At 48.2% G+C, this 51867-nt stretch carries 31 protein-coding genes (1 of these 31 only partly in view); 20 read left to right on the top strand and 11 right to left on the bottom strand.

Annotated elements, in window-relative coordinates; all coding sequences use genetic code 11:
* Nucleotides 1-247 precede the first annotated feature (247 nt).
* Nucleotides 248-1810 (top strand): S10 family peptidase, encoded by a 1563-nt coding sequence (locus tag ACEW9O_RS27345; RefSeq protein WP_373553411.1) that lies wholly within the window; start codon nucleotides 248-250, stop codon nucleotides 1808-1810.
* A 134-nt stretch (nucleotides 1811-1944) separates the two neighbouring features.
* On the opposite strand, the gene ACEW9O_RS27340 is transcribed toward ACEW9O_RS27345, so the two are convergent.
* A complete protein-coding gene (locus ACEW9O_RS27340; protein WP_373553410.1) occupies nucleotides 1945-3357 on the bottom strand; it encodes an amidohydrolase family protein in 1413 nt (470 codons plus the stop codon).
* Between the two features lie 241 nt (nucleotides 3358-3598).
* Here ACEW9O_RS27340 and ACEW9O_RS27335 point away from each other — a divergent pair, with 241 nt between their 5' ends.
* The 4 genes from ACEW9O_RS27335 (at nucleotide 3599) to ACEW9O_RS27320 (ending at nucleotide 12707) form a co-directional block, all read left to right on the top strand.
* Nucleotides 3599-4375, top strand: coding sequence for an MbnP family protein (locus ACEW9O_RS27335; RefSeq protein WP_373553409.1), 777 nt, complete (start codon nucleotides 3599-3601; stop codon nucleotides 4373-4375).
* A gap of 16 nt (nucleotides 4376-4391) precedes the next feature.
* On the top strand, nucleotides 4392-5606 hold the full coding sequence (locus ACEW9O_RS27330) for a cytochrome-c peroxidase (protein WP_373553408.1): 1215 nt from the start codon (nucleotides 4392-4394) through the stop codon (nucleotides 5604-5606).
* On the top strand, nucleotides 5593-6816 hold the full coding sequence (locus ACEW9O_RS27325; protein WP_373553407.1) for a cytochrome-c peroxidase: 1224 nt from the start codon (nucleotides 5593-5595) through the stop codon (nucleotides 6814-6816). The genes ACEW9O_RS27330 and ACEW9O_RS27325 overlap by 14 nt, the downstream gene beginning before the upstream one ends.
* Before the next feature lie 908 nt (nucleotides 6817-7724).
* Complete coding sequence (locus tag ACEW9O_RS27320; RefSeq protein ID WP_373553406.1) at nucleotides 7725-12707, top strand: SdrD B-like domain-containing protein; 4983 nt, start codon at nucleotides 7725-7727, stop codon at nucleotides 12705-12707.
* An 80-nt stretch (nucleotides 12708-12787) separates the two neighbouring features.
* Here the strand turns inward: ACEW9O_RS27320 and ACEW9O_RS27315 are convergent, their stop codons facing one another.
* Complete coding sequence (locus ACEW9O_RS27315; protein ID WP_373553405.1) at nucleotides 12788-15028, bottom strand: LamG-like jellyroll fold domain-containing protein; 2241 nt, start codon at nucleotides 15026-15028, stop codon at nucleotides 12788-12790.
* Between the two features lie 149 nt (nucleotides 15029-15177).
* On the opposite strand from ACEW9O_RS27315, the gene ACEW9O_RS27310 reads away from it, so the two are divergent.
* Nucleotides 15178-16311: a Gfo/Idh/MocA family protein gene (locus ACEW9O_RS27310; protein WP_373553404.1), complete on the top strand. Its 1134-nt coding sequence runs from the start codon at nucleotides 15178-15180 to the stop codon at nucleotides 16309-16311.
* A gap of 127 nt (nucleotides 16312-16438) precedes the next feature.
* On the opposite strand, the gene ACEW9O_RS27305 is transcribed toward ACEW9O_RS27310, so the two are convergent.
* Nucleotides 16439-16972 (bottom strand): SRPBCC family protein, encoded by a 534-nt coding sequence (locus tag ACEW9O_RS27305; protein ID WP_373553403.1) that lies wholly within the window; start codon nucleotides 16970-16972, stop codon nucleotides 16439-16441.
* Between the two features lie 240 nt (nucleotides 16973-17212).
* Here ACEW9O_RS27305 and purL point away from each other — a divergent pair, with 240 nt between their 5' ends.
* The 3 genes from purL to ACEW9O_RS27290 all read left to right on the top strand — a co-directional run bounded on the left by purL (nucleotide 17213) and on the right by ACEW9O_RS27290 (nucleotide 21989).
* Entirely contained in the window at nucleotides 17213-19456 is a 2244-nt protein-coding gene (purL, locus tag ACEW9O_RS27300) for a phosphoribosylformylglycinamidine synthase subunit PurL (RefSeq protein ID WP_373553402.1), read from the top strand.
* An 18-nt stretch (nucleotides 19457-19474) separates the two neighbouring features.
* A complete protein-coding gene (locus ACEW9O_RS27295) occupies nucleotides 19475-20584 on the top strand; it encodes a peroxiredoxin family protein (RefSeq protein ID WP_373553401.1) in 1110 nt (369 codons plus the stop codon).
* Between the two features lie 187 nt (nucleotides 20585-20771).
* Nucleotides 20772-21989, top strand: a complete 1218-nt coding sequence (locus ACEW9O_RS27290) for an MFS transporter (RefSeq protein WP_373553400.1) — start codon at nucleotides 20772-20774, stop codon at nucleotides 21987-21989.
* A 104-nt stretch (nucleotides 21990-22093) separates the two neighbouring features.
* Here ACEW9O_RS27290 and ACEW9O_RS27285 read toward each other — a convergent pair whose 3' ends face one another.
* Nucleotides 22094-23278 carry an acyltransferase family protein gene (locus ACEW9O_RS27285; RefSeq protein WP_373553399.1) on the bottom strand — a complete coding sequence of 395 codons (1185 nt, stop codon included), beginning with the start codon at nucleotides 23276-23278 and terminating at the stop codon, nucleotides 22094-22096.
* Nucleotides 23279-23716: 438 nt separating this feature from the next.
* On the opposite strand from ACEW9O_RS27285, the gene ACEW9O_RS27280 reads away from it, so the two are divergent.
* The 5 genes from ACEW9O_RS27280 to ACEW9O_RS27260 all read left to right on the top strand — a co-directional run bounded on the left by ACEW9O_RS27280 (nucleotide 23717) and on the right by ACEW9O_RS27260 (nucleotide 34658).
* On the top strand, nucleotides 23717-24892 hold the full coding sequence (locus tag ACEW9O_RS27280; RefSeq protein ID WP_373553398.1) for a DUF819 domain-containing protein: 1176 nt from the start codon (nucleotides 23717-23719) through the stop codon (nucleotides 24890-24892).
* A gap of 114 nt (nucleotides 24893-25006) precedes the next feature.
* Nucleotides 25007-25507 carry a DUF1761 domain-containing protein gene (locus ACEW9O_RS27275; protein WP_373553397.1) on the top strand — a complete coding sequence of 167 codons (501 nt, stop codon included), beginning with the start codon at nucleotides 25007-25009 and terminating at the stop codon, nucleotides 25505-25507.
* Nucleotides 25508-25645: 138 nt separating this feature from the next.
* Nucleotides 25646-28822: a WD40/YVTN/BNR-like repeat-containing protein gene (locus tag ACEW9O_RS27270; RefSeq protein ID WP_373553396.1), complete on the top strand. Its 3177-nt coding sequence runs from the start codon at nucleotides 25646-25648 to the stop codon at nucleotides 28820-28822.
* 7 nt (nucleotides 28823-28829) lie between these two features.
* Entirely contained in the window at nucleotides 28830-33245 is a 4416-nt protein-coding gene (locus ACEW9O_RS27265) for an SNF2-related protein (RefSeq protein ID WP_373553395.1), read from the top strand.
* A 312-nt stretch (nucleotides 33246-33557) separates the two neighbouring features.
* On the top strand, nucleotides 33558-34658 hold the full coding sequence (locus ACEW9O_RS27260) for a type I restriction endonuclease (protein WP_373553394.1): 1101 nt from the start codon (nucleotides 33558-33560) through the stop codon (nucleotides 34656-34658).
* 756 nt (nucleotides 34659-35414) lie between these two features.
* On the opposite strand, the gene ACEW9O_RS27255 is transcribed toward ACEW9O_RS27260, so the two are convergent.
* The 3 genes from ACEW9O_RS27255 to ACEW9O_RS27245 are packed head-to-tail and all read right to left on the bottom strand — an operon-like array spanning nucleotide 35415 to nucleotide 38113.
* A complete protein-coding gene (locus ACEW9O_RS27255; RefSeq protein WP_373553393.1) occupies nucleotides 35415-36257 on the bottom strand; it encodes a fumarylacetoacetate hydrolase family protein in 843 nt (280 codons plus the stop codon).
* Nucleotides 36258-36311: 54 nt separating this feature from the next.
* Nucleotides 36312-37025 carry a LytR/AlgR family response regulator transcription factor gene (locus ACEW9O_RS27250; RefSeq protein WP_373553392.1) on the bottom strand — a complete coding sequence of 238 codons (714 nt, stop codon included), beginning with the start codon at nucleotides 37023-37025 and terminating at the stop codon, nucleotides 36312-36314.
* Nucleotides 37022-38113, bottom strand: a complete 1092-nt coding sequence (locus tag ACEW9O_RS27245; protein ID WP_373553391.1) for a sensor histidine kinase — start codon at nucleotides 38111-38113, stop codon at nucleotides 37022-37024. Before ACEW9O_RS27245 ends, ACEW9O_RS27250 begins: the two co-directional genes overlap by 4 nt.
* A gap of 143 nt (nucleotides 38114-38256) precedes the next feature.
* On the opposite strand from ACEW9O_RS27245, the gene ACEW9O_RS27240 reads away from it, so the two are divergent.
* Nucleotides 38257-39660, top strand: coding sequence for a serine hydrolase domain-containing protein (locus ACEW9O_RS27240; protein WP_373553390.1), 1404 nt, complete (start codon nucleotides 38257-38259; stop codon nucleotides 39658-39660).
* A gap of 260 nt (nucleotides 39661-39920) precedes the next feature.
* Here the strand turns inward: ACEW9O_RS27240 and ACEW9O_RS27235 are convergent, their stop codons facing one another.
* Nucleotides 39921-42368 (bottom strand): BamA/TamA family outer membrane protein, encoded by a 2448-nt coding sequence (locus tag ACEW9O_RS27235; protein WP_373553389.1) that lies wholly within the window; start codon nucleotides 42366-42368, stop codon nucleotides 39921-39923.
* Between the two features lie 18 nt (nucleotides 42369-42386).
* Between ACEW9O_RS27235 and ACEW9O_RS27230 the strand changes: the two genes are divergently transcribed.
* From ACEW9O_RS27230 to ACEW9O_RS27210, 5 genes are all read left to right on the top strand, one after another.
* Complete coding sequence (locus tag ACEW9O_RS27230; protein ID WP_373553388.1) at nucleotides 42387-43148, top strand: TrmH family RNA methyltransferase; 762 nt, start codon at nucleotides 42387-42389, stop codon at nucleotides 43146-43148.
* 234 nt (nucleotides 43149-43382) lie between these two features.
* The gene (locus tag ACEW9O_RS27225) at nucleotides 43383-44510 is read left to right on the top strand and encodes a DUF4236 domain-containing protein (protein ID WP_373553387.1); all 1128 of its coding nucleotides are present in this window, start codon (nucleotides 43383-43385) and stop codon (nucleotides 44508-44510) included.
* 112 nt (nucleotides 44511-44622) lie between these two features.
* The gene (locus ACEW9O_RS27220; protein ID WP_373553386.1) at nucleotides 44623-45333 is read left to right on the top strand and encodes a hypothetical protein; all 711 of its coding nucleotides are present in this window, start codon (nucleotides 44623-44625) and stop codon (nucleotides 45331-45333) included.
* A 146-nt stretch (nucleotides 45334-45479) separates the two neighbouring features.
* Nucleotides 45480-45638, top strand: coding sequence for a hypothetical protein (locus tag ACEW9O_RS27215; RefSeq protein WP_373553412.1), 159 nt, complete (start codon nucleotides 45480-45482; stop codon nucleotides 45636-45638).
* Between the two features lie 576 nt (nucleotides 45639-46214).
* The gene (locus ACEW9O_RS27210; protein ID WP_373553385.1) at nucleotides 46215-47168 is read left to right on the top strand and encodes a WD40/YVTN/BNR-like repeat-containing protein; all 954 of its coding nucleotides are present in this window, start codon (nucleotides 46215-46217) and stop codon (nucleotides 47166-47168) included.
* 135 nt (nucleotides 47169-47303) lie between these two features.
* On the opposite strand, the gene ACEW9O_RS27205 is transcribed toward ACEW9O_RS27210, so the two are convergent.
* From ACEW9O_RS27205 to ACEW9O_RS27195, 3 genes are all read right to left on the bottom strand, one after another.
* On the bottom strand, nucleotides 47304-48605 hold the full coding sequence (locus ACEW9O_RS27205; protein ID WP_373553384.1) for an HlyD family efflux transporter periplasmic adaptor subunit: 1302 nt from the start codon (nucleotides 48603-48605) through the stop codon (nucleotides 47304-47306).
* Nucleotides 48606-48717: 112 nt separating this feature from the next.
* The gene (locus ACEW9O_RS27200; protein WP_373553383.1) at nucleotides 48718-50910 is read right to left on the bottom strand and encodes a peptidase domain-containing ABC transporter; all 2193 of its coding nucleotides are present in this window, start codon (nucleotides 50908-50910) and stop codon (nucleotides 48718-48720) included.
* A 465-nt stretch (nucleotides 50911-51375) separates the two neighbouring features.
* On the bottom strand, nucleotides 51376-51867 hold the 3' end of the coding sequence (locus ACEW9O_RS27195; protein WP_373553382.1) for a T9SS type A sorting domain-containing protein. 5529 nt of this gene lie beyond the right edge of the window; the window shows 492 of its 6021 coding nt (coding positions 5530-6021); its start codon lies beyond the right edge, outside the window — the gene reads right to left on this strand; its stop codon occupies nucleotides 51376-51378.

Genomic DNA, 51867 nt, shown 5'->3' with positions numbered 1-51867 from the left:
CCTTTCAAGACTAACCTTTAAGTTTTCCACATTTTTTTGTGGAATTAACAAAAGAAAAAAGAACCAAAAAAGAAAAACTATACATGATTATTATCTTAATGTATAAACTTTTTCTTTTTTACAAACCTAAAGGCCGTCGTGTTAAAACCAAGCAGCGGAGCTGCGTTAAAACTTATCCATTAATGACGCTTGGTAATAGAAAGCACTCAGGATTAGTATAAAAATTTCAACACCAACACAAGTGTCCATGAAAAAACAATGGCTCATTGTCGGCATAAGTATGCTGATGCTCCATTTGGTTAACGCCCAAAACAGACCTGGTAACAATCCAAACACTCCTCCGCCTCCGCCCCCAAGCACGGCAGCGCCGAAGGAAGAAAAAATGACCTCCCCTACCCGTGTCCTCAACCCGGATCATTTTGTAGAAACCACTCGGGAGGTGACCATCAAAGGCCAACGGGTGCCTTACCGCACGCATGCAGGTACGATTCCGGTGTGGGACGAAGAAGGTAAAATTCTGGCGGGGTTATTTTATACCTATTACGAGCGTACCGACATCAAAGACCGCGCCAATCGCCCGCTGGTGATTTCATTCAACGGCGGCCCCGGTTCCGCTTCGGTTTGGATGCACATCGCCTACACCGGGCCGCGCATCCTGCAAATCGACGATGAGGGTTACCCCACCATGCCCTACGGCATCAAGGACAACCCCTATTCCATCCTGGATGTAGCCGACATTGTACACATTGATCCAGTGAATACGGGTTTTTCGCGCATTGTGGCCAAAGACACCCCGACCAACCGTTTTTTTGGGGTCAATGCCGACATCAAGTACCTGGCCGAATGGCTCAATACTTTTGTCAGCCGCTACAGCCGTTGGGCTTCGCCGAAGTACCTGGTGGGCGAAAGTTATGGTACTACGCGAGTATCGGGCCTGGCGCTGGAATTGCAAAATTCCCAATGGATGTACTTGAACGGGGTGATCCTGGTGTCGCCTACCGATCTGGGCATTCTGCGCGACGGAGCGGTTGATCAGGCGCTACGTTTGCCTTTCTTTGCCGCAACCGCCTGGTACCACAAAGCCCTACCAGCCGATTTGCAACAAAAAGACCTCACCGCCTTCTTGCCCGAGGTAGAAGCCTTCACCATGAATGAGCTCCTACCCGCCATTGCGCATGGGCACTCGCTAGATGAAGCCAAGAAAAAAGCCGTGGTGGCCAAATTTGCGCGGTATTCCGGCCTGAAGGAGGATGTGATCCTCAAAGCAAATTTGGACATTACGGTGCAGTTTTTCTGGAAGGAGCTCTTGCGTGACAAGGGTTACACCGTGGGTCGCCTGGATTCGCGTTACCTGGGGATCGATCGGCAGGATATTGGTTTGGCACCCGATTACAGCGCGGAACTCACCTCCTGGCTACATTCCTTCACACCGCCGATCAACATCTACCTGCGCGAAGAATTGAAGTACAAAACCGACCTGAAGTACAACATGTTTGGCCCCGTCAACCCCTGGGATCGTACCAACGACCGCACGGGTGAAAACCTACGGCAGGCCATGGCCCAAAACCCTTACCTGCACCTGCTGGTACAATCGGGCTACTACGATGGCGCTTGCGACTACTTCAATGCCAAATACAACATGTGGCAAATGGACCCCGGCGGGAAACTGAAGGAGCGCATGAGCTGGAAGGGCTACCGCAGCGGGCACATGATGTACCTGCGCAAGGAAGACCTGGAGACGAGTAACGAGGATATCCGGGAGTTCATCAAAAAGTCTTTGCCAAAACCCGGGCAACCCGCCAAATATTGATTCCCTTCCTTAGGTGCCCCTTAAGTGCCTTCGGTTTCTTAGGTGGTGAATTTTTGCCCCGCTTCGCGAGGCTTGTTTTTTTCACCACCTAAGAAACCGAAGGCACTTAAGGGGCACCTAAGCATATTAGACATTTACTTTTCTTTGTTTTCTACCCATTTTTGAAGTTTTGACAATTCCTCTTGGATTTTTGTTTTGCTCCACCATTTCCCCGCGTGAATCACGCCCTCAATCTGCTGGGTAGCCCGAATGTTTTGCAGCGGATTCGCATCCAAAAGCAACAAGTCCGCGATTTTGCCCTTGCTCACTGCGCCGTAGTCCTTGCTCAGGCCCAAAAATGCCGGGCCATTGATCACCGAAGCTTTCAGCGCCTCCTGCGGACTCAAGCCATAACGCACCATCAACTCCAACTCCTGATGCATGCCCAAACCGGGATAATCAAAAGAATTGAGGTAACCCGCATCCGTTCCGGCAATGATGGTCATGCCTGCACGGTGTAACAATGGCAACAAGGAGGCAGCCGTTTCAAACATGCGGTGCCGCAGGTCGATGGCCGCCGAGTCGTCCTTCATGGCCCGATCGATGCGCCACTGGTAGGTGCGTTTGAACTCGGGCCCAAGATAGGTCAGGTAATGATCGTTTTTGTGGTCGTTTTGATCTAGATACGCTGTGGCATAGCTGCCAATCATGGTGGGTACTACGGCGGTGCCATTGGCGGCGAGTTTGCGGTAATTGGCCAGAGCGGTGAAGGTGTCCAGGGTAGCGAGGAATTGTTCGTTGGCCTGACGGGCGTTTAAGCTACCTGCCGCACGTTGTTGGGTAATTTCACGCTCTTGTCTTGAAGCTGCCCGGATGACGTAGCCCAGGTGCTCAATGGCCGACAAACCCGCCCCGGCTACTTCCTGGATCGTCAGCGCGACAGGAATGTGCCCGGTGACCTTCCAGCCCCGCTTGCGCGCTTCGCGGATGCTTTGCAGGAACAACTGAGGCGCCAGGGTATTGTCGGTGATTTTGACAAAATCCACCTTTAGTTTTTGCAGGGAGTCCAGGGCTTGTTGCAGCTCGGCGGGAGTGGCAATTTCCAGATCGCCCGGCCAGATGGAGTTTTTACCTTCCAGTTTTGGCCCGGAAGTAAAAATCCGGGGGCCTACCCTTTTGCCTTCCTGAATTTCCTTGCGCCACTGGAGCACCGATAAACTGATGTCGCCCGCGCAGTCGCGTACAGCCGTGACGCCCATGGCCAGGAAGAGGGGCAGGAGTTGTTCGTTTTCGTCGATGAGGGTATCACCGCCAAAGTGAACGTGGTTGTCCCAAAGGCCGGGCAGGAGGTACTTGTCTTTGCCAATGATGATTTGTTCGGCTTCGGGCAGTTTGGCTTTGGCTGGCCCGGCATAGACGATGCGATTGCCCTTGATGCTCACGATTTGATTGGGGTGGATTTTTCCGGCGGCTACGTCGACGATGTTGACGTTGGTGATGAGGAGGTCGACTTGGGCCTGGAGGGGGGTAATGAGGGCGAGTAAGACGAGGAGGCTGAAGGTTTTCATGGTCAGGTTTTGGGTGTAAAAAACGGAAAATTTGGGGAGATGTGGTAATGGATATTGGGATCGAAGAGCGCCCACGTAGTGGCGGGTAGGGTGTAAAGCTATATCGGTACTTTTATTTTTGAGTAATTTCCCATCCACCAACAAAAATCATTGTCCACTCCCGACCAAATCCCCCATTTTGCGGTTTAATACCTTGAGAAAACCTAATTTTGAACAGGTGTTTCAAAAAGCCTCTACCATTATGTATAAATTCCGTGCTTTATTCTACCTCTTCTTGGCCTTCAGCCTATGGACTTGTGACAATGACGACGATAAAGACGACACAGGCGGCGAATTGACCCTCAATTTTCGGGGTTTGTTCGACCAGAACAAGCTCAAGATGTTCAATGCTGACTATGCATACGAGGACAACATGAAATTGCGTCTGCAACTGTTCCAGTTCTACATTTCGGATGTGGCTTTGATGAAAACCGATGACCCCAAGGGCGATAGCCTCCAGCTGATCGATGTGGAGTTGGTTTCTTTCAAAAACATCCAATCCGACGATGCTGCGCAAAAAGGCATCACTTTTACCCTCAAAAACATTCCGCCGGGTACCTATAAAGGCATCAAGTTGGGTCTGGGTGTTTCAGCCGACCTGAATGCCGTAGGGCCAAGCAGCTATACCCCACCCCATCCGCTGGACGACAATTATTGGTCCTGGGCCAAGGGCTACGTGTTCACCAAAGTTGAAGGCAATGCCGATTTGGACAATAGCGGAAAGTTTGCCACCAAAATCACTTTTCACGTGGGGGAAAATGAGTTTTTCCGCAAAAAGGTATTTTTGAAGGACATTGTCATCACGGACAAAGGCAGCAGCAATTTGACCCTTGATGTTGACCTGCACCGCGTGTTGGCGCAATCCAGCGCGAATTACCTGGATTTCCGCAAGGTGACCCAGGATCATACGGTGGACAAGGCCATTGCGAAGTTTATTGCGGACAATTTAGGGGAGGCGTTGAAGGTGCATCAGGAGTAGGTTGAAAAGGATGGAGATGGGGAAGGGTTTAAGCCCCGCTACGGGCGAAATGTGGGTAGAAAATGGTGGTTCTCGCGATATCCAAAGTCCCGTCAGGGACGCAATGTGGGTATTATGCCCCACTACATACCCACATCACGTCCCTACGGGACTCGGGAAAACCTCGGGGCGGTCGTTTTCTACCCACATCACGCCCCTAACGGGGCTCGCGTTGCTTGGCACAATCCTCCTCCTCTCGGCCTGCCAGCCCCAATCCGAGCTCCAGCACCTCCCCTACCAGCCCGAATATTTACAAGCTGCACATCCCCCCAGCTTTCCGCCCATGCGCATTCCGCCCGATAATCCCTTGACCAAAGCCGGGGTCGCCTTGGGTCGCAAGTTGTTTTTCGACCCGATTTTATCCAAAGACAGCACCATCGCTTGTAATAGTTGTCACCAACCGGAATTGGCCTTCACTGATGGCCAAGCCTTCAGTACTGGTGTAGATGGTCGGAAAGGCAAACGCAGCGCCATGTCCTTGCTCAATGTGGGTTTTTACGCCAAAGGACTGTTTTGGGATGGACGTGTAGCAACCCTCGAAGAACAATCGCTGCATCCGGTGCGCGATACCCTGGAGATGCGGAATGCCTGGCCAGTGTTGCTGCAAAAACTACAGACTCATGCCGAATATCCGGCTTTGTTCCGCCAGGCTTTTGGCATCAAAAACTCCAAGGAGATCGATAGTTTATTGATAGGCAAAGCCCTGGCCCAATTCGAGCGCACCCTGATCAGTGCCGACACCAAATTCGACCAGGTAATGCGGGAAGAAGCCCAATTTACGGCACAGGAAAAACGCGGCTGGACCATTTTTTTCGATGCCTCTCCAGCTGTGCCTACTTCCGAGTGCAACCATTGCCACGTTGATCCCCTATTCAGCACCTTAAACTTTGAAAACAATGGGCTGGTTGCAGCGTTATCACTGGATGATTACCCGGACAAGGGCAGGGGTATTGTAACCGGCAATCGCAACGACAATGGACTATTTCGGGTCCCCACCCTGCGCAACTTGAAATACACCGCTCCTTATATGCACGATGGGCGTTTTAAAACCCTGGAAGCAGTACTCGATCATTACGCCAGTGGCGGGCACCCGGGTACAAACGTGAGTCCCAATGTGCGCAAATTGAAACTGAACGAACGGGATCGCGCTGATCTAATTGCATTTTTAAACACGCTGAATGATGAAAATTGATCTGGGTTTTACCTTTATATTATGGTGGGGTAATCACATGGGCCGGGGCAACCACATAGGCCGGGGCAACCACGTAGGCCGGGGCAACCACGTAGGGTTGCCCGTACGGGGTGTTATATTATTATTGACATTGGGGGGGCTCTGGGCCTGTAATCCTGACGACAAAAAGGAAGATCCCAAACCCGATACCGACCTCATCACTGGCACTTACACCCCCGAGGACTACGCGATTAACCTTCCCAAATGGATCCCACCACTACCAGCAACGGCCAACAATCCCTTGACCAAGGCAGGTGTGGCGCTGGGCCGAATGTTGTTTTACGACCCCATTTTGTCCCGCGACAGTACCCAGGCCTGTGCTTCCTGCCACCAACAAGCCAAGGCTTTTACCGATGGATTGGCCACCAGTCCAGGCATTCGGGGCCAAAATGGGGCCCGCAGCGCCATGCCCCTGGTCAACCTGGCCTACAATACCCGTGGCTTCTTTTGGGACGGGCGCTCGGTTGACCTCGAAAGCCAGGCACTGCTGCCCATCGAAGACCACCTGGAAATGGACGATACCTGGGACAATGTGGAACGCAAACTGCGCCGACACAAAGATTATCCCGGCCAATTTCGGCAGGCTTTTGGCATCAGCTGCAAAACGGAACTCACCCGGGATTTGGTAGTGAAAGCGCTTAGCCAGTTTGAACGTACCCTGATCAGCGCCTATTCGCGCTACGATCGGGTGGTTTGGGCCAAGGAAGATTTCCCTACGGATGAGGAACAGCGGGGACTGGAACTCTTTTTTATCGAATACGCTGGCACGCTGGCCCATCCCGGTTGCTCGCATTGCCACTTCAATCCACTGTTCACCGACAACAACTACCACAACAACGGACTGGACAATGTGCCCAACCTGGCAGCATTTAAAGATTTGGGCAGGGGAAAAGTAACTGGGTTCCAAAGCGACAATGGCCGTTTTCGCACGCCCTCCTTGCGCAACGTGGCCCTTTCGGCCCCTTACATGCACGATGGTCGCTTCAAAACCCTGGAAGAAGTATTGGAAAATTACAGTCGCGGGGGTCATGGAGTCGCCAACGAGGATGCCAACATCACGGGTTTTGCACTTTCGGAACGGGATAAATCTGACTTGATTGCCTTCTTGAAAATGTTGACGGATACTTCTTTTGTGAACAATCCGGCTTTTTCGAACCCATTTAAGCGGTAAAAAAGATTTATTTGGTTTTTTTTCTCTGAAAAAAGAAATCTTTTTTGGTGGTTTTTTTCACAAAAAAAGTCTAAAATCCTTTAAAAATTGGTATTAAATCCCGAATTATTTATTTTATTTTTTTCACAATACATAAATTTTGTCCTTGTACACCCCTATTCTTTGCCCCATATTTGTACTGTCAAACGAACGTAGCCGATGAATGAATCGGGTACAAATTTTGGATATGCATTATGGGATCTTTGTTTGCGAAAATAGTAAGTCAGGTTTAGGGATAAAGTCTGACTTACTATTGCAAACCTTTCCCCACCAAACTCGAAGTGTTTTTCACTCAAAATATACCCGCAAGGGAAAAGATTAGTTTTTAAAGTTCATGGGATTATATGCAGTAAGTCGCGCTCATTCAGCGCGACTTATTTTTTTTTAGGCCCGTCCGTAAAACCAATTGCAAAACTAAGCTGTTAATTCAGTATTCAAAGCCCAAGTTCCTGTTTTTTTTACAACACTTGACCTTAAAATTGTTTTAAGGTTGTGTAAAATAAAATGAAAAAATCTTGGTTATATAGGCGAGAATATTAGGCGTAAAGCTTAATTTCGTTTATTGATTAGAGAGGTATATTCATGGGATTATAATTTGTTAGTAGTTGGTCGTACTGCGAGTGAGTAGTGCGACTTTTTTTTTGACAACAAGCCGCTAACATTAAAAAAAATCTACATTATCTTCCACAAAGCTTTGCCCTTCTCAAAAATTAGTTGTTAATTTGCAGTACATAAAGCCACAACAACATTTTTTATTTGTTCTCCCCATCTTTTTAAGTAGTCCAACCCATTTTTCAGTCTTTTTGCATTGGCCTTGCTGTTTGGAGCAGCAAAGGGTTCTATTTTTCATGCTAACAAATTTTAATCCAATGTTCAAAAGACCAAACGCTATTTTGTCCCAAACGTATGGCGTGCCGATTAAACTACTCTTGCTGGGACTTACCCTGCTGATCAGTAGTTGGAACACTGAAGTACTGGCACAAATTTCCTTGAGTTTTGACGTTACCCACCCTAGCTGTGCAGGGCTGAGTGTGGGAAGTAAGATTGTATGTACACCGAGTGGTGGCACCGCGCCTTATTCCTTCGTCTGGAGTACAGGGGCCACCACTGGCGAGGTCAGCAGTCTGGCTGCTGGCACTTATTCCGTAAGCGTGACCGATGCAGCTAGCCGAACCGCTACTGGTACTGCTACCCTTACCGATCCACCACGCATCAATGTGACCTTTGAGTCGCAAAGCTGTACCTCTCCAGCGACCATCAAGGCTACGGGGAGTGGCGGTTTTCCACCCTACACCTACACCTGGGATGGGATGATTCCTGGACAAACCTATACGGCTACCCAACCAGGCAAGTACTGCGTTACGGTAACCGACACCAAATTGTGTGGCAAAATCGCCTGCTTTACGGTGTCCATCAATCCGATGATTCTGGACATCAAATCTACGGCGATTACTTGCCCCGGCGTAAACAATGGTTCGGCCAATGTCACGGTGACTGGGGGTACAGCACCTTACGAATACAAATGGAGTACGGGAGCTACGACCTCAGCCATCAACAATCTGCAACCAGGCACTTACACCGTTACAGTAATCGACGCCGGGGGCTGTTCAGGCACTGCAACAACCACTGTGGCGGGCAAAAATCCCATTCAAATTGTGCTGGACCCGGATAACCCCATTTGTGCTGGCGACCTCAATGGTTCTATTGCCGCAAGTGCCAGTGGTGGCAACGGCGGCTTCATTTACCGCTGGAGCACCGGGGCTACTACCAATACCATCGCGGGTCTGAGTGAAGGCATTTATACCGTTACTGCCACCGATGTGCGGGGTTGTACCGCCACCGCTACCGATACTTTATTGCCCGGTTCCAATTTGACCACCAAACCAATTGGGGTTCCCGTTTCTTGTCCGGGCAACATCGATGGTTTTGCCCTGGTGGAAGTCACCGGAGGAGTACTGCCTTATACGTTCAACTGGGCGGTAGGGGGATCAAACAACACCATTAGCAAGTTAGCGCCCGGCATTTACCGCGTTACAGTGACCGACGGCAAGGGATGTACAAAGATAGTGGATGTGGAAGTAAAATCTCCACCCCCGATTGAAATCACTCTTACCTCTACCAACAATATCACCTGTGATGCGACTAAAGGCACCGCCAAGGTGAAAGCCAGCGGCGGCGTAGGTCCATTTACTTATTTGTGGAACAATGGAGCCACCACCGATTCGATCTCGAACCTGCCCAGTGGCACTTACCGAGTGACGGTCACCGATGCCAATGGTTGCCAAAAATTTGGCGCAACGACCATCACCGAGCCGCCGAGTATGGAACTCACCCTGGATGTAAAACCAATCGATTGTACGGGGCAAAACAATGGCCGCATCACCGCCCTGGTGAGCGGGGGTACTGCTCCTTTTGTGTACATCTGGAGCAACCGCAGAGCGACCCAAACCATCGATACGCTGGCACCGGGCACTTATGGCGTGATTGTACGCGATGCCAAAGCCTGCGTGGTACAATCTTCAGCAACCCTGCTTGATCCACCCGCCTTGATCGTGGAACTTAAAGTGACTGATTACCTCTGTAGCAATGTCAATGCGGGTTCCGGGCAAATCACCGTAAGTGGAGGAACTGCGCCTTATACCTATCGGTGGAGCAATGGTGCTACTACCTCCAGCGTCCAAAATATTCCTCCCGGGCCATATAGTGTAACAGTTACAGACGCCAGAAATTGTATCAAAACGGCCAATGACACCATTTTGCTCAACTCGGGCATCAAATTCACCGCCCTCAAGTCGGATGTGAATTGTAATGGGGAAAACAATGGGCGTATTGCCCTTACCGTAATTGGCGGGAGTGGAACATTGATCTACAATTGGAGCAACGGCAGCAGCACTGCTACCATCAATAATTTAGCTCCTGGAACTTACCGCATCACCGTGACGGATCAAAACAACTGTGGCAAAGACACCAGTTTTGTAGTCACCCAGCCCGATACCCTGCGTACCCGCATGAGCGGCAACGCGATCGTGTGTGGAGCGCCACAAACCGGGGCAGCCAGATGTACCGTAACGGGTGGAACCACCCCTTATTCCTACCAATGGAGTACTGGGGCCTCTACTTCAGCGATCACCCAACTCAATGCTGGCTTGTACAGAATAACCGTAACCGATGCCCGCGAATGTCAGGTGATTGATTCCTTCCGAGTGCTGGATGCCGGGGCTTTGCTCTGCCAGGTAGTAGTTATCAAAGCGGTAACCGTACCCGGCGTCAGCGATGGAGAAGCCGAAGTGCAGGTCATTGGCGGCACTGGCCCTTATAGCTACTTGTGGAGCAATGGGGCTACCACTAGTGCGGTCACCAACCTCAGTGGAGGGACTTATTCCGTCACCACCACCGATGCCCTGGGTTGTGTTACTTCTTGTACAGTAGCACTCAACCCAAGCAAAGCCCTCATTGGCGACATGCTGTGGTTTGATACCGACGAAGATGGGATTATGGATGCCGGGGAGCCAGGCATTCCAGGCGTAAAGGTTGTCCTAAACCGAGTAGATGTGGGCAATACGTCAATGGAAATGACCACCACGGGGGCTAATGGCAAATACATTTTTGTAGTAGATCCAGGTTGTTACAAAGTCACATTCGTGTTACCAGATACCCTGCGGCCTACCCAACCCAATGTAGGTACCAACGATGCCCTCGACAGCGATATCGACCCGATTACTTACACAACGGATACTTTTTGTGTACAACCCGGCACCAGCAACCTGGATTGGGATGCAGGGGTTACACCCAGCCCAAAGGGTAGTACCCTGGGTACTTGTGTTTGCCTGAACAATGCCAGCGATGCCTTTACTGGCCATTTCCGCGAAACCATCACCATTGATGCCTTGCCGGGCGAAACCTGGCGCATCACCAGTGCCGCTGGGGTGTTCCGCGACGATAGCCCGAATCCGCCTGCAGCACCACTACCTATTACGGTAGGCACAACGCTGCCAAGTACCAGTCCAGGCATTTTCTCGCTGACCTTCCGCCATGTAGATGCCCAAGGCTATACCCTGCGGGTGACCAATGGAGTAGATACCATGATTTTCCAGAATTCATGCGCCTACCCTACCATCAGCATCGCGAATCTGAGTAATTTCCGGGATACTTTCTGTGTGAATGCAGCGCCATTTGTGTTGCAAGCCACCAGTTCAATTCCCGGCGAAATCTCCTTTACGCTGAATGGTCAACCTGTAAATAGCATTGATCCAAGTACACTGCCAGTAGGCACTTACGAACTGATTGCCCGCCTTTCACCGAGCAGTCTGGACGCTTGCGAAGCAGTACTGCGCCGCCTGATCATCATCACCCGCGAGAATTGCCGCGCAGTGATTGGCGATTTTGTCTGGCATGACCTGGATGAGGATGGGATCCAGGATCCGGGCGAACCAGGAATTCCCGGGGTAAAAATCATCATTCTGGTGGTACCCAAAGGGGGTCTTACCATCCCAGATACGATCATAACGGATGCCAATGGCAAGTTCAACTACACCGGGCCTGCCGGGCAGTACAAACTGACCATCATTCTGCCTCCAGGTTTTACCGTCGGCAAGGCCAACGCGGGCAGTAATGATGCCATCGATAGCGACTACGACCCGACGACTTTGATGACGGACGTCATCATTCTGGACGATGGGGAGATTGACCTGACCATCGATGCAGGTTTGATCAAACCTTGTGTCAACCTGACCTATGCGGGGGTGATTGGATATGACCAAAAATTATGCGGCCCCGGGGCTATTCCGGCAAAGCTAGTCAACGTGGTTTCACCTAGCGGTGCACCGGGCGAAGTGGAATACTTGTGGATGCAGTCCACCAGCAGTTCACGTTTTGACATGGCGTTTTTTACACCCATTCCAAACTCCGACTCGCCAGAATACCAACCCGGCCCAATTCAACAGACTACTTATTTTGCCCGTTGTGTGCGCATCAAGGACGCCAATTGTCCTTACATCGAAAACAATGTGGTCATTATTGAAGTAGGTGATGCCGTAAAAATTGACTGGAAGAGCCCAACGGGTTTTTGCGCAAAAGAAAATGCAATCCTTCAGATCGAAACGGGTACCCAAAACGCTGGGGTGCGCTGGGACTTTGATGCAGGGGTCAACCCAAGGGTCGCCTACGGAAAAACAGTAACGGTGAGCTTTGAATACGCCAGCCGCTTTGGGGTAACGGTAACGGTTTCCGAAAACAATTGCGTAGGCAGTTTCACTACCTCACTTTCCGTTAGTGACAACCCAACCCTTTGTGGTAGTGGAATCAACAGTTTTAGCCTGGATGCAGTACCGATGAACGATCAAACCATTCGCCTCAACTGGGCGGTGCGCAATGATGGGTACACTTACACCTTTGACGTACAACGTTCAAAAGATGCAGTGCTGTTTGATAAAATTGGCACGGTGAAAGAACCAGTCCGCATCAAAGATGGCAACCAGGAATATGAATACATCGACTACGACGCCAAACCAGGGATCAATATTTACCGGGTAAGGATGATCAACAATGTGTCGGGCAAAGACGCCTTCTCCAAACTGGCCAACAGCAAAGTAGGGGTAGCTTCCGATGAATTGTTCAACATCTATCCGAACCCGGTCAGCGACCGCCTGGTGATCCAATTCTTGCAACAATCAACAGGCAATATCACCCTGGAGTTGTTCAACGCGGACGGTCGCTTGCGGACCAGCAAGAAGGTCGACGCTGGGGCAATCCTGGATGGCATAGACTTTGACGATCTGCCTTCTGGTTTCTACTTCCTCAAATTGAATTTGGGAGAATTGGGAACTGAGGTGGTGAAGATTGTTAAAAAATAGAGATGAAAGATGAAAGATGAGAGATGATGAAAATTGGTGCTACCACTTTCATCTTTCATCTTTCATCTTTCATCTCTCATCTATCTTATTAGGTGCACTCCCCCATTCAGCACCGACCTTTTCCCACCACATTCCAGCTCAATCGCGTAATAATACACGCCGATATTGGCTTTTTGACCGCGGATGGTGCCGTCCCATTCACTGGTTAGGTCAGTGCCCTGGAAGACCAGGCTACCATAACGGTCGCGAATGAAGAATCGGAGAACGCTTAATTGGCTCCCCTCAGCAGCCATTATTTTGAAAGAATCGTTGATGCGGTCGCCATTGGGCGAAAAGGCATTGGGGACAAAAACGGCCCCGACATTGAGTTTAAGTGTGTAGATGCTGTCACAAAGACCGGGCCGTTGAACGGTTTTGGTATAAGTACCCGATTGGGTGTATCCTTCAACATTCCCGCCCGCACAAATACTCACTTCGCGAGTGTTTTCGGCAATGGTGTTCACGATAAGGTTTAAGGTGCGAATGCTGTCACAACCCGTGCCTCCTGCTCTAAGCGTATCGAGGTAGGTTCCAGCAGCAGTGTATCCCAGGAAGGATTCACCAGCACAAATCCGTTTGTCCAAAATGAATCTTTTCGCATCTGTAGCACTCAGGGTCAAGGTGCGTACACTATCGCAGCCAGTGCTCGATACCAGGGTATCCACATAGGTACCCGGTCGGTCGTAGCCCTCCACTCGCTCTCCAGGACAAATAGAGGCGCTGATGCTGCGGATGGTAGGTGGCAACACAGCCAATTGTAAGACCCGAATGCTGTCACAACCTGCCGGGGTTTGAAAAGTATCCCGATAAATTCCACTGCGGGTATAGCGTTCAAAAGTTTCACCCGAACAAATACTTTGCAACAACTGGGAACTTGCCGGAGGCAAAACCGTAAGCTGCAATATGTGCACACTGTCACAACCATCTCCACCTTGATAACGATTGGTGTAAGTTCCAGAACTGCTGTGACCCGCCAAACTTTTACCAGCGCAAATTTGCGCCAGCTCTTGAGTGGTATCTGGCCTAAATACCGTCAGTCGAACGATACGCAAGCTGTCACAACCTCGAAAATTGCGGAAAGTATCGCGATAAACACCCGTAGCAGTATAACCCAAAAAGGTTTCACCCGCACAAATACGCCGTTCAATCGTGGTCGTGTCTGGTTTAAACACCAACAATTGAATGGTGCGGACACTGTCACACCCTACCGCATTTTTTAATACATCCACATAAGTCCCAGCCTTTGTATAGCCTTCAAAAGATTGCCCAGTACAAATTCCCCGTAAGATATTTGAGGCGCTGTGGGGTAAAACCTGTAGGTTCAAAGTGCGGATGCTATCACAACCCAGGCGGGTTTGAAAAGTGTCAAAATAAGTATTGGTATAGGTATAGCCAAAGGCACTTTGCCCATTACAAATGGCGGTATCCACCGTATACCTGGGGCTGGGGTTCACCGTCAATTGAAAATAACTGACACTATCACATCCCCTGGCCGTGCGGATGGTATCGGCATAAAAGCCCGCTATACTGCGTTTACGGTACACTTCGCCGTCACAAATGCTAACGGGTTTGGCAATTTTTTCGGGTAAGGTATAGGAGTTGTACAGATCCAACAATTCCTGATCGGATACGGCTTTGTTGTAAATGTAGAGCTCGTCAATGATGCCAATGAAAAATTCTTCTGCACCAGGTTCATCGTGGCCCACTACCACAGGGGCATTGTTCTGGCGTACCGCAGTAAAAGGCAGGGTAATGCTGGCCAACAAATTGCCATTCAAAAAAATGTCCAGTTTGCCCCGATTGAAACGCCAGACCACAAAATTCCATTCATTGAGTTTGACCGCAAAAGGCGCCTGGTTCACAAACACCTGGGTCGGGTTGGCGAATAGCCCCGGTTGGGTGTAGCGCACATAGGGAATCAAACTCCCACCCTGATAAGCCAGGTTGAAGGGTGTATTCAAGGAGTTGGAATTGGACTTGGTAATGATGGAGACCGTATTGCCGCTGGTAGCAGTGGGAAAAACCCAACAGGCAAAAGTAAACTCGGATGTGAGGTTGTTGATGTCTGATACGTTGGGGATTTCAAAGTAGTCATTGCCATCCAATTGGTAAGCAGAGCCTTTGATACCTGGCACGCAGCGGGGATTGCCAAAAATCTGGGCATCATTGCGCAAACTGCTTTTATCCTCAGCAGTGCCTTCAAAAGGATAATAGCCAATAGGTGCGGTTTGTCCGCCCAGCCACAGGGGCAGGCAGAGCAACAATAGAAGTTGGGGGCGCATTTGTGAATCGGTTAGTGGGACAATTGGGGAAAGTTAGGAAATTGTGGGGAGATTGGCAAGGGGGGATTTTTTGAGCCTGCTTGAGCACAGGTTTTTTCCTAATTTTACTTGGAACAAAACACGTATTAAAAAGCTATAAACATCAACCAATGAAAACCACCCTTTTCAACCGCCGCCGCTTTCTCAAAGAAACCGCCACCACTGCTACCGGGATGGCCATCCTGTCTTCCCTGCCCCACACCACTTTTGCCAAAACAGTCGCCGAACCCCGCATCAAATTCTCCGTCATCGGCCTCAACCACGGCCACATCTATGGCATGGTCGAAGCAGTGACCCGAGGTGGTGGACAATTGGTGGCTTTTTACGCCAAAGAACCGGATCTGGTCGCCGCTTTTGCCAAAAGATACCCCAACGCCAAACTGGCCAAAGACAAGCGCGAAATCCTGGAAGACAACTCAATCCAACTCATCATGAGCGCGGGTATCCCCATCGAGCGGGCACCCTTGGGCGTCGAAGTGATGCAGCATGGCAAAGATTACCTGGTGGACAAACCTGGCGTGACCAGTTTGGCTCAACTCAAAAAAGTACGCGCAGTACAACAAGCCACCAAACGCATCTACTCCATCATGTACAGCGAAAGACATGAAAACCGCGCCACGGTGAAAGCGGGAGAGTTGGTCAAAGCGGGTGCCATTGGTAAAGTGATTCAAACCATCGGCATGGGGCCCCACCGCATGAATGCCCCTACTCGACCGTCCTGGTTTTTTGACGTTAAAAACTACGGCGGCATCATTACCGATATCGCTTCCCATCAATTTGACCAGTTCCTCTTTTTTACGGGTTCGACCCAAGCGGAGATTGTCGCATCACAAGTTGGCAATGTCAATCACCCCCAATATCCCCAGTTTGAAGACTTCGGGGATGTGATGATCAAGGGCAATAAAGGCACGGGTTACATTCGAGTGGATTGGTTTACGCCAAATGGCTTAAAAACCTGGGGCGACGGGCGACTGACCATTTTAGGCACGGAAGGCTACATCGAAATCCGCAAAAACATCGACATTGCCAGCCACGACAACGGCAATCACCTCTATCTCGTGAATCAAAAAGAAACCCAATACATCGATTGCAATCAGGTACCGCTGCCTTTTGGGACTTTATTGGTCGATGATGTGGTGAATCGGACGGAAACGGCGATGCCGCAGGCGCATTGCCTTTTGGCGACGGAGTTGGCTTTGAAAGCGCAGAGCATGGCTAAACCGATTCAATTGGATAAAGCTTAATGCTTAGGTGTTTCTTTAGTGTCTTAGGTTTCTTAGGTGGTGAAAATAATGCTCTTCTGCGCAGAGCTCCTTTCTTTTTCACCACCTAAGACACCTAAGACACTGAAGAGACACCTAAGAACATTATTTACTTTTCCAGGACGTCCTTCAACTGCGCCAAAGACTTCTCATATTCCGTGCCAATCATATCATCCATACTCATAAACAAACCCATAAAATTCATCGGGTAGCTCATTTTACCACTTATGGCCCAGGTCACCTGCGTAGTGGAATCGCTGAGCATTTTGGTGGCAAGGTAAGCTGGAGCGGTAGAGGCCATCATACCTTTAAAATGCATGTCAATGTCCACACGTTCTCCTTCGGCAATTTTGGTGATGACCTGTTCACCATCGCCCATCACTTTACTTTCCCAGCCATAAATGGTGCCAACCGTGCCATCCTTACCTTTGTACCATTCTTTCATTTTAGGGTCAGTCTGACTAAAGCTGCTCCAGCTTTTTTGGTTTTTGAGTAATTTTACATAGTCAAAAACCTCTTGATTTGGTTTGTTGATGGTAACAGAGCGCTCCACTGCAAAATCTTTTTTGACAAAAAGTGCAATGACCAAAACCAATGCGATCAGGGCAACAATGCCCAATAGGATCATTTTAAGTGCTTTCATGTTGCTAGAGTTTTAAAACAATTATCAATTCAATCAATACAAAAACAAAGGTAAGTTTATTTTTAAAACAAAAAAATGGAAATCTCGCCAAAATAGCGGGGTGATTGCGCCAAGTTTGGACAATTGAAGCAGAATCCTGGGTTTAGTACCCCAATCTTGCATTAAGCCGAAAAATTTCAACACGCTTATGGCTATTTGAGTATCGGGTTTATATCTTTGCGCTTTTAAACCCAATTGCTGATGCAGCACGTATCCGAACCGGAAATCAATGCCCAAGTGGCCCAAAACCTGGGACTCACCGAGGAAGAGTTTGACCGGATTGTCAAAGTCATGGGGCGTACGCCCAATTTTACGGAGTTGAGTATTTTCTCCGTCATGTGGTCTGAACACTGTTCTTACAAACATTCTATCCACTGGCTCAAGACCTTACCTCGCGACGGCAAACGTCTGTTGGTAGGTGCCGGGGAAGAAAATGCCGGCCTCGTCGACATTGGCGATGGTCTGGCTTGTGCCTTCAAAATAGAATCTCACAACCACCCTTCTGCCATTGAGCCTTATCAAGGGGCTGCAACCGGCGTTGGGGGGATCCACCGCGATATTTTCACCATGGGTGCCAGGCCAATTGCGGCTCTCAATTCTCTGCGTTTTGGCAACCTCGACCTTGCCCATACCCAACACCTGATTAAAGGGGTAGTAAAAGGCATTGGCGACTATGGCAACTCCTTTGGGGTGCCTACCGTCGGCGGCGAGGTGTACTTCAACGACTGCTACAACCAAAATATCCTGGTGAACGCCATGTCGGCAGGGATCGTCCGGGTGGGCCAAACGGTTTCAGCCATTGCCGAAGGGGTAGGCAATCCAGTATTCATCGTCGGTTCCGCCACGGGCAAAGATGGCATCCACGGTGCCACTTTTGCTTCAGCTGATTTGACTGAAGATTCAGTAAACGACTTGCCTGCAGTACAGGTGGGTGACCCTTTTCAGGAAAAACTCCTGTTAGAAGCTTCATTGGAAGTGATCAAAACGGGCGCAGTAGTGGGCATGCAAGACATGGGCGCTGCGGGCATCACCTGTTCTACTTCCGAAATGAGCGCCAAAGGCAAGTGTGGCATGCGCATCGATTTGAGCAAAGTACCCACCCGCCAGGCCAATATGAAAGCCTGGGAAATTTTGTTGTCGGAAAGCCAGGAACGGATGTTGATCGTGGTACACCTGGGTCAGGAGCAAAAAGTGCTAGATGTATTCGACAAATGGGACCTCGAGTGTGAACAAATTGGAGAAGTTACGGGCACGGGTCGTCTCGAATTTTACCACCACGACGAACTGGTGGCCGATGTACCTGCCGAACCCCTGGTGTTGGGCGGCGGCGCACCCGTTTACCAACCCGAATACCAGAAGCCCAAATACATTGATCAGGTCAATAAGTTCAATGTCAAAAGCATCAACCAACCCAAAGACCTGAAAAAGATTGCGCGGACGGTGTTCTCCTCGCCCAATATCGTATCCAAACGTTGGATTTACGAGCAGTACGACTCCATGGTGCGCACCAACAACATGGGTACCAATGCTCCCTCGGATGCCTCGCTAGTGCGGGTCAAAGGCACGAATAAAGCCTTAGCGCTTACCGTAGACTGCAACTCAACCTATGTATATGCCGATCCCTACACTGGTGCCATGATTGCAGTAGCGGAAGCTGCCCGCAACATCGTTTGTTCGGGCGGTACTCCTGTGGCTATTACCAACTGTTTGAACTTTGGTAGCCCCAAAAACCCGGAGGTATACTGGCAATTCGTCAATGTCATCAAAGGGATGGGCGATGCTTGTCGAAAGTTTGATACCCCGGTAACCGGCGGGAACGTGAGTTTTTACAACCAGTCGGTGTTCAAAGACCGCACTGAACCCATCTACCCGACCCCAACCATTGGCATGTTGGGTATCCTGGAGGATGTAAAATTCCAAATGACCCTCAATTTCAAAAAAGACGGCCATTTGATCTACGTGATCGGTACCCCTCAAAACGACATCAACAGCTCGGAATACCTGCGTTTGGTGCACAAGGTGCAATTGTCACCTGCACCTGGCATTGATTTGGACGAAGAATTCCACATCCAGTTGAACATCTCCAAATTGATCCGCCGCCGCTTGATTGAGTCGGCACACGATATTTCGGAAGGTGGCCTGTTTGCTTGTTTGGTAGAATCAGCATTAGCGGGCAATATTGGCTTCGAAGTAGAAACCGACGACAATTTCCGCAAAGATGTATACCTTTTCAGCGAAAGTCAAAGCCGGATTGTGGTGACCACTACACCTGAAAAAGAAGATGACCTGGTCAACTACCTCAACACCCATAATGTTCCTTTTACCAGAATCGGTGAGGTGACGGGAAAACGTGTCCTGGTAGATGGCGAAGACTACGGCCCGCTGAACGAATGGAAAACCATTTATGACCAAACTTTGGGTCAAAAAATGGAAAATGCTATTTAACATTAAATGATCAATCGCATGAACCGCTACATTCAAGTCTTGGCACTTGCACTGTTGTCTCTAGGTTTCTGGAGTTGTACACCTAAAGGCACCACCATTGAAGGCACCATCAAGGGTGCCGAAAACTTGCAAATCTTCGTTGATGAAGTAGCCATTGGCCGAGCGAGTACCGTTATGTCCAAAGCGGACATCAATGGCAGTGGAAAATACTCCATCAATTTTCCTGAAGGGCTCAAATCCGGAATTTATAACCTGCGCGTAGGTGCCAAACGCATCAACCTCGTGATGAACGGCAGCGAAAAAGTAGTGACAGTGAATGGCGATTTGAACACTTTCCAGGACTATGCTGTAGAAATTCAAGGCTCCAAAGACAGCAAAATGCTGGCGGATTGTGCCAAACGCATCATGGAACGCAGCATGTCGGCCAACGACGTAGGTACTTTTGTGGATACCACCAAAAGCCCACTGGTGGGTGCCTTTTTGGCGTACTTGTCCTTGGGCAATGCCGGGGCGTATCTTGGCACCCAAAAACGCGCTTTGGAAAAATTGCAACAAGCTGATCCTAATTCCAGCATCGCAGCAGCCTACTCTGAATACCTGTCCGTGATTGAAGCGCAGTACATTGCAGAACAAAGCAATCAGGTGGTGCAAGTCGGCAAACCTGCGCCAGATATTGATCTGCCCGATCCCAGTGGCAAAAGAATCAAATTGTCTGACTTGAAAGGGAAAGTGGTGTTGTTGGATTTTTGGGCCAGCTGGTGTGGACCTTGCCGGGGCGAAAACCCGAACGTAGTAGCAGTTTACAACAAATACAAAGACAAAGGATTCACCATCTTCAGTGTATCGCTGGATGGTTTCGACGACCGCCGGACTCAGGGTGCTACTCCCGCCCAAGTCAGTGAAGCACGTCAAAGAGGCAAAGAAGCCTGGGTTCAGGCCATCAAAGCGGATAACTTGACTTGGCCTTACCATGTCAGCGATCTCAAACACTGGGGTGCTGTACCTGCCGCAATCTATGGCGTACAAGGCATTCCTCGGGCCTTCATGATCAACAAAGAGGGTTTGGTGGTAGCTACGGAAGTACGTGGTGCCGCTAATATTGAAGCAGAATTGCTGAAGCATTTGTAATGCTAATAGCTTTTTAAATACTGGAAAAGGCAGCAAGGACTAGATTCTTGCTGCCTTTTTTATTATCAGGTTGCCAGATATATTTTTGTTCTCTTTAGAAAAAAATCTACCTTCACCTGCACACCATCGCAGGACCATGTCCAGAAGTTTCGCTGGTGCATCCTAGTAAACACCTACATTGATCCTTATGAAATCAGGCATTTTTTACGGCTGGCGCATCGTCCTTATTGCGCTGATTGGGCAGTTTTTGAGCGTAGGCTCGCTGCTGGTGTATTGTTTTGGCGTGTTTGTCAAACCACTGGCCGAGGCTTTTAAAACCGACCGAGGGTCAATTTCACTGGCGGTTTCATTGGTGAGTGTAGGTGTTGCGCTGGGTTCGCCCATCTCCGGGCGTTTGATCGATAAATTGGGTGGAAAAAAAGTCATTTCCTTTGCCTTGATTGGCATGGCGATTTGTTTGTTTGCGCTCTCACGGGTACAAGCCCCGATCATTTCCCTCTACATCTGTTATTTTTTGGGTGGCTTCATCGGATCGGGCAACTCCCCTCTGGCTTACTCCCGGATAGTGGCCAACTGGTTCAATCAAAACCGGGCGCTGGCCATTGGACTGGGCAATGCAGGGGTAGGTTTGGGGGCTTTGTTGATTCCCTTATTGGCGCAATTCCTGATTCAGTCCGCCGATTGGCGGCAGGTATACATCTTTTTGAGTCTGGCTTGTGTGCTGATTGCCCTACCAATCGTGCATTTTTTCCTCAAAAACAGTCCCGAAGAAATGGGCATGCAGCCCCAGGGACATATTGAAATTTCTGCTACTGAAAATAGTGCCATGAGCATTGGTGCCGCGGCGGCAACCCGGAGTTTTTGGCTCCTGAGTTTGTCCATTATGTGTGTGGCAGTCAGTTGTACGGGGATCATGACCCACCTTTCGGCGATGTTGACCGACCGGGGTTTGACCCCTCAAATTGCGGCCTTGGCCATTTCTTTGTTTGGCGGAGCATCCTTGGTGGGACGCATCGCGAATGGTTTTTTGGCGGATCGTTTTTCAGCGCCACTTGTTGCCGCTGGGATTTTTAGCGGAGCAGCCATCGGGATTTTGTTGCTTTGGTTGTACCCAACCGGATTCACGGTGTATTTGGCCACAGTGATGATTGGCCTGGCCATGGGTGCCGAATCCGACATCATGCCGTACATGGTCAGTCGTTTTTTTGGCATGCGTTCGATGGGTACGGTGTATGGGTTTGTTTTTTCAGCATATACGATTGGCGCGGCGTTTGGGCCGCTGTTGTTTGGGGTGGGTTTTGACAAAACGGGGTCTTATCAGTTTTCATTGTTGGTGGGTTTGGGGCTGATGATCGTGGCGATTGGATTGATGCTGGTGTTGCAGAGAAACACAAAGGCAGTATAAAATTAACCAAAGCGACATGGTTTCACAAAGGACACCAAGGCAGCACAATGGGCACAAAGTTAGACGTTGACAATGCTTTGTCCTTGGTGCTGCCTTGATTGGTGTTATATTTTTACAAAAATCCGCTTCCGATACATCCAATCCAGCACCAAAAACTGCACAGCCAAAAACACCGTACCACTCACCAAAGTCCGATACGCCTCTCCAAATACCTGATCGTACTGCGGATGAACATTGATACGGAAGGAGGAATCGATGAAACCAATCACGGTATGCGCCAATACATACGCGGCGATGGAATTCATGCCCAGTACCTTAAAGACATAAAACCAACGGCCCTGCTGCTTCAAATCTGCTACATAATAAAAACCTGCCAACAGGATAAAACACCAACCACCGCTGAACAAAGTCCAACTCGGCGTCCAAATGCGTTTGACATTGGGACAAATACCCAAGATGCTCAACAGGAACCCCGCAGCCAGAAAAATCACCCCAAACAGCAACAACTTACGCATCAGCAAGCGAGTAGATTCTGCGGTTTTGAGCCATTGTCCGGCAATCAATCCCAAAATCATGGTGCCCAGGGTCGGGATAAAACTGAGCGTCGCGTAACCGCCACCATTGTAGCGAAAAATATTTTCACGGGGGAAAATATTCAAAAACCAGCGGTCGAAAGCCCAGGCGGCATTGGTGTTTTTGTTCCAATGTGCCGCGAAACCTTTCGCATGATGCGGCCAATCCGCTGCTACCCCCGCCTCAGCCCAATTGAAATCGGGGCCAGGTAAAGGATAAAAAACAAACACCGCCCAATACGCCAGCAAAATGGCTGCAAAGGCAATCCACTGCCAACGTTCTTTGACCCATCCCAGGGCAAACAAAAAAACATACCCCAAACCAATCTGGGTCAGGGTGTCTTCAAAGGTAAAATTGGTCTGTTTGGCGTACATCGAGCGCAGGAAAATGCCCAATAAAATCAGGATCAGCGCCCGGCGAAAAGTATGCCCCCAAACCTGCCAGTTGTTTTGCCCACTGGCTTGCCGGCTGGCCAATGAATAAGGCAAGGCCACGCCCACCAAAAAGGAAAAGGATGGCTGGATCAAATCGTGCAAAGAGCAGCCTACCCAGGGTACATGGCTCTGGTGAAAATGCAAAAAGGACCAAAAGCCACTATCGGGAAAAGCTTTGGCGACGTGGCCAAATTCCCATACTTCGGCCATCATCAGAAACATAACAAAACCCCGGTAGATGTCGACGGAGGCGAGACGGGTAGGCAGAGGGACGCTAGGCATAGATGTAGGTGTTTGTGCGTAATAGTTTTCCACCCCACCTTCGGTGAAGTGTTTTTTTGAAACTCAGCCACAAATGACACAAATTTTCACAAACTAAGGCACAAACTTGCGTTTGTGCTCCCCAGACGGACGAAGTTCGTTCCTTAATTTGTGAAAATTTGTGTCATTTGTGGCTAAAAAAAATTATTGCTCATCGCCGAAGGCGAGGTGCTGAACTTCTACATTTTTTCTCAACCAAAAATAGCTTTTTTCCATACCAATTCGAACTTACAATCCAAATAAGCTATCTTGGTCGACACTAAGTATGACGCAAAAAATTACTTCCCGATTTTTTTTGAGGCTTTTGAATAGGAAGCTCACTTGAAATGAACCGTTCGACTTCCTATTCAAAACCCAAATCGGGAAGTTAATTTTTCTGCGTTACCAAAATCATCCTCCATGCCCTTCTTTCAAGACCCACTGGCCATTTTTGCCGTGCTGATGCTCAACATCATCCTGTGTGAGCAATTGACCAAATTGCCCTATTTCCGAGCCTTTGGCAGTGCCTTGTTGGTGATCATCACCACGGCGATCACCGCCAATTTGGGCATCATTCCCTCCGCCAGTACCCCCGCGCCATTGTACGATGGAATTTTCACCTACCTGGCCCCTCTGTCCATTTTTTACCTGTTGCTCACCGTCAATTTGCGTGGCCTGAAAAAAGCAGGTGCACCAATGATTTTGTTTTTTTTGCTGGGTGCGTTTGGAACCATGCTGGGCATATTGGCGGGCATGTATCTGATCAAAGGGCCGGAAAGTTTGGGCGATTCATTTTTTGCCCTGGGCGGTATGTTTACTGGAACGTACATCGGTGGCAGCAGCAATTTTAATGCACTGGCGCTACATTATAATGTCAACAAGGAAGGAAACTTATACGCAGCGGCTACTGCTGCCGACAACATCATCACCGCCTTGTGGATGGTGGTGACCCTTTTGTTGCCCCCCTTGTTGCAGCGCTATTTTCCTCGCCAACAAAAAGGGCCACTGGAGGCCGAGGAACAACAACGCCTAACGGATGAAGCCCACGCCCACGTCAACGACCAGGAGCAACTCAATCCGCTGGAATTGAGCATCCTGCTGGGTGTAGGGGCATTGGCCTTGTACATTTCTCAATGGTTCGCCACTCTATTCCCGGGTATACCCATGATCATTTTTTTGACCACCCTGGCCCTGATTTTGGCTCAGTTTCCACTGGTTCAGCGTTTGCGGGGATTGCGCTTGATTGGGATGTTCTGCATCTACTTGTTTTTGGCAGTCATCGGGGCCTATTGCGATTTGGCGGCCTTGATGCGGGATGGGCAATTGGCCATTTCCATGCTGATGCTGGTGACGGTGCTGATACTCATCCACGGCAGCGTACTTTTTGGCATTGGTGGCCTGCTCAAACAGGATTGGGATGTTCTATCCATTGCTTCACAGGCCAATGTTGGGGGTTCGGCATCCGCCTTGGCTTTGTCTAAAGGGCTTAACCGGGCCGATTTACACTTGCCAGCCATCCTCGTTGGGGCCTTAGGGAACGCTGTTGGCACCTATTTTGGCATTTTGATTGCTGAGTATTTGCGAACCTGGGGATGATTTTTACAAAAAAATTGTCTTTCTGATTGAATTTTTCAACTTTTTATTTATTTTTGAGCGGAAACACCTTTTAAGAGCACATTAAGTTATGCTCAAACTCTAAAAAACAAAAAAATGGCTTTAAACTATCTAATCGTCTTTCTTACCGGATTGATCCCACTCCTGACAGGTTTTGTCTGGTACAACCCTAAGGTATTTGGCAATACCTGGATGAAAACAGCTGGAGTCACGCCCGAACAAGGCAAAAAGATGAACATGCTTTTGGTCTTTGGACTGACCTATTTCTTTGGGCTCATGTTGTCGATGATCTTGTTTTCGGTTGTCATTCACCAAACCCACCTTTATTCGATCTTATTAGGCACGCCCGGTTTTGGACAAGAAAATTCGGAGATAATGAACTACATCGAGGAGTTCATGGCCAAATACAGCGGCAATTACCGCAGCTTCAAACACGGTGCACTGCATGGAACCATTGCGGGCGTATTTTTTGCGCTACCTGTCATTGCAGTCAACGCGCTATTTGAAATGAAGGGTTTCAAATACATTGCGGTGAATGCCGGATTCTGGATTCTGAATTTGATGTTGATGGGTGGAATTATTTGTGCGTTTGGGTAGTTTTTATCCGTAAAAAATAGGAATCCTTGTTCTTGAATGAAGGGTTCCTGTTTTTTATGCACGCTTAAAAAACTAAACTATTCCTGAAAAAACCCAGCTTTTCCTCCTATATTCGCGGCTTAACCTTTACTGAAGACCATGAATTCCAAGCCGCTCCTTTGCATCTTCCTGAGTGTCATTGCTTTGACCAGTTTTGCCCAAAAAAATAAAAAAGCGCCTCAGATCACTCCACCGGCTCAGACCGCCTCCGCACCGATCAGTACACCCTTGACTACCAACCAACTCAAAGCGCTCAAATACCGCTTTGTAGGGCCAAGTCGTGGGGGTCGTTCCACCGCGGTGGAAGGCGTACGGCAAGAACCCAATACCTTTTACATGGGGGCAACGGGTGGTGGTGTTTGGAAAACAAGCGATGCAGGTTTGACCTGGAACAACATTTCCGATCAAGACATCAAAACCGCTTCGGTGGGTGCCATTGCTGTTGCTCCTTCTGATCCCAATGTAGTGTATGTCGGAATGGGTTCAGCCGATCCTCGCGGCAACGTCATTCCGGGTGATGGAATGTATCGGAGTACCGATGCAGGCGCACATTGGAAGCAAATTGGCCTGGAAAAAGCCGGACAAATTGGCAAAATTGTAGTGCACCCCCAGAATCCAGACCAGCTTTACGTAGCCGTATTGGGCAACGTATTTGGCCCCAGTGATCAACGCGGCATTTTCCGTAGCAAGGACGGCGGCAAAACCTGGGAAAAAATCCTCTACGTCAACGATAAAACGGGCGCCATTGAACTAGTGGCCGACCCCAGCAATCCGCGCATTCTCTACGCTGGTTTTTGGACCGCCGAGCGCAAATCCTGGACCTTTATCGACGGCAGTGCCGATGGAGGTGTTTGGAAAAGCTTCGACGGAGGTGATACCTGGGAAAAACTGGGCGGAGGTCTACCCACTGGCCTGGTTGGTCGCGTTGGCATCGCCGTTTCTCCAGTAAAACCCTCCCGGGTTTGGGTCCAAATGGAAGCCCAGGAAGAAACCAAAGGTGGTTTGTATCGCTCGGATGATGGAGGGAAAAGTTTCACCAAGGTTTGCCGCGACCACAGCATCCGCCAACGCGCCTGGTACTACTCGCGCATTTATGCTGACCCCAAGGACGAAAACACAGTGTACAACCTCAATACCAGTTTTATGAAATCCATTGATGGGGGCAAAAGTTTCACCCGCATCTCTGTGCCTCACGGCGACACCCACGTGTTGTGGATCAACCCCGACAACCCCAACCTGATGGTACAAGGCAACGACGGTGGAGCCTGCGTGACCCTCAATGCTGGCCGCACCTGGAGCAGCCAACTCAATCAGCCTACTACCGAGTTTTACCGCCTTACCCTCGACAATCAGTTTCCCTACCGCTTGTACAGCGCCCAACAAGACAACTCTACCATCTCAATACCCAGCCGTTTCGACAATGCTTTGACTCCACAGGAGTTATGGCACGAAGTGGGCGGCGGCGAAAGTGGCCACATTGCCGTTGACCCGCGCAATCCCAATATCGTTTACGCGGGCAATTATATTGGTCAAATCACCAAAACGGATTTGAGTCGGGGACATCGCCGCGATGTAGTGGCATATCCTCAAATGCATGATGGCACTGCACCCCGCGACATTCGCTACCGCTTTCAGTGGAATGCGCCCATCCGGGTTTCTCCACACAATCCTGAGGTGGTCTACCACTGTTCGCAGTATGTGCACCGCTCCCCCGACGGCGGTCGGACCTGGGAAGTCATTAGTCCCGATTTGACCACTGACAAAGACAAATTCCAGGATATCCCTGGTGGCCCGATTCAGCACGACCACACTGGGGTTGAGTTGTATACCACCATTTTTGCCTTTGAAGAATCTGCCCAAACCGCTGGTGAACTCTGGGCGGGTAGCGACGACGGCCGGGTGCACCTTTCCCGCGACAACGGCAAAAACTGGAAAGAAATCACCCCCAGCAACATTCCACTGGAAGGCACCGTGAACATGATCGAGCTCTCCAGCCATGCCCCAGGGCGCGCACTTATCGCGGTACACAAATACCGTGAAAACGACTTCAAACCTTACATCTTTTTGACCAACAACTACGGCCAAAACTGGACCCTGCTGAGCGATGGCAAAAATGGCATCCCGGCTGATCACTACGTCAAAGTGGTGCGGGAAGACCCCAAACGTAAGGGTTTGTTGTACGCTGGAACCGAATACGGCATGTATGTGTCTTTTGACGAAGGCAAAAACTGGCAAAATTTCCAATTCAACTTGCCACCTGTGTCTATCGCAGACCTGGCTTTGAAAAACGATGACTTGGTGTTGGCCACCCACGGCAGGGGTTTTTGGATCCTAGATGACCTCACGCCCTTGCACACTATTCCTCAAAACATCGACGCTGCAGCCACCTTATTCAAGCCTCGCGTGGCCTATCGAAATCAGTTCAGCGGATTCCGTGGAGCTGCTGCACCTGATCCTAGCCCCAACGGAGCTATCCTGTATTATTTTACAGCGGAAAAAAAGGCGGGTGACACCGCAGTGATGCGACTCTCGATCATTGATCCTCAAGGCAAAACGAGAAAAGTGTACACTTCCAGCCCTGGTGCCAACGAAGAGCTGTTGCCCTGGCGCAGTGGCCTCAACCGCCTGGAATGGGACATGACGTATGAAGGCCCCGAAGCCTTATCTGGCGCTCAATTTTCACTGGCTGACATGAGCCCAGTAAAGGCGATGCCTGGTGCACACAAAATTGTGCTGGAATACAAAGGCATTCGGCAGGAGCAAGTCCTCGAAATCAAAAAAGATCCCCGCTGGGTTCAAAGTGACGCCGACTTGCAAGCCCAATACGAACTGGCCATGCAAGTAAAGGAATTGTTCAACACTTGCCATACTACCATCGCTGATTTGCGTTCCTGGCGTACCCAGATCAAAGATGTGTTGGAACGCAGCGGTAAATACAAACCCAATGTGGCCAAAGCCATCAAAACGGCTGGTGACCCTCTGATCAAATCTTTGAACGATTTGGAGGAAAAATTGATCCAAACCAAAAGTGAGGTCGGGCAAGATCCCATCAATTACCCTTCTCAAATCGACGACCAGATGGCTTATTTGTACTCGATTGTAAACAACCAAGACGATCGCCCCAACGCTGGTTGTTATGAAAGACTGGAAGACCTGAAAAAAACTTTTGCCCCCTTGCAAAACCAATTGAAAGCGATCAAGGCCAACGACGTAGCGGCGTTCAACCGCTTGTTGCAGCAACAAAGCATTCAATTGATCATGACTAAAGAAAGGTAAATAACTTATGTCTTTTCCACTTAAAGACTTAGAACGATACATCCACCCCACCATTTTGGAACGGGGTAAACTCATGTTTTTGGAAGACGCCGTGCAGGAATTAGCTCCCGCAGGCCCCAACCAATGGCAAGCCCTGGTGCGTGGCGACAGCGACAAATACCGCGTTGACCTCCTGCTGGAGGACGGCAAAATTGAAGAACACGATTGTTCCTGTCCCTATTACGCTGGCCCGATTTGTAAGCACCGCGTAGCGGTATTTATGGAATTGCGGGAAAAGTTGGAAAAGAATCCAATCATTGTGCAGGCTTTGTCCGTCCGTAAATCGGCTGAACAATTGTACCGGGATTATCGGGCTCTTTCTCCTGATGACAAATTGGTCCTGCGCATCCTGGCCATCGCCTACGAGGGCATGAACATCAACAAGTTCAGTTACATCATCACCGATGCGCGGTTTAAGGTGAGTTTCAGCCAGGCGACTTTGCGCAACAACCTGAATCGGCTGGTGCAAAGTGGGTATTTAACCCGCGAAAAAGCCGATCGCTACGTAGTCGACCCTGAATTTGCCGATTATTTGCTCGATCAGGAATTTTTGACCGAGCCCGATTTTGTCAAAGCCATTCCTTCGGTCAAACGTTTTTCTGACTCCGAATGGTGGCTGACCAATTCGCCGGATAAATCCAAACGGGCCTTTCGCAATGCGCGACTGGCCTATTACCAAAACGACCTGGCGACTTTTACAAAGGAAATTCAGATTGCCGAAACCCATTCGCCCAAAACGGGTGAGCCCATTTGGCGCGTCTTTTTGCCGTCGGTTTTTGACAAAAGTAAGTTAGAAAAAGCTCCCTCGGGCATTCGGCATCAATTGCTGATCACCCACCTGACCCACGTACTGCTGTATTTGGAGCCACTCGATGGGTATTATAAATATTTGTTGGACCTCAAAAACTTGCCCAGCCAGCCGGATCAACGCAGTTCAATTTTGCGTTTGATGTGCCAAATCGCCGTTTTTCAGGGCGATTGGGATACTGTAGGTAAACTATCCTCGGCGCTCGACGAGTTTGGGCAATACGGTTTTGCGGCCCAGCATCATTTTGTGAAAGGCAAATACGCTGAAGCAGCCCTGGGTTTTGATTTGTCCCAAAAAGCGTACCGCAAACAAACCCGCAACAACAAGTCCCTCTTGCCTGCCCTCAATGGCATTTTTTATTTATTGGCGCGCTGCAAGGATTTGGACATGGGTGCTTCAAACACTTTGCTTGAAGAACTTCGCCGGCAAATCAAACAAGAAGGCAACTATACCGCCATATACATGTACCTGGAGGCGGTCTTGGGCTCTTTTACGGGTACTTTAGAGCAAGCCAAACAAACCCTCGGTTTTCCACCCAACCACAATATTGCCTTGTTTTTCCAAGCCTTGTCAGTAGCTTGGGTAGACGATTCTGCATTGGATGTACCTGAATTAGAAAGTCTCGCGCAAAACCTGGAATCCAAGGGGTATCGCTGGTTGGCCTGGCAACTTTGGGCTACCTTGCACCATTTGGATCCCCAAGATGCCCGCTTGGAAACAAGCATGCAGGCACTGGAACAGGAGGGCGATAACTGGGGCCCCATGATCCAGATTTTCCCCAAAGTAGAAATGTGGGAAAGTGCCCTCAATGCCCTGTTTAACCTTACCGGAAAAATCAAACCCTCGGCAGTTGAAGGAGCAACCCGAGTTATTTGGTTGGTTGATTTTGAACGTTACGATGCCGTGGCCAAAGAACAAACCTTTGGCAAAAAAGGCTGGACCTCTGGGCGCAACATCTCGCTCAACCGCCTGATGAACCGCGAAGTCAAAGGCATGACCGAGCAGGACATGACCGCCGTCAAAAGAGCGGTGACCAGGGTTGGATTTGAACAATTCGAACTCAATACCGAGGCAGTTTTCCCCAGTTTGGTGGGGCATCCCCTTTTGTTTCTGATGAAATCGCCAGAAATTGCGGTACAATTGTTGTCCGAAAAACCAGTGCTCAAAACCCGCGAGGTTGAAGGGGGCTACGAATTGTCTTTTTCCCATGAAATCGACAATGTGGGTTACGAAATCACCAAAGAATCACCCACCCGCTATAAACTGATCGAATACACCGAGGAGCATTATAAAGTGGCCAAAGCGCTACAAAAGCAAAAACTCTTTGTACCCCACCACGCCCAAAGTCGCCTTAAGGATGCCCTGGCGGGATTGATGACCCTGGTAGACGTTGAATCTACCGTAGTAGGGCTCAACGAAGAGGCGCGCGAAGTACCAGCCGACGCCCGCCCCTGCGTCCACCTACTGCCCGTGGGCGATGGCTTCCACATAGAATTGTACGTCAAACCCTTTGCCGACAACCCACCTTATTTGCGGGCAGGTGAAGGTGAGGTCAATTTGGTGGCCAAAGTAGGTGAGGAGTGGTTGCGCACCGAGCGTGATCTGGAAATCGAACTGCTCAAACAAGCGCACTTGCTGGAATCGGTGAGTGTGCTGCGTGACAATATCCCCCACAACAGCATTTGGGAACTGGAAGACGCCGACCTCTGCCTGGAGCTGTTGCTGCAATTGCAGCCTTTCATTGACCAACAGGACATCATTTTGGAATGGCCCAAAGGCGAGAAGTTCCGCATTACGCGGGTAGCTGGCCTGGGGCAATTCAGCATGAAGATCAGTTCAGGACAGGATTGGTTCAATGTCAATGGCGAGTTGCGGGTAGATGAAAACATGGTGCTGAACATGCGCCAGTTGATCGAGTTGTCACAGCAAAAACGCAATGGGTTTGTCGAAATCGGCCCCGGACAGTTTTTGGCGCTGACCGAAGAATTCCGCCGCCGCTTGCAAGAAATTAACGCGCTGATGTCGCCCAACAAGGATGGCAGTTACCAATTGCATCCCTTAGCCGCACCTGCCTTGGATGGTTTTGCCTCCTTGCTGGATCAGGTGGAAGCAGACAAACGTTTCAAAGAGTCAATTCAAAGGATGAAAGATGCCTTTGAACGGAACTATACGGTGCCAGAAAGCTTTCGGGCTACCTTGCGGGAATACCAGATTGAAGGGTTTGAATGGTTGTGTCGCCTCTCGGATTGGGGCGTTGGCGCTTGTTTAGCCGATGACATGGGTTTGGGAAAAACCGTACAAGCCCTGGCCTTGCTGCAATTGCGCGCCGAACAAGGCCCCGCCCTGGTGGTCGCTCCTGCTTCGGTTTGTCGCAACTGGGTAGCCGAAATCGGCAAATTCACCCCCAACCTCACCCCCATTCTGTTTGGGGAGGGAGATCGCGATGCCGAAATTGAAAAAGCCAAAGCGGGTCAAATCCTCATCACCACTTACGACCTGATGACGCGTGAAGCGGATAGTTTTGCCCAAAAACACTTCTCTACCATCATCCTGGATGAGGCGCAGGCCATCAAAAACCGCAGCACCAAACGTTCAGAAACTGCTATGCGTTTGCAAGGCGGTTTTAAACTCATCACCACGGGTACGCCACTGGAAAACCACCTGGGCGAATTGTGGAACCTCTTCCAGTTCATCAATCCCGGTTTACTGGGTTCGATGGACAGCTTCAACGAACGTTTCGCAGTGCCCATCGAACGGATGGGCGATAGCAGCCGCCGTGACCAATTGCGGCGTTTGATTCAGCCCTTTATTCTGCGCCGCCGCAAGGATGAGGTACTGAAAGAATTGCCCGAAAAGACCGAAATTACGCTGACCGTAGAACTGAGCGGCGAAGAAAGAGCCTTCTACGAAGCGCTACGCCGCAAAGCTCTGGAGGAACTGGAGCAATCCATCGAGGGCATGCAGGGTGGGCAAAAACACTTGCGCATCCTGGCCGAAATCATGCGCCTGCGGCGGGCGGCTTGCCACCCGGGGATGGTAGACAAACAGTTTGTGAAAGACCAAAGTGCGAAGTTGCGGCTGTTTGGAGAAATTGTGGAGGAGTTGCTGGAAAACAACCACAAGGCACTGGTGTTCAGCCAATTTGTGGACCACTTGCACATCCTGGAAAATTACATCAAAAGTAAAGGCATCAGCTATCAATACCTGGACGGGCAGACTCCCCTACCCTTGCGCCAAAAACGCATTGAAGCCTTCCAAGCGGGTGAGGGCGACCTTTTCCTGATCAGCCTCAAGGCCGGTGGCGTGGGTCTCAACCTGACCGCTGCCGATTACGTGATCCACATGGATCCTTGGTGGAACCCAGCTGTAGAGGATCAGGCAACCGACCGGGCGCACCGCATCGGGCAGGAGAAGCCGGTCACGGTGTATCGCCTGGTGGCGGAGGATACGATTGAGGAAAAAATCTTGAAATTGCACGGGACGAAGCGCGATTTGGCGGATTCGCTGCTGAGCGGTTCGGATGTGAGTGCAAGGTTGTCGGCAGATGATTTGTTGAATTTGTTGAAGGAGCGGTAGTAAACAAAACTCCCACCTTAAGCTTACGACCAGCGGCGCTAGCCGCGAAACGTCGATAGCATTGGGCGACAGGGAATTGCTTGAGGTGCGTAGCACCGGAACATTGACATTGTTTCGGTGCTACGCACCTTTGGAATCGCTCTCCGTTCCCTTGGCTATTGACGTTTCGCGGCTAATGCCGCTGGTCGGTTTGTCCTAGCACATTGCTTTTCCTCACAATTTGTCTTCCATTTTTAAAACCACTTTCTTTTTGTAACCTTTTTTACACTTATTCGTAAAGAGCTGTATATAAAACTACTAAACAGCTCAATCATGGATTTTAAAGATCAAATTAAAAACCTGGCTACCCGCGTAGAAACGCTCCTGCCACAAATACAAACCGAAGAAGCGACCAAAAATGCCCTGATCATGCCTTTTATTCAAATTTTGGGGTATGATGTATTCAATCCTTTGGAGGTGGTTCCCGAATTCATTGCAGACATTGGCATTAAAAAAGGAGAAAAAGTGGACTACGCGATTCGAAAAGATGGAGTGCCCCAAATCCTCATCGAATGCAAATACTACAAAGAAAAACTGGATCCGCACAACTCTCAGTTGTTTCGTTATTTCCACGTCAGCAACGCCCGTTTCGCCATCTTGACCAATGGGATGCACTACAAGTTTTACACCGATTTGATGGAACCCAATAAAATGGACGAAAAGCCTTTTTTTGAGTTCAACATCTCCGAAATGAAAGATAGCGATGTTGAAGAACTGAAAAAATTCCACAAGTCCTATTTCAACATCGAAAACATCACCAATGCCGCTAGTGATTTGAAGTATACCAACGAGATCAAGGCCTTATTGGCCGCACAATTCAAGGCACCTACCGATCCCTTCATCCGTTTTTTTGTCAGTCAGATTTACACTGGAAGAATCACGGAAAAAGTGTTGATGCAGTTTTCGGAGTTGACCAAACGCTCCTTGAACCAATTGTTGAGTGAAATGATCAGCGAACGTTTAAAATCGGCGCTGGATCGAGAAAATGAACTGAATGCAGAAACGGCAGGTCAAAGTGCCAGCGAGGACGAAAATGCCGACAACATCCCCAAAGAACGGGTAGTCGAAACCACCGAACAAGAAAAAGAGGCTTTTTACATCGTAAAATCCATCCTCCGACCCGTCGTCGACGGCACCCGCATCCATTACCGCGATGCCCAAAGTTATTTTTCGGTTTTACTGGACGACAACAACCGCAAGGCCATTTGCCGCCTGTATTTGAATGGTAGTAAAAAATCCATCGGCCTATTTGACCATACCAAAAAGGAAAACAAGTTCGAACTGAAGTCCCTGGATGATATTTATGGGTATGCCGAGCAGTTGCAGAAGGTGATTGAGTATTATGATCGTGGGGGGAGTCAGGGGGAAGGGTGAATTCAAGTCGCAATCGCGAAACACCAATTTCTTCATACAAAACTGATTATTAATTGATTGCAATTTTTAGATTAGCCCCAAAATCACATCTAATATCTTGTAACCGCTCGTTTCAACGAGTGGATTAGGGGTCAAAGTGATATTCCATCTATCATCTTTGCCAGATCACACATCATTTTAATTTTATTTTGATGCGTGATCTGGCAAAGATGATAGATGTGAATGGGTGGGTGGCTTTTTTCCCGCCGTTGAAATAGCGAGTTACAAGATGATAGATGTGTTTATCGGTATTCAATTGAGATGTGGATGTTATTATTCTTTCGCCATAAAGGCTCAATGACAATAAGTATACATTTATTGCTTAACGGCGCGGTGGGTCTATGTGGTGCAAAAATCTTCAGTAGTCTGATTAAATACTTTTTATGGCTGACAAGTATAATCATTATCGTCTGCTTCTCCCAATAGTATACTTTCCTCAATTTGACGGGCATGATTGCGGAATCAATATGGACATCTTATCGCCGCTAGCGCGGCTCTAGGTACAAAAGGGGTAACTGCTATGCTATAAACCGGTCCACCGCCAAGGCGGTTAGATTTTACCGAACAACATCAAATTTTACGTAAGCTCCAAACCGCGTTAGCGGTGGCCAGGTTTATAGCAATTATGCCCTAATACGGCATTTGAACCACGTTAGTGGTGGCAAGATTGGGCTGATTTGGAGAAAAATCTCCGAACTCAGGTTAAAGTAAGCTTTCTCACCGCATCGCCACAACATTCATCAACTCTCCAATCCCTTCGATCCGAATGAACACCTCATCCCCTACCGCCAGCGTAAACTCATTTGGTGGCACAATGCCCGTGCCCGTCATCAGGAAAACCCCATTTGGAAACGACGTTTCACGGAAAAGCCAGGAGGCCAATTCCGGCAAGCTTCGCTTCATGCGATTGAGCTGGATGTTGTTTTCAAAAACCACCTGATTGGTGCGTTTGATCTGGATGGAAATCTCCGTTTCGGGGGAGATGGGCGCTTCCATCACCAGTATACCAGGGCCCAAGGCGGCGGAAGCATCGTAACTTTTTGCCTGGGGCAAGTACAATGGGTTTTCACCCTCAATGTCGCGCGAACTCATGTCGTTGCCGATGGTGTAGCCGATTATTTCGCCCGAAGAAGAAATGCAAAGGGTCAGCTCAGGCTCGGGTACATTCCACTTGGAGTCGCGGCGAATCAATACCTCAGCGCCCGGGCCGACAGTACGGGCAGCCGTGGCTTTGAAGAACAATTCTGGCCGTTCGGCGTCGTATACCTTGGCGTAAAAATCGCCGCCACCGGAGTCTTTGGATTCTTCCATGCGTGCTTCGCGGCTGCGCATGTAAGTCACCCCGGATGCCCAAACCTCCTGGCTGACAATGGGTGCCAGGATTTTGTTGCGCAACAAGTTCTGTAAATCGCCGTCAGGGTGTAAGTATTGAATTTCTTTTTTTAACTCCTGAAACAGGTCGTCGCGGTTGAGGAAGCTGTCCCAATCGTTGGAAGCAGACAGGAAATACTGGCCGTCAGATTCAATGACGATGCCCTGGGTAGTGCGGAAGATTCTCATGTTTTTTGTTTGTGTTATAGTTTCCAGCCTGCGGCTAGTGATAAAATATAAAGCTCAAATGCTTTGTTGCTCAATCAGCGCTTTGATCAGTGGCCGGTACTTCTCCCCTACTGGCAACAATTTTCCATCCACTTCCAGCTCATTGCTGTACAAAGCTTTGATTTTGTTTAGCCCCACAATGTAGGATTTATGTATGCGCAAAAAAAGCCTGTTGGGCAGTTTTTCTTCCAGGTAACTCATTTTTTGATAAACCACTGTGGTTCCTTTGCTGCCTACAATTTTGACATAATTGCTCAAACCCTCGATGTAGAGGATGTCATCCAAAAACACTTGCACCCATTTGTTGCCCGATTTGAAATACAAAAAGGCGGGTGCAGCTTCTGTGGCCGGAGCAATTTTGGGAGTAAAAGCATTGAGTTCAAAAAGTTTGTACAAAGCCGTTTGAAATCGTTCAAAAGAAATCGGTTTGAGTAGGTAATCCACGGCATTGAGGTCGTATCCCTCTAGCGCGTATTCCCGGTAGGCAGTGGTGATGATTACCCTGGGTGGCGTTTGCAAGGATCGCAGCAGAGACAAACCATTCAAACCCGGCATCTCAATGTCGAGAAACAACAAATCCACCGCATTTTCCCGCAAATAAGTTTGGGCCAGCACCGGGTTGTCGAAGGTGGCCAGCAACTCAAAATCGCTCAGTTCGGCCAGGTATTTGTCCAAAATCTGCCGCGCGATGGCTTCGTCTTCAACGATAACACAGCGAATTTTTTTCATTGCTTGAGTTCCAATACAACCATAAAAACATCCTCTTCTTCCAGTATTTCCAGGCGGTGTTGCGCGGGGTACAAGAGTTCCAGGCGGCGGCGTACGTTTTCTAGTCCCAATCCGGGGGACTGGTTGGGGTTGGTTGAACTGCCCACGCTATTTTCCACCACCCATTTCACTTGATTGGGCTCCGCTTGCAGGCTGATGTTCAACCAGGCTTGCCCCGTTTCGGGCGATACGCCATGTTTAAAAGCATTTTCCACAAAAGGCAACAACAAGAGGCCGGGGATTCTCCACTCTGCCGTGGAACCCGTTTTGTTGATGGCGACCTGCACCCGTTCGCCGTAGCGCAATTTTTCCAGGGCGATGTAATCTTCGATGATCTCCATTTCGCGTTGCAGCGGTACATCTTTGGCCTTGGCTTCGTACAGCACAAAGTTCATCAATTCGGACAAACGCAGGATGCTGGCCGGAGTATGCTCTGATTTTTCCAGCGCCAGTCCATAGAGCGAATTTAAGGTATTGAAGAAAAAATGGGGATGAATCTGGGCTTTGAGCAATTGCAATTCAGTCGCGATGTGTTGCTTTTCCACTTCTTGTCGCCGGGTCAATTCCTGATAATAGTGGCGTAAAACTTCCAAAGCCCCGGTAACACCCACCACCGCGATGCAGGTAAAGATGTATTGCAGGCTGCGTGTAGCCGTGATGAATTGGGGTACCTGGTTGTCGTACATGAACCTGGGCACGGGCAGAAAAAGCAGCAAAAAACTTTGCATAAAATTGGCAAACAAGAGTACCAATGCCAGGCCTAAAAAGTATTGGCTAAAACGTTGCCGAAACAAATAGCCCTCCAGCAAAATCCACAAATGCAGGTAAACCGCTAGCAATTTACCCGGCAATTCCACCAATTGCACCCACAAGGAGATCAAAAAGGTAGCCGGGAAGGTGGTGCGTTCTACAATTTCTTCCCCCGTTTCTTTGATCACCTTAATGGTTTCAAATTCATAAAAATTCATGTACACCAGCGACTGTACCAGGATGTACAGCAGCCAAAAAGCCAGGTGCAGTAGCCAGTAATTCGATTGCTGTGTTTTCACCGTATTGATTTAGGCCACAAAATTGACCCTTTTTTCCTACTTCACTTTCCCGTTTACATAAAAGCCAGGGCATTTCACATAAAGCTCCAGAAAAACACGGGGAAAGCCGCCAATTTTGAATCGAAATCAAAAAATCAATCCTTATGAAAATTAATTTCTTAGCCCTACTCCTCCTATTTTGTTTCCATTTGAGTGGGCAAAACCCGGCTTTTGACAAAATTGACCGCTTCTTGAGCGAATTGAACCAACAACATAACTTTAGTGGCAGTGTGCTGGTGGCCTGGAAAGGACAGGTGTTCAAAAAAGGGTACGGCCTGAGTGACCGCGAGGCTAAAACGGCCTTTACGCCTCAAACCATTTCTTGCGTCGGTTCGGTCACCAAACAATTCACTGGGGCAGCCATCCTCAAACTGGAAATGATGGGCAAACTCAAAGTTGAAGACCCTATCAGCAAATATTTCCCGAATGTTCCTGCCGACAAGCAAGGCATTACCCTGCACCACCTGCTTACCCATAGCGCTGGTTTTCCGGGTGCCATTGGCGACGATTACACCAGTATCTCTACTAAGGAATTTGTCAAGCTCGCCATGAACCAACCCTTGTTGTTCATTCCAGGAAAAGCCTATGAATACTCCAACGTGGGCTTCAGTCTCCTGGGCATCATCCTGGAACAAGTGACCAAAGAACCCTATGAGGCCTTCCTCAACAAACAACTCTTCAAACCAGCGGGCATGACTCAAACGGGTTACGTCCTACCTGACTGGAAATCAGCCAATGTGGCCACTGGCTACCGTGGCGAACGCAATTGGGGCAAGATCAATGAAAAAAACTGGGCCAGCGACGGACCTTATTGGCACCTGCGCGCCAACGGTGGCATCTTGAGTAATGTGGAAGAGTTGTACAAATGGCATCAGGCGCTATTGGGTGAAAAAATCCTGAGCAAGGAAGCCAAAGCCAAGTATTATGGCCGCCACATCGAAGAAGGGGAAGGTGCGGGCAGTTATTACGGCTATGGTTGGGCTATTTTTCCCACTCCGCGCCAAACGACCTTGATTGCCCACAATGGCGGCAATGGTATTTACTTTTGCGACTTCCTGCGCTACGTCGATGAAGACCTGACCGTGATCTTCCTGACCAATGCGACCAAGCGGGAATACCAGGAATTGGCAACTCAATGTGCGCGGGCCTGTATCCTGCCCGATTTTGTACCTGCGCTGAACATCAAAGACCCATCCAAAGCCGTGCCTGTTGGTCAATCCCAGTACGACGATTTGGCCAAAAGTTTTTTGCTGGCCATTGGTTCTGGTGATGAAACAGCAATCAAAGCGATGATGGACAGCCATTTTGCGCCTGGTTTCAAGGAAGATTTTCCGATGGATCAACACTTGAAGGTCTTGACCAAATTGGGTGGCAATGTCAAAAAACTGGAATTGGCGACGATCAATGCTACTGAACAGGGCTTGACGCTCCAATTTACCGATTCTCCTTTAACGATTGAGGTAGAATTGAATGGGGGGAAAATTGCGGGGATCATGGTGGAGAATTAGTTGAAATGAACCGGAGTAACTCACATTACGCAGATAGAAAGCAGCTTCGCTGCTTTTTTTAACACGACGACGCGACGGGACGACGACACGACGGATTAGCTACCGCTTCAATACGACGCTTTGCGTCGTATACACACTGAGCGCGTAGCGCGAAGATCGTCGTGTCGTCGTCCCGTCGCGTCGTCGTGTTAAAAAGATTTGGCGAAGCCGAATCCAATTCATTCGTTGTATTTATTTATCTGTGTCGTGCGACATTTCAATTAAAACGGCATTCCCAGCCCCAAATTCAAATTCATCCGCTTGAACCAGCGACTCGGTGGATTCCAAAAGTTCTCCCCATCCCAACGGTAAGGATAACGGATTTTCATCCCCAAATCGAGGCGCAGGATAAAATAACGGATGTCCAAACGTAGCCCAAAGCCACTACCGATGGCGATTTGTTTGTAAAAAGCATCATACTGCCCCAAAGCAGGGTTTTCGGAAGGGCGATCGGGGTCGGTAAAAAAGAAAGGAGATCCCGGGCGACTGGGGTCTTTTTTGATGTTCCAAACATTGCCCGCATCCAAAAAGAAAGCCCCGTTGAGCAACCAATAGATGTTGAAGCGGTACTCCAGGTTGCCTTCCAGCCAGAGGTCGCCCGTATTGACCAGGTACAGGTTTTTGTTGGCACCTGAGTTTTGAAAAGTAGTGGTATCGATGAAGCCCCCGGGGCCAAGTCCACGCGCAGGCCAGGCCCGGATGCTGTTGGGCCCTCCGGCGCTAAACTGTTTGATAAAAGGAACCACATCCGACGTACCAAAAGGACGCACAATGCCAAAACCCAGGCGGGCGGCCAGGGTGGTTTTGGGCGTAAATTGACGGTAGTATTTCAATGAAGTTTCCAACAGGGCATATTGGGCAAAATCAATTTTGTCGATCTCAAAGGTGTCCTTTTTCCCAGTGATGGCATTGGTGATACCGTTGATGGCCGACAATTCACTGCCCGCTGTTTCAAAACTGACTCCGGTTTGGATGTTTTCACCCCGACTATTGGTTTTACCCACATAATCGTAGTTGATCTCCCGAAACAATATACTTACGATAAACCTCGGGTCAAAACTGCGGATCAACAATGGGTTTTTAAAGACGTCAATAAAAGTGGGAGTCAGTTTAGATTTAAAGTATTCGGCAGCAAAATTGGTGATGGAATAAGTTCTTTGTTTGCTTTGTTTGAACTCGAAACCGTAGTTCATGTTAAAAATGCTGATGTCGTAAAAGTCAATGAGTTTGGTGAAACTATAGCCCAGTGAAAATCTACTGGAAGCATTTTCTTTCAATAAGTTGTACAAACCGGCACCCGATTGTTGCTTTTTTTGGCTATTGGTCACATCGTCTACCAATTTCCAGATGCCCAGGTAATCTTTGAATTTGGGCAGGTAAAGGTCGTTTTGAAACCCGATGTCCAGGGTATTGAACAAACGCTCCTTCGAGGCAAGCGGATTGATTTCAACCCCGGCTCTTAAACTGGTCACCAGGGTTTCAGCACCTTTAAAAATATTGCGGTTGCGTACTGAAGGGCGCAGCGAAAAGCCGATCAAGTTCAGGTTTTGGAGTTGGGTGGCCCGGTTGGTAAGACTAACCTCAAAGTCGGCACCCATTTCCAATTTTGGATTAGGCGTCAAGAAAATCCAGATGTCCAACAAAGTGGGGTCTTCCGCATTCTGGAGCTGTTTGATGCGCACAAATTTGAATACCCCGCTGGCCGCCAATTCGCGCTGGGTTGTTTCCAGATCGGTCTGCCTAAATGGCAAACCAACCCGAGCTTTTACGGCATCCACCAAAACGGTACTCCGAAAATACAAACTACTATCCGGTTCATTCCTAAAAATGAGCCCCTGGATGAGCGTATCTTCCATGGGGTGGTAAGGCGATTCCTGCTCTGGGGAGTAGTAGGGAAAAACTACGATTTTCCCCACTTTAAACGATTGATGGACACTGTCTTCTAGCGGTGGAAGGACTTCCAGGGTGACCAGGGCACCATTCTTTTTGTTGCTGGTATCTGCGGTCAATTGGGCCACATAGTTAGACAAAAAATTGGCGTAACCCTGATTGCGCATGTACAGGGCAATGCGTTCTTTTTCCTGGTCGTACAGGCGGCTGTCGAGGGGTTCACCACTTCTAAGCAGGCTTTCGCGCTTGAGGGATTGTAAAATGGAGTCCACCGTACGATCCGAAGAATGGTAAATGAGCGTATCAATGTACGTGCGTTTTTTAGGGTAAACGTGGTAAGTTACCCAGGCCTTTTTTTTGCGCAGCACCTCCTCATAAATCGCTTCTGAATTAAAATAGCCCTTGTTTTTGAGGTAGTCCTCGATGGCCGTTTCCGTTTCGTTGCACAGTTTTTCATCAAAAATAGCGGGAACTTCACTCAATACCCGTCGTTGCCAACGGTCAAATCCCGAGGTATCGCCGGGTTCATTCGTTTTGAACCAAAACCATTCCCGAGGAAACACAAAGAATAAGTTGCTGTTGGGCTTTTGTTTGTACAAGGTTTCCATCTCGTAGGTGAGCGTACCTTTGTTGGCAATTTTTTCTTCCTCGTGGATCAGCAGCTGGTTTTTTTTCAGCAGAAATTGATCAACATCCAAAAACTTTGTAGTATTACAGCTACTCAGCAACAGGCCCAGGGCCAAACTCATCCACAGTGGGTTGTACTTTGATTTCGACATGGTTTCTACAGGATCACTATGCTTTCAAAAAACAAAATTAAATATATTACGGCACTGCAAAAGAAGAAGTTTCGCAGCGAACTGCAATGCTTTTTGGCCGAAGGTGATAAAATAGTGCGTGAATTAGTGGCTTTCCCTCAGTGGGAGCTGGAGTGTATCCTGGCGGTTCCGGAATGGTTGGAAAACCATCAAGGCTTGTTTGCCGGGCGAAAAATAGAAATCATTCCCATCACATCCGCCGAGCTGGAAAAAATCTCTACCCTTCAAACGCCCAATCAGGTGATGGCTATTGTTAAAATGCCGCCCGAATTTGACTGGAATCAGCATTTTTCTACAGATTTGGCTTTGTACCTGGACGGCATTCAAGATCCGGGCAACCTGGGCACCATTTTGCGCATCGCCGACTGGTTTGGGATTCTGCAGGTGTTTTTGTCACCGGATTGTGTGGAGGTTTACAATCCCAAGGTGATCCAGGCAACGATGGGCTCTTTTTTGCGGATCAAAACGGCAGTGGTGGAGTTGCCTGCGCTCAAAGCAGGAATTTCTGGCTTGACGACTTATGGGGCGCTGTTGAGTGGGGAAAATGTGTTTGAGGTACAAGTGCAACATCCCGCTTTGCTGGTCATTGGCAATGAGGGCAAGGGGATTCGGGAGGAGTACATTCCATTGATTGACCGGGCGATTTCGATTCCAAGACATGTGGCTGGTGGAGCGGAGTCGCTGAATGCGGGGGTGGCGACGGGGATTATTTGTGGGGTGATGCGGAATGGGATTTTGTAGGGCTGAGGGGTAATAGGCTTTTGTGAAATTATTTTGTTGCTGGCTTGTACACTTGATGTAAATAGATTATATTTGGATGCGGCAAGTGCATTGCATCTGGGTAAAACGATGCGAGTGTCCGCAACTGACGACTAAGTAAAAAGTGTGACACAGATTTTGACTAGTTGTGGTAATACATTTGTTCTCGGGAACAAGAGCAAGAAAATAATGAAAATATAAATAAAGACCTCAATCATGGCTTGGAGTTTTCGCAGACGAATAAAAATCATCCCCGGAGTTCACCTCAATTTCAGTAAAAGTGGGATAAGCACCTCGATAGGCTTTCAGGGCGCAAGCCTCACACTTGGGAAGTCAGGGACGCACCTAAATACGAGCATCCCCGGACTGGGAATTCACAACCGACAAAAAATATCTGGCGGTAACAACCCGACTCAGCCACCTCAAAATGGCTTTGAGTATTTGGCTGATCCGTCTGAAAATATTTTTAGCGCAGACGTTCAGGAAATCACAAGCCAAGATATGCAAGGAATAAAACAAGCCATTTTGACGGCAAGGGAAGAGCGGAAAGATTTGAGAAAAGATATATCGAAAACAAAGTCGGCTTTAACAACTTCAAAAATCAAGTTGGGAGCAAGTTATCTTTTCTTGATTGGACTAATAAAAAATAAAATAAAAGAGGAAATAAAAACAGATATAAAAACACAAAAGGAAACCCTTGCAGGACTACATGAATGCTTGGAAAGTTGCTACGTCAAAATAACCATAGGATTTGAGCAAGAGATTGAAGCTAAATACAACAACATGGTTTCAGCGTATCAAAATTTGATAACCTCAAATAAGATTTGGGACGTGACGAGTGCCCATTCTGAAAACAGAGCACAAACAAGGTCAGTTGCTTCTACTGTTATTCAAAAGAAGGAAGTAAAATTTGATTTCCAAAATTTACCAGAAATCAAGACCGATTATCCAGCATTGCATTTTCAAAATGCAAATGGCGCGGATTTATACTTCTACCCTTCGTTTATAGTGATGTTTCAAGATAGAGAGAATTTCGCCTTGATAGGCTACGACGAACTTGAATTTGATTTTGAAACTACTAGGTTCGTCGAAGAAGACAAAGTCCCATCTGACACTAAAACAATAGAACACACTTGGAAAAAAGTGAATAAAAACGGTTCGCAAGATTTGCGATTTAAAGACAACTATCAAATTCCAATAGTAAGGTATGGCGGGATAACCCTCAAAACTAATACAGGGCTCCAAGAAGAATACTCATTCAGCAATTTCGAGTACTGTGTTGAATTCAGCAAAGCCTTTTTGGAATATAAAATTGCTATGCTGAAACTCAAACTTGTAAGATAAAATCGAGAACAATGCATGGTCACTTATGCGACCCACACAGCGAAGCCGCAAATTCAATGGTGGGCAACACCGCATCCATATTTAACTTGACAGCAATTAAAAAAATAAAAAGATGGCTGACTTACAAAAGATAAACAGCGAATGCATGTCTCTTATTGATAAGTACCTAATAAGAGGAAATGGAGATGGGAAATACGAAGCTTGCAAAATATATACAAAATTAATTAATGACAATTCGAACGAACATAACTGTTTAGGATGTCAATTTATGGAGTTACATCAACAAATTTATGATAATTTCTCTCAAATAAATCCGACTGGATTTTCATCTGAATTTTATTTTAAGACGTATATTTTTTGGCTTTATCAAAATGTGGAAAGAATATATGAAATTTTTGAAATAATCAATCCCGAGGACAAGAATCAAATTTTGAGAACGTTTTTTGAGAAAAATTTCATTACTACAAAAAAAATTAAAAGGTGGACTAACTTCATTAAACACCCCAAAGCATTTAAGTATACCCACCATCCACAGTATTGCTTTGAATCAGACCTCGTTAATCGAGAAAATTTAGTAGTATTAGATACTGTCGAAATTGAAAAGTTTTACTCGGGTCCCTCTAAAAATCTGGTGCTTTATAAAATGATAGCGAAAAAAGAAAATGTAGTTGTCGCTTTTCCAAACTTGGTAGAATTAACAGAAGAATTTTGCATCGAATTTCAAATATTCACAAAATTTATTTGCGAAAATGAAATCATTGCATCAGCATTGAAGGAAGAAACCACTATTTCTGATTATTTTGAACGTGAGGATGAAAAGTAAAAACTGCTGCCAATAGCAGCGCATACCATTAACGACTCCAATACGTCGCGACTGACAGATATGCTGCAACTCCTGGGTGAAAAACACAAAAAACCACCCACTTTTACCCCCTAAAACATCTTATCTTTGTTGAAAAGTAATTTTCCATGTCCCAAAAGCACATTCGATTTGATTGGGCAGCGAAAAAAATGCTGCGCGACAAAAAGAACTTCGGCATACTCGAAGACTTCTTGTCTGAGCTATTGGGAGAAGATGTAAAAATCGAAGGATTTTTGGAAAGCGAAAGCTGGATTTGGAAGAAGTGAAGGAGCTTCGCAAGGGCAAATAAAATTCATCAAACCAATACCAAAAAAATGATCGAGGTCAAAAGACAAGACCAGTCTCATTCAGGAACAATTTCCCTTTTCACACTCTTCCGCCCCTCCAGCAGCCCCAGCACCGACAAATCCTCATCCAGATTTTCCCAGGAAAAGTTTCTTACTAACTCACATTACGCAGTTTTAAACCGCAGAGTTTCGCAGAGTGCACGCAGAGTTTCACGGAGTTCCTTTTAGTTTTAAGGAGTTTGCCACCTGCGGTGGCGAGCGTTCGGGCACTACTGAAATTTGATTTTTTCGTACCAACTGCTGTTCAATGCGGCCTCTGAGCACTCTTTGCCATCGCAGATGGCCTAACTTAAAAACTCCGTGAAACTCTGCGTGCACTCTGCGAAACTCTGCGGTTAAAAAACCTGAGGTTAACTAGAATAAAGCCAATTCCCAAAGTTTTCGCTCCTTTCCAAACCTTTTACATATCCGTTACAAGCTTTTACAATTAAAAAGCGACAGCGCAATCACCCTCCCCTACCTTTGCCCCATTGTTTCACGAAACCAATGAAGGCCATGAAAATCCATAACCTTGCTTTTTTGCTGCTTTTTCAATTCCCCTCATCTCCAATCACAGCTCAAGATAGCACTAGGGCGGAAATTGTAAACACCGTTTTAAAATCCAATGATGGCGGACAAACCTGGCAGGACATTAGCGAAGGGCTACCCGGAAATGCGCAGGGAGAGGGTTTCTTTGCAAATGACAAGGGGTTCTATTGGTGTGCTGACAATGGGATGTACCACAGCAAATCAAATTCCACCACTCCTTCCTGGGAAAAAGAGGTTTTTCCTGCCGCACACAGCAGCATAACCCCCGGCAAGACCGGGATATTTGCCTACAATTACGCTGGCCAATTTTTACAAAAAACAAATGGAACAAGTGTATGGTCGCCCATCTACACCAATTTTCCAGAGAAAGAGGTACGCACTGTTTTTGAAACTACCGGAGGCACCGTTTTTATCGGTTGCGACAAGGGCCTTTTTAGATCCACCAACAATGGAAAAACCTGGAAACTAGTCCATGATGGCGGCTGGGCAATGAAAATGGTGGAGTCAAACGGGGTACTCTTGGCAACCAGCCAGGTGGGGATAATACGATCAACCGATGGTGGAGAAAACTGGGATACTGTGATTAGTGAGGGCGGTGTGGGCATCGCGGTGGAAAACATCAAAGGTGGATTCGCGGCCATCACTTACAATACAACGTCGGAGACCAGAAGAGTACGCACATCCTACGACGGCGGTAAAACCTGGCAGCCCATTGATGCTGGCCTTCCGGCAAGCCTCTCCATTGCCTCAATTGTGCAGGTTGGTGACGACTTCTTTTGTGGGCATCCAAGCGGCATTTTTAGATCATCAGATAAGGGAAAAACCTGGCAACTGTTGCTGCCTTCTGTAAACAATAAGGTCTTCAATTTATCTGTTTCCGGCAATGTGATTTATGCCATCCCCAGAAATGGAGGATGTTGAAAAATTAGGTTTACCCTACTCCTGATTAGCCTTGGAACAGATGTATAAGGCTCTTTTGAGTTCAGAGCCAAGAAAAGTACCAATTTACTTGAACCCTATTTTCATCAATTGCCTGATAATCAACTCGCCTCAAGTCTAATAGTTGCTATAGCCTCGGATACCCGAAAAAATCCGTTCAATAAACCGGCGTTCTTCAGTGATGATGCGAGCCTCTCCATACAATTCCTCTTCAGTGGCTACTACTTTACCAGCCGTGGTAATCATTTTATTGGGAAAAATTACCTCAACCGCTACTTCCGACTTTTCGCCATCGTCGCGGGGCGATAAGGCTTTCCAGGCGACTTCACCTTCCAGTACACCAAACTCTTGAAAATCCAGGCTCTCAAGGCGCACAATTACCTTCTGCTTGATTTTTACCCGTCCCGAACGATTGAATGGGATGAACATTTTGCCTACAATCTCTTTGTTCTTGTTCGGCAGAATCACCATCAATTGTTCATCCTTGTACACAAAGCTGTTTTCGGCTACATTCCGACCAACAATTTGCACCAAACCACTGCGCGGGGATTCGATGATGTAGCGTTGTTTCCAGGTATTGACCCCTTCTCGTAAGCGTGTAAACGATTCTCTCAATACATCCGAAGCAAAATTGGTTTCATTGTCGGCACCACTTTCCAGGCTCCGCACCTTGATCCGCAAAGCGGAAAGTTCAGATTCCCGGTCACGGATTTCTGTTTCGGTCCGAATCAATTCTTTATTCAATTCCATGATGCGCCGATGCACCCGGTTGACATCTTCTTGTGAGGCTTGATCGACTGATACCAGGTGTTCTTTGTTTTTGCGTTCCTGTTCAGCCTCGGCAATTTGTTCCTGAATCTGCCGCCGCATTTCCTTTTGGTAGTCGAGGCTCCGATCCAAGCGGCTGATCCGGCTTTGGGAAGAACGTAAATCCGAACTGGAGAGGTTTTTGTACATTTCAGAATTGTACTTGAGTTGTACGTCCTGGAAATCAAATAAATCTGCTTGCAATTCTCCAAGTACCAAATTGGAAGGGACTTTAAATTTCAATAAGTCTTCATCCCGCATGCTGGGTAAAGCGGTGATGTAATCTTCAAGAGATAAGACGTGTCGAAAATTAGCGGTGCTGCGAAAGGCGATTAGCGCCTGCCCTGAATCTACCCGAGTATTGTTTTTTACGATGACTTCATCAATCCGATTGGCATTGAATGCGGTAAGGCGTACAGGCGGATCTTTGGACACCAAACGAATGTCGGCGTCCACTGCATCGGGGTATTTTACCAAAAAAGACAACCACATCAATACCACAAACAAGGCAAAGGCGCTCAAGCTCCCCCAACGCACCATCCAGGAAGGGGGGGTCCCCAGAATTTCCTGAACTTCTTCACTGCGGATTTCAATGTCTTCTAATTCTTTCATTTTATTGGTTTAGGAGGTTGAGGAAAGTTGAGGAAGGTTGAGATCGGCGCTTCGACTTCGCTCAGCGACCAGATCTCAACCTTCCTCAACTTTCCTCAACCTTCTCAACTACTCAAGAACCAAGTTCCAACTGATTTTTCACCAACTGATAATAAGCTCCTCGCAAGTAGGTCAACTCCGAGTGGGTGCCTTGTTCCACAATTTCTCCATCTTCGATCACGATGATGTTGTCGGCGTTCATCACGGTACTGAGGCGATGCGCCACGATGATCAAGGTTTTACGGCGGAAATACTCATCCAGGTTTTCCATGATCACCATTTCGTTGAACACGTCGAGAGCGGTAGTGGCTTCATCGAAGAACAGGTATTCCGGGTTTTTGTACACCGCGCGGGCAATGTACAAACGTTGTTTTTGGCCCTGGCTCAAACCCAGTCCTTCGGAGCCAATTTTGGTATTGTAGCCCATCGGCAAAGCTTCAATAAAGCTTTGGATGTTGGCTACTTTTACTGCGCGAAGCAGTTTTTCTTTGTTGATGATTTCGTCACCGAGGGCTACGTTGCGCGCAATGGTATCGTTAAAAATGTAACCTTCTTGCATAACTACCCCGCATTTTTCCCGCCAGATGCGGTTGCTGAGGTTGCGCATCAATACATCTCCTACCCGAATGGTGCCTTCGCTGGGTTCGTAAAAATTGAGGAGCAGTTTGAGCAAAGTCGTTTTGCCACTGCCGCTGCGGCCCACAATCGCGGTGGTTTTACCTTTGGGGATGCGCAAATCTATTCCCTTGAGCACCATCGGTGAACTGGGGCCTTCGTAATGAAAACTTACGTTGTTGATAACGATATCGCCCGTTTCCGGCAAAATGGTCATTTTCTCCTGAGGGTTTTCTTCGTCTTCCTTCAGGTGGATTTCGTTGATGCGCTCCATACTGATGGAGGCTTCTTGCCAGGCTTGTAAGAAGTCGACCAAACGATTGATCTGGCTGTTGAGCTGCCCGATGATGTATTGTGCGGCGACGAGCATCCCCAGACTCATTTGGGCATTGACCACTGCTTGTGCGATGAGATAAATGATCAGGAGGTTTTTGCCTTCGTTGATGGCTACTGCCCCAGCGCGTTGCAATTGTTCGACCCGCAGCTCGCTCATGTTGGTGCGGAACAACCGGGCTTGCCCACGTTCCCAGGCCCAACGTTTTTGTTTTTCAGCATTGTACAACTTGATTTCCTGCATGCCGTTGACCATCTCCATCAGGTTGACCTGATTTTCGGAAGATTGGGCAAAATGGCGGTAATCCAGGTCACGCCGTTTTTGCATAAACCAGTTTACCCACAAGAAATTTACAACAGTACCAATCAGGAAAACCAGAAATACCTGGAGGTTCCAGGAGGCCAGGATGATCCCGAAGGCCAAGAGGTTGAAGAAAGAAAACGCTGAAAGTAAGGTGGTAGAACTCAAAAAACGTTGTACCCGCTCGTGGTCGGAGATGCGTTGCAACAAGTCGCCCATGACCCGGCTATCAAAAAAACGGATCGGCAGCCGCGTCAACTTGATCAAGTAATCGGAAATCAAGCTGATGTTGACCCGCACCCCGACGTGCAACAGGATGAAAGTACGGATGTATTCAATCAAAACCTGGGTCAAAAACAAAACGCCTTGAGCAACCAATACGAGGGTGATGAAATTGAGGTTGCGGTTGCCAATGCCCACGTCCACGACCCCTCGAATGAGGAATGGAAAAATGAGTTGCAACAACATGCCCAAAAACAAACCGACACAAAGCTGGATAACCAGATTGGAATAATTGCGGAAATATTTGGCGATGTAGCCGATGCCACCCTTGTTTTGTTTTTCGCCATCGCGGGAATAAAACTCGGGGGTGGTTTGTAACAAGAGGACTACTCCATGTGGTTCTTCTTCTTCAGATTCGACAATCCAATGCCGCATGAACTCGTCTTTGTCCAATAGGTAACGTCCTTTAGCGGGGTCGGCAATCCAAACACGGTTTTTGTAAATGCGGTAAACAACGACAAAATGCTCGTTTTCCCAGTGGACTATACAAGGCATGGGGATCACTGAAGCCAATTGTTCGAAAGTTGTTTCTACGGCCAGGGTTTGCATACCAATGGCTTCTGCTGCGTCGCTGATGCCCAGCAGGGTTACTCCTTGGCGGCCTACGTGACTGAGTTCGCGCAGGTATTCCAGGGAGTAAAATCGACCATAATGACGGGCAATCATCCGAAGACAAGTTGCGCCACAGTCCATTTTGTCGAGCTGTTGATAAATAGGGAAGCCGTCGTAAATCATGGTTCTCTCGCTGCTTCAGGGGGTAGTTTTATTGTTGGTGTATTCTCAGTGATTACTGTTTAGACGTAAGCTCTTTTACGTTGTTACAAATTTTAATGGGCAATATAAGTTTTTTGTGCAAAAAAGTGTAACTATTTTATTTAGTTACTCACATTACGCAGTTTTTAACCGCAGAGTTTCACAGAGTACCCGCAGAGTTTCACGGAGTTTCTTTTAGTTTAAAGGAGTTTGCCACCTGCGGTGGCGAGCGTTCGGGTACTACTGAAATTTGATTTTTTCGTGCCAGCTACTGTTCAATGCGGCCTCTGAGCACTATTTGCCATCGCAGATGGCCTAACTTAAAAACTCCGTGAAACTCTGCGGGTACTCTGTGAAACTCTGCGGTAAAAAAAACCTGAGGTTAAATAGAATGAAGCTATGCACTTTAGCTGCACCTTGATTAGAATCAAACTTGTGTAATGTGAGTTAGTCATTCAATTTTGCAACGAATTCCTGGTATAAAAATCGTTTCTCGCTGTTCAATCGCAGCAGATAAGTGCCTGACGGAAGCTCTTGCAAGCCAATTCGCTCATTCACCCGCAACTGCTGCCCCAATTTCCGCCGCCAGACTACCCTACCCGTCAAATCCAACAACTCCAGTTCTAACGGCAGCGATTCCTTGAGTTGCAATTCCACTTGCAAAACATCCTGCGTAGGGTTCGGAAACACCCGTGCGGCTTCGACCAGGGTAAAATCCAGAGTCGCAGTAGACATGACCAAAACTGACTCCCCACTCTGGCAGTTTTTGCTGTCGGTAATGGTCAGGAAATAAGTGCCTTTGGGGATATTGCTCAAGTTATCCGTCGTAGCATTGTTGCCCCAGCGGTAGCGATAAGGCGGATTTCCCCCGCTTGGTTTGGCCAGGATGGAGCCATTCGCCAAGTCTCCTTTGGGCTGAACTATTGCAAAATTGGCACG

The sequence above is a fragment of the Haliscomenobacter sp. genome (assembly GCF_041740695.1).
In the GTDB taxonomy this organism is placed as follows: Bacteria; Bacteroidota; Bacteroidia; order Chitinophagales; family Saprospiraceae; genus Haliscomenobacter.
The sequence above is the reverse complement of the archived record's forward strand: the minus strand, read 5'-3'. Positions and strand labels throughout refer to the sequence as shown.

What these genes read in the sequence shown, in the direction of transcription:
- ACEW9O_RS27345 (WP_373553411.1), top strand. Translation starts at nt 248, where the DNA reads ATGAAAAAACAATGGCTCATTGTCGGCATAAGTATGCTGATGCTCCAT.
- ACEW9O_RS27340 (WP_373553410.1), bottom strand. Translation starts at nt 3,357, where the DNA reads ATGAAAACCTTCAGCCTCCTCGTCTTACTCGCCCTCATTACCCCCCTC.
- ACEW9O_RS27335 (WP_373553409.1), top strand. Translation starts at nt 3,599, where the DNA reads ATGTATAAATTCCGTGCTTTATTCTACCTCTTCTTGGCCTTCAGCCTA.
- ACEW9O_RS27330 (WP_373553408.1), top strand. Translation starts at nt 4,392, where the DNA reads ATGGGGAAGGGTTTAAGCCCCGCTACGGGCGAAATGTGGGTAGAAAAT.
- ACEW9O_RS27325 (WP_373553407.1), top strand. Translation starts at nt 5,593, where the DNA reads ATGATGAAAATTGATCTGGGTTTTACCTTTATATTATGGTGGGGTAAT.
- ACEW9O_RS27320 (WP_373553406.1), top strand. Translation starts at nt 7,725, where the DNA reads ATGTTCAAAAGACCAAACGCTATTTTGTCCCAAACGTATGGCGTGCCG.
- ACEW9O_RS27315 (WP_373553405.1), bottom strand. Translation starts at nt 15,028, where the DNA reads ATGCGCCCCCAACTTCTATTGTTGCTCTGCCTGCCCCTGTGGCTGGGC.
- ACEW9O_RS27310 (WP_373553404.1), top strand. Translation starts at nt 15,178, where the DNA reads ATGAAAACCACCCTTTTCAACCGCCGCCGCTTTCTCAAAGAAACCGCC.
- ACEW9O_RS27305 (WP_373553403.1), bottom strand. Translation starts at nt 16,972, where the DNA reads ATGAAAGCACTTAAAATGATCCTATTGGGCATTGTTGCCCTGATCGCA.
- purL (WP_373553402.1), top strand. Translation starts at nt 17,213, where the DNA reads ATGCAGCACGTATCCGAACCGGAAATCAATGCCCAAGTGGCCCAAAAC.
- ACEW9O_RS27295 (WP_373553401.1), top strand. Translation starts at nt 19,475, where the DNA reads ATGAACCGCTACATTCAAGTCTTGGCACTTGCACTGTTGTCTCTAGGT.
- ACEW9O_RS27290 (WP_373553400.1), top strand. Translation starts at nt 20,772, where the DNA reads ATGAAATCAGGCATTTTTTACGGCTGGCGCATCGTCCTTATTGCGCTG.
- ACEW9O_RS27285 (WP_373553399.1), bottom strand. Translation starts at nt 23,278, where the DNA reads ATGCCTAGCGTCCCTCTGCCTACCCGTCTCGCCTCCGTCGACATCTAC.
- ACEW9O_RS27280 (WP_373553398.1), top strand. Translation starts at nt 23,717, where the DNA reads ATGCCCTTCTTTCAAGACCCACTGGCCATTTTTGCCGTGCTGATGCTC.
- ACEW9O_RS27275 (WP_373553397.1), top strand. Translation starts at nt 25,007, where the DNA reads ATGGCTTTAAACTATCTAATCGTCTTTCTTACCGGATTGATCCCACTC.
- ACEW9O_RS27270 (WP_373553396.1), top strand. Translation starts at nt 25,646, where the DNA reads ATGAATTCCAAGCCGCTCCTTTGCATCTTCCTGAGTGTCATTGCTTTG.
- ACEW9O_RS27265 (WP_373553395.1), top strand. Translation starts at nt 28,830, where the DNA reads ATGTCTTTTCCACTTAAAGACTTAGAACGATACATCCACCCCACCATT.
- ACEW9O_RS27260 (WP_373553394.1), top strand. Translation starts at nt 33,558, where the DNA reads ATGGATTTTAAAGATCAAATTAAAAACCTGGCTACCCGCGTAGAAACG.
- ACEW9O_RS27255 (WP_373553393.1), bottom strand. Translation starts at nt 36,257, where the DNA reads ATGAGAATCTTCCGCACTACCCAGGGCATCGTCATTGAATCTGACGGC.
- ACEW9O_RS27250 (WP_373553392.1), bottom strand. Translation starts at nt 37,025, where the DNA reads ATGAAAAAAATTCGCTGTGTTATCGTTGAAGACGAAGCCATCGCGCGG.
- ACEW9O_RS27240 (WP_373553390.1), top strand. Translation starts at nt 38,257, where the DNA reads ATGAAAATTAATTTCTTAGCCCTACTCCTCCTATTTTGTTTCCATTTG.
- ACEW9O_RS27235 (WP_373553389.1), bottom strand. Translation starts at nt 42,368, where the DNA reads ATGTCGAAATCAAAGTACAACCCACTGTGGATGAGTTTGGCCCTGGGC.
- ACEW9O_RS27230 (WP_373553388.1), top strand. Translation starts at nt 42,387, where the DNA reads ATGCTTTCAAAAAACAAAATTAAATATATTACGGCACTGCAAAAGAAG.
- ACEW9O_RS27225 (WP_373553387.1), top strand. Translation starts at nt 43,383, where the DNA reads ATGGCTTGGAGTTTTCGCAGACGAATAAAAATCATCCCCGGAGTTCAC.
- ACEW9O_RS27220 (WP_373553386.1), top strand. Translation starts at nt 44,623, where the DNA reads ATGGCTGACTTACAAAAGATAAACAGCGAATGCATGTCTCTTATTGAT.
- ACEW9O_RS27215 (WP_373553412.1), top strand. Translation starts at nt 45,480, where the DNA reads ATGTCCCAAAAGCACATTCGATTTGATTGGGCAGCGAAAAAAATGCTG.
- ACEW9O_RS27210 (WP_373553385.1), top strand. Translation starts at nt 46,215, where the DNA reads ATGAAAATCCATAACCTTGCTTTTTTGCTGCTTTTTCAATTCCCCTCA.
- ACEW9O_RS27205 (WP_373553384.1), bottom strand. Translation starts at nt 48,605, where the DNA reads ATGAAAGAATTAGAAGACATTGAAATCCGCAGTGAAGAAGTTCAGGAA.
- ACEW9O_RS27200 (WP_373553383.1), bottom strand. Translation starts at nt 50,910, where the DNA reads ATGATTTACGACGGCTTCCCTATTTATCAACAGCTCGACAAAATGGAC.